This window comes from Brevibacillus sp. HB1.4B (genome assembly GCF_013284285.1).
GTDB classification, from domain to species: domain Bacteria; phylum Bacillota; class Bacilli; order Brevibacillales; family Brevibacillaceae; genus Brevibacillus; species Brevibacillus porteri.
Map to the genome: position 1 here is coordinate 1 of NZ_JABSUT010000011.1, position 57,671 is coordinate 57,671.

The window sequence follows — 57,671 nt, forward strand, 5'->3', positions numbered from 1 at the left end:
CACGAGCACTTCAAAAGTGCCGGACTCACAATATACCATGTATGTTTATTTTAAGTCAACAGGTAATTTTGGAGTGTTTCGTTTCGTTTTGTGCCGCCCTTTTTGAAAGGCGGAATACCAATATAGCATGATCTGTTTGCTTTATCAAATGAAATAATTGGAAATAAGATTTGAGTCCTCATCTTCTATCTCTTTCCTTACGCTTCAATACCTTTAAATCAGATTAAACTGCCCGCTATCTCAACAATTTACGTTCATTCAAAGCTACTCTTCTACATCTTTTGTCGAGTTTTCCATGCGATCTCTTGAATCTCTCCACCGGTTGTACCTAATTCTCCTCCTGTAACTGCCTTCGCAAACAAGCTGCCCCCCTTTTGGAGTGGATTTTAAAACTTTATATACATTCATACATATATACATAATGATGTATATTCAGTCCATGAACACGACACCGATGCAAGTCACATTACTCACGATCGCCGAGCCGAACCGTTTTAACATTATCGAACTGTTAAAACAGGGGCCGCACTCTGTCAGTGAAATCGTTCAAGTCCTCAACATCGGCCAACCTCAGGTATCTCGCCATCTGCGCATTTTGAGCGAGGCTGGGCTGGTACGCTCCCGCACCAAGGCGCAGCAGCGAATATATAGCCTCGAAGCCAAACCCTTTCAGGAACTCGACGAATGGTTCGATTCGTTCAGCATTCTTTGGGAAGAACGGCTCGACAATTTCGAGGACTATATGCTCGACTACAAACGAAAGGAGAAGCCATGACAGGTAAGCAGCTTGCCGCTCATTTTACCGTCTACAACTACGATCGTCGCGGGCGCGGACATAGCTCTGATACCGCCCCATATGCCGTCGAACGCGAAGTGGAGGATATCGAGTCATTGATCCATGAAGCGGCGGAAGCGCCTATTTGTTCGGCAGTTCATCCGGCGCCGTGCTGGCCCTTGAAGCAGCTAGCCAATTAGGCTCTCAAGTTCAAGAACTCTTTCTGCATGAACCACCGTTCATCATTAATGACAGCCGATCGCTGGAAAGTGAACGCCCCAACATTCATCATGACAGGGGAAAACAGCGGGCCGTTTTTCGATGACGCAGCCAAAGCGCTCGCCGAACTGTTGCCTCTGGCTAAACATCAAACGCTAGCCGGGCAAGATCATTCCGCAGTTGTGATGGCTCCAGATGTTTTGGCAAAAGCAATCGTAAATAGATGTGAATGAACACCATAGACCGTTTGCTCGGAACATGCAGTAAAAGCCCCTTTTTCGTCAGGGGGCTTTTTGCAGCTTCAGGGGGATTTGTTCTTGATGCTCTCCCCGATCATCTGTCCATTTTATATCCATCTTCAACTCAGAGAAGTAGTATTCCAGCTGTTCTTTCGGCGTATCTTTTGCAGGAAAATCAGTCGAGAGAAGGTTCGGGTACTCCTTAAAAAGCAGAAACGGTTGCTTATCATTGAGCTTTTTTAAATAATCGTGGTCGAAATTGCCGCTCGGATTACCGTTAACTAGATGAGCTTCGAAATGCAGCTTCGTGACGTCATTCTCCATTTTCTTCGTCAAGTAAAATGGATAAACAACATGTGTGTGTTCACTCTCAGTCGGCCTGATTTCCATGACCACGCTCCATTTGTCGCTCTCCCCCGTAAATGTATGAACCCAGTCGTCATTCGCAGAGCAACCGCCAACGCTAATGAGTAGCATCGCAAATAGAATCAAGACAATCTGTCTCATCCTACTCCCCCTCTGATCGATAGGTCTTCGATCTACAGTCCCTCATCACTCTTGCTCATCCGCCCAATCCAAAAATCCGGACAACAGGCTCTCTTCTTCCGCTTCATTCCCGCGTAGCTTTGCTTCTAACCGATCCATCCGCTTGTAATACGCCTCTGCGTCGGCCTTGGACCTGTTTCGCAACAGACTCCCGCGCTTTTTCCACTGCTCATACGCTTGCTTCGTATAATACAAAGCCTTCTCCCAATCCTTCAGCTGGTGCTCGTACAGCTTGGCAGCCTCAATATACACCTCTTCCGGGACATATCCGGTGGACTGGATGCACGACTCCCAAACGGTTAGGGCTTGCTGCCAATCCTTTTGCCTTTTGTACAGATGACCGATGGCGAGCTTGGCCCGGTTACTCCACGCATGCTCACTGTCTGCGACGAGACGATAGCCTGCCATAGCGGCTTCCTGATCTCCAAGCGCGTCGTACCATCTGGCAATTTCGTAGCTTTCCTCGATAGATACCGTTGCACTCCCTTGCCCTACCAATAGCCGCGTCATGTGAATGTACATCGTGATCAGAGACAGGACGTCCGTCTCGTTATGCCGCAGTACGCCTTCGATGACATCAGGGTCCTGAGCATGCAAAAAGTCGAAATACCGCACCGGTGCCAAATAGCCGGGCAAATCATCCTCGCGAAAAACATCCAGCTTTTCCTGCTCAATGATACCCAATCGGCACGATTCTAGCTCCGCCTTCCACAGTCTCCTCGCTCCGTGCAAAAGGTCAAAATGACCAAAGGTAGGCAAAGCAGGCACTTGATCGCGCACCAGTGTATGCCGTGTCCGAACTTGCGGCCAGTCAAAGGACTTTCCGTTAAAGGTCACCAGATGTGAGGACTTCTGTGCTTGCTCCAAAAACGACTGGTACAAGGTCACCTCTGCATGCGGGCCCGGGAGAAAATGCTGACGCACCACGACGTGCTCCCCCTCGAAACGACTGTACCCCAAAAGAAAAATCGCATTGCCTGCCCCGCCTGACAGCCCTGTCGTCTCCGTATCGAAGAACAGCAAGTCTTCTGGCCTCCTGCCCGCAGCGGATAGCGGATGCTCTCGACCAGCCGCTTCCCACATACGGATCGCCTCACGCAGCTCGGAAAAGGCGTAAGCGCCATGCTGCTGATCAATCGGATAGCGAACCTCTCGAATCATGACGTAATCATCATCCCAGATGTAGGGCGATGCCTGCATTTCCTTCCACTTGTCAGCAAAAGGTATCTGTAGCTCGGCGCTGCTATCCGTTGGTACAGCCGCCCTCGGCTCTTCCCCCGGCTCTTTCTGGCGAATGGCCGTTTCCGATTCGACTGCTGGCGCTACCGATTTGTCCGTTTCCAGCGAGAGATGTCCCTTCATCCGTTGCAGCTTGGATTTAAGAGACATAAGTGTTTCCCCCTTGCGCGATACGCAGCAAGGTCATGGCTAGCCCCTTGCTGCCGTCATCTGTCGCTCCCACACAAGACGGACAGCCTGACTCACACGGGCAAGAGACAATCATCCGCTCTGCCTGGGTCAAAATCGTCTCCATTTCCTTATATACTTGCTCACTCAAGCCGATGCCTCCCGGATAACGGTCATACAGAAAAATCGTCGGCTCCTGCGAATGAACGGCCTTACGTTGCGGTATCACGTGCAGGTCCATCGGGTCGCACATGACAAACAGCGGGGCTACGTGCTGCAACACATGCGCCAAACCAACCAATCCGCGTTCCACATCCTCTGTCCCAATCTCGCCGAGTAGCGCTTCGGAAAAACCGATCCACGCCGCATTTGTATGCAGTTCCTCTTCTGGTAAATGAATCGGTCCCGAACCGATATTTTCATGCGTTTCGAACTTGATTTTCTTAAAGATCGTCGCCATCGCATTCACAGCTACTTCGCCATAAGCCAACGTGCTCTGCGCATGACGACGGGACTGATCCTGCTCCAATACCTTCAGCGAGACGGCCAAGTTTGCATCTGTGTAATAATCGACCTGCACTTCCCGGACATACGCCTTCTTTTCCTCATAGTCCAGCTTTTCCACCTGGAATTGCGTCCCTTGATGCAGGTAGATAGCCTCGTCATGCAAGAGCGTCATGGAGCTGAAACGGTCCATTTCCCCGATGACACGCTCATTTCCCCGTTCACTGATGTCGATGATCACGACATTTTCCTGCGAGGCTGACCGCAGACTGATGTTGTGGGCCGGGAATGAATCGTTCATCCAGAACCACTTGCCCCGCGAGTAATGAAGCACCTGCTCCTCGGTCAAGAACTCCAGAATTTCCACGATTTCCGCGCGACCGAATGTATCACCCTCACGAAACGGCAGCTCGTATGCCGCACATTTGAGATGATCCACCAAAATGATCAGGTTATCGGGATTGATCCGCGCTGTCTCAGGACTGCGGTCGAAAAAGTACTCTGGATTGGCGATCACATACTGATCCAATGGCGTGGAGCTACCGACCATCACGACGACGGATTCCCCCTGCCGTCTTCCTGCCCGTCCTGCTTGCTGCCATGTGCTTGCGACCGAGCCCGGATAGCCAGTAATGACACACGCCTGAAGCTGCCCGATATCTACCCCAAGCTCCAGCGCATTGGTGCTGACTACGCCCATAATGTCACCATTGCGCAAGCCGCGTTCGATCTCTCTGCGCTGGCTCGGCAAATAGCCGCCACGATACCCTTGGATCGTTTTTGGCCCTAGCTTGCGACGAATCAGCTCCTGCAAATACGTCAGCAAAATCTCTACACGTACACGGCTTCTCGCAAACAAAATCGTCTGTATGCCATTGATCAAAAATTGCTCGGTAATGTCTCGCGCCTCCAATGTGGCACTGCGTCTAATATTGAGCTGCTTATTGACCACAGGTGGATTGTAGAAAAGGAAATGCTTGATGCCAGACGGAGCACCATTGTTGTTGACCAGCACTACCTCTTCTTCTGTCAGTGCTTCTGCCAATTGCTTCGGGTTGGCGATGGTAGCCGACGTACAAATAAATTGCGGGTGACTCCCATAAAAGGCACAAATGCGCTTCAACCGCCGAATGACATTGGCGACATGGCTGCCAAAAACGCCGCGATATGTATGCAGCTCGTCAATCACGATGTATTTGAGATGCTCGAAAAAGGACACCCACTTGGTGTGATGGGGCAAAATAGCGGAATGCAGCATGTCTGGGTTGGTGATAACGATATTTCCTGCCTTCCGTACCATCTGCCGGATATTTGCAGGTGTATCACCATCATATGTTTCGGATTTGATCGAAAGGCCCATTTCCGTAATCAGTTCGTGCAACTCCGACTTTTGATCCTGCGCCAAAGCCTTGGTTGGGAACAAGTAAAGAGCCCGAGCCTGTGTGTCTTCCGATAACGTCTGGAGGATCGGCAAATGATAGCACATGCTTTTGCCAGAAGCCGTGGGCGTAACCGCGACGATGTGTTTACCTTCGCGCACATGGCGAAAAGACGTTTCTTGATGCGTATATAAGGAGGGAATGCCTCTATTCGTCAGGGCATCTCGAATTCGTCCGTCCAGTTCATCTGGAAATGGAACAGACTTTGCTTCCCGAGCAGGAATGACCCTCCAATGCGCAATGTTATCGCGAAATCGTTCCTCTGTTTTTATGTGATCCAATATGGCTGCGATATCTTTTTTCACATTCATTTTCGTCACCTTCTTGCTTCCATTTTACGAATGGACGTTCGGCATGTAAACATGGAATAAAGATCCACTTTGAACAGATACTACTATCAACTCAAGTATGTAGAGGTATGTGCATGAAACAAGGTTCTTTGACTTTTTTTCAAGTTGTCTGTATGTTGATGCTCACCATTGGCCTAATGAACCATGTGATTGTCATCCCCATTTTATTAGATGCCGCAAAACGGGATTCATGGATATCGGTTATTTTGGCAGGTGTCATCTTTCTTGTGTGGACCTGCCTTCTGTATTCGGCAATTGCCAAAACTCGTCAGCAGCATCTTTTTCTTTTGCTGAAAAAAGCATACCATCCTGTTGTTTCCTATATATTGGCAGGCATTGCATGTGTCTATTTATTCATGATGTGTGCAATTACGATGAGAGATACCGTTACCTGGATACACGTCGCTTTTTCCCCCAAGATGCCCACTTTTTTCATTGCCCTTTTGCTAGCTGGCATTTGCTTGTGCAATGCATACTTGGGCATACGCTCTATCGCAAACACAGCGGTCCTTTTCCTGCCGCTTGTCATCTTTCTCGGTTTCTTCGTCATGTCTTCCAACTACGCGCATAAAAGCTATATGTTGTTGAAACCATTCCTGGAGTTCGGGATGCTTCCTGTGTGGAAAGGCATGGTCTTTGTCGGAGCTGGTTATATTGAACTGATCATCCTTCTGTTTATGCAACAGCATATTCGCTCCAAGTATTCGCTGCTGCCCCTCTTGATTCTTGCCATCGTGTTAATAGGACTGACCTTTGGACCTGTTACGGGGGCAATTGCCGAATTCGGCACTGGGGAGTCGGAGAAGCTGAGATATCCTGCTTACGAAGAATGGCGCTTGGTTAATATTGGCCGCTACATTGAGCATATGGATTTCTTAAGTATTTACCAGTGGTTTTCAGGTGCTTTTATTCGCATGTCTTTGACGATCTTTCTCATCCTAGATATCTTTCGAATGGAAAATAAAGCGAAAAAACTGGTTGTCCTCGTCCTGCTTTATTCCCTATTGATTGCCATTGCCGTTCTACCCTTCAGCGATAACGCGTTTCTGGACATGCTAACCGTCTATATCGTTCCAATTATGTTTTATACGATGTTGTTCTACTCGTTCATTATCATCGTGCTCGTACATTGGTCCAGCCGAAGGAGGGGTATGATCTATGAGGAGAGTCCGAGGGAATGATGTCTTCGTCCCTAACGAACATCCACCGTCCATCCCAAACGATCAGCCTTTAACCGAACAATATTTTCGGCAATTGTTTGCCTCTTGTGCAGATGTCATCATAGATTCGGTTCGTTTCCCCTCCACAGAAGATCAGCAGAATTCGTCTGACGTTACCATCATTTATTCGGAGGGTCTATGCGATATCAAACAGATCAACCAATATGTGATTCCGAAGCTATCCCACATGTATCAAACGACTTCCCCGCTGAGTGCTTCAGGCCTTGAGCAATACAGTGAGTTATTTTTGAAAGCGATTCTCGACGATCGCAATCCGGACCTCCTTGTCAAAAAAGTATTCGGAGGGGAACTCCTCCTCTTCTTTCCTTCGTTTAACAAGCTCTATTGGATGGAGCTCTCCAACCCGCCGCAGCGCACTCCGGAAGAACCAACTACAGAGGTCTCTGTGAAAGGACCGCGAGATGGCTTTACCGAAGAGCCGCACATCAGTATCGGCTTGATCCGGAAAAGATTAAAAACCAATAGGTTAGCGGTAGAAGAGTACAGACTAGGTGAAGAGACACAAACAAGAGTCAATTTGCTGTTCCTCAAAAATAAGATAAACCCGGAAACATTGAATGAAATCAGAACCAAGCTTGAACAACTGCAAGTAACAGCGATTATCAGCAATACGCAGCTCGAAGATATGCTAACAGGCGCCCGCATACCGTTGTTTCCTCTGTTTGAGTATACAGGCAGGCCTGATTTTGCAGTTAACGCGCTGTTGCATGGGAAGTTTCTTATTTTTGTGGAAGGCTCCCCGATCGCCACGATCGCTCCTGTGACCTTGACTTTTTTATTTAATACACCGGAAGATATCTACTCCTATTTTTGGTATAGCGCTTTTACCCGTTTAATGAGATTGTTCGGATTCCTAGTGGCCTTGTTTCTTCCTGGCTTCTGGATTGCCTTGATTACTTATCATCAGGATCAGCTTCCTTACACACTGGTGGCAACGCTTGTCCTATCCAGACAGGGCGTCCCCATTCCTGTCCCGTTGGAAGCAATCGTCATGCTGCTGTTGTTTGAATTATTTCGTGAAGCCGGTATACGTCTTCCCATGGCTTTTGGTCAAACTTTATCCGTGGTTGGCGGTCTGATCATTGGTCAAGCCGCCATCAGTGCAGGGTTAACAGCTCCCGGGATTCTCGTAATTGTAGCGATGTCCGTTCTCTCCACCTTTTCGCTGGTCAATCAAGACCTCGTCGGTACGGTTAGCTTGCTCAGACTCATCATCTTGGTCATTTCTGGTATGGCCGGGCTGTTTGGCTTTTTCATCTCAGTTGGGATGATCGTGCTGTACCTAACCAATCTGCGATCATTTGGGGTTTATTATTTGGAGCCGCTCTCTCCCCCTATTTTTCAGGATTTGTGGAAAGTAATCTTTCGGATCCCATGGGGAAAATGGTACAAGGTCCCTCACATGCTACAGAAAAACAGATCAAGCGAGGAGAATCAACAATAGCAATGCAAAAACTTCGCTGCTTTTTCACGACGATTTTGATCTGTGCCATGTTAAGCGGTTGTTGGGGTGCCAGGGAAATTGAGCATTTGATTTACGTCAATTCTATTGGAGTTGACTATGTGAAGGGGAAATTTGTGTTTTATACGCAAATCATTAGCTTCGGTAATATTGCCAAGCAAGAAGCAGGTGGACAACGCCTGCCTCAATCCATTTCCATCGGTAAGGGAGAAGGGAAAACGCTGGATGAAGCGATATTCAATCTGTACCCGACCTCACAACAGCGACTTTCCTGGAGCCACATCAAAGCTATTGTCTTTTCCGAAGCTGCCCTGAAGCAGGATGTCGTCAATCAATTATTGGATGTCGTCGACCGTTACTACGAATTCCGCTATACAATCTGGACATTTGCTACAAAAGAACCCATCGAAGATATTTTTAACGCCAAGCCTATTTTGAATATCTCTGTCCTGTATTCCCAATTGAACGACCCGGAGGATGTATACAGACAAAGCTCGGTCGTTGCTCCTATGTATCTATACAAGTTTATCTGGAAGTGGAAAGAAAGTGGGCAGACCATGCAGTTGCCCGAAATAGGGATCAACAAAGTTCAGTGGACCGAAGATAAAAAAAAGCACCCCAAACTGATCATGAGTGGCGTCTGCTTTTTGCATAACAAGAAATTGAAACAATGCATGCCACGTGCTGACATCATGGGTCTACGCTGGTTGGATAAAGATACGAAACGACCAGGGATTACGGTATATCATGATGGCCACCCCATCGCAACGCTTGTCATGGAAAAGATCAAACCGTCCATCACCCCCAAAGTGGAAAATGACAAAGTAACGTTTCAGCTCAAGGTGAAAACGAAGGCAAACATGCCCCAATTGGTAAAAGCCATTCCTGAAAAGAAACTACGCGAATATGCGGAGAAGAGCATTTCTGAGGAGATCATGCACACGTACCTTTTGGGACAAAAATCACAAATCGATGTTCTTCAATTGTCAGATGCTTTATATCGAGAGAATCCCAAGGCATGGCACAAGCTTACGAAAAATGGGGAGCTGCCTCTTCGCCCCGATACGATTTCCCGTCTGGACGTAGAGCTGGAGCTATTCGGAGGAAACCTCTCGAAGATACGGGAGCATTAAAACGAACCGGGACCAGTCTCTGATGACTGATCCCGGCTTTTTTTGTTTAGGAAAGTTGATTCAAATGATTGTACGGTGTTTCATTGCGCTGGATTCGATCTATGTTTTCCACAAAAAATTGGTACCTTTTCTCGTGAAACTTGGTTCCGTCAGGCATGCCTGCTGTATGTGGGGTCAACACGACATTTTTCAAAGCACGCAGCTCACTGTCCACGCTGAGAGGCTCCCGTGTGAACACATCGAGGCACGCTCCGCCAATCACATTGTTTTTCAATGCTTCGATCAAGTCCTCTTCACAAATGATCGGCCCTCTCGCTGTATTGACGAGCAGTGCATCACTTTTCATTTTGGCTAAAAACTGCTTGTCCACTAAATGTCTCGTGGATTCATTCAGAAAAATGTTCAGGGTGATGACGTCAGATTGGGCAATCAACGTGTCCAGATCAACCATTTCGGCATCATCGCTCTGCCTGTTCGGGTTGTTGTCGTACGCCAGCACCTTCATTCGGAAGGCTTTTGCCAGCTCCGCTACACGAGAGCCGATGGCACCAAAGCCGATGGTTCCGATGATTTTTCCTGCGAGCTCGCCACCGACGTAGACGAGCTTGGTCTCATCCTCCCGATTTTTCATCGCTTGATCGAGATAAGAGATGTTTTTGTAATACCCAAGAATGAGCGCCATAATATGCTCGGCTACTGCGTTTGCATTCACGCCAGCCGCGTTGCTCACCCAAATGTTTTTCTTCGTGCACGCCTCAATATCCACGTTGTCAAAGCCCGCACCCGTCTGGACAAACTTCAAGTTGTGCGCTTTGTTCAGCAACTCTTCATTTACTTGGATATGCTCGGGAATCAACACATTTGCTTCTCTGATAAATAACTCGATCTGCTCAGGCTCCACAATTTGGATGCGCCAATCCTGCGGAAACGCTTGTGTCACACGTTGCTTGGAATAGTCGGTAAAGTATCCCGTAATCAATACATTCACTTCTGCCACAGCCCCAGTCTTTTCGTTTATGCATTGGCCCATGCTTCGTAAAAAGCACGTTTTACATTGGCGATTACCAGCATAGGCGATTCATCCTCAAAGCGCCCCACCTCAAAGGTCATGACTGGCTTCCTAGTTGGTTTTGGGCTCTTGAAAAAATCAATGTCATATAGCGTCGTGATGAAAGCCGTCAGCTCATTCACACCAACCTCTGAATCCTTGACGTGAAACGGGAGGTGCTTATCCCCGAAATAGCTGGCTTGCCTGTTTTTCAAGTAACAGTTTCCGAGATGAATGTGCGTTAAATAATCTTTAGCCAACCACAAGGATTTGTGCGAGTCCTCGCCCATAATCGGCAAATGGCTTTGATCCAGCAAGAGACCAAAATTGTCGTACTCACTGCGGATCACGTTTGCTACATGCACCGCCTCATGAGTAGGTCCGAGTAAATAGTTGCGATCGACATATCGATCCCCGATCTCCAAAGAAATGCACAGCTCGTACGTATCGGCTTTTTCTTTTGCGTACTTGCACAGCTCCATCGCCGAAGCAATAAACGCCTGGATGTTTTTCGACTTGTTTTCCTCGCCTTGAAATTTACCCGTTACGATATGCATGATTTTTGCGTTCATTTCATAGCAGTGATCGATCAGCATCTTGTCTGATTGAATAGACTTGTTGCGAACGACCGGGTCCAAGGAGCTGAGATCAATCTGCAATTCTCTGGCTGCATCTCCACCATTGAAAATAACCTCGACTCCGCTGTACGTCATATACTTTGCCGCTTGTTCCCTCGTCTCTTTGTCCGCGATATAGGACACTTCTACCGCTGTAAAGAATGGATCTTCCAGGATCGTAAGAAGACTCGGAAGCATCTGTTCAGGCCTGCTTTGTGAAAAAGGAAACAGCTTCGGCAAAACGATTCCGATACTCGCCATCTTCTCCACAGGGTAGATCATACGATTTTACCGGACAAAATCAGCTCTGGCAGTTCTTTTACCGTGTCGAGCACATGTGTATGATAGTACTTGCCCCATACCTCGATGGGGGTCGAGCCTTGCATCACGCCGATGACCGCTTTGCAACCTGCGTTGTAGCCTTCAAGCATATCCGCTGGCGTATCGCCGAGCTTGATGACTTGTCTGACGTTTTGTACGTTCAAATATTCCATGGCTTTGAAAATCATGAACGGAGCTGGGCGTCCCTTGCCTTCTGGTACCATATCCAGGTCTACTGCATAATCGATCAAGCCGTCCTTCACCCAACCGAGCGACTCCATAATGACGCTGTTGATGTCTTTATGGAAGCCTGTCCCAGTCGCTACTTTAATGCCATTTGCTTGGCACCACTTCAGCGTTTCGGTTGCACCTTCGATTTCGCGGCAATTTTCCTGATAAAACGCAATCATGTATTCGGTATAGCGTTCGTACAGTTTGACAGCGTCCTCGAACGACGAATTGTCGATATCGATTTCAAAGTTTTTGAAGTCGATCCTATTTCCTTTTGTTCTCGCAATCAAATACTGATAGAGATGAATCTTGTTCGTTCCCATATGCGTGCTGATTTCATCGGGTGTCACGTTTAATCCGTATTCCACAGCCGCTTTATGCAGACAATCTCTCACGGCGTTATCATCCTCTACCAACGTTCCTGCCAGATCAAATACAGCCAATGCGATGTCGTTTTTCATTTTTCCATCTCTCCTGTTCGCTATGTTTTATTGATTCAATGCCTTGTCGAGTTCTTTCTGTGCTTTTTCTTTCGCTACTTTGAGCGCTTCTGCGGCAGGAACGTTTTCGATCAGCACTTTGTCCTTCGCCAACTCAATTTCCGCATAAATTTTGCCGCCTGTCGGGTCTACAAAAGGAGCTATTCCATTCGTTTTCGCCTGTTCCAAAGGTACCGAGAAGTACGGATTTTCTTTCAATTTATTCTGGTAAATCTCTGTATTCACGGCGCTGTCGCGAATAGGAATATAGCCTGTGTTTACGGCCCAGTACGCTGTTTTTTCTGCTTCCGAGAAGTACTTCACGAATTCCCACGCGCCCTCTTGCTGTTCTTTTGAGGATGCTTTGAACAGGTTGAACATGACGGAAATGGCGACTGGTCTAGGTGGTTGTCCATGGAAGCCTTTTTGCATGCCAGTTGCTACCTTGGTGAAATCCAGATCGCCCCCGTCACCGGAAGAGCCTGTGTAGCCTGCGGATTTTCCGTTCATCACGTTGTCGATGGTTTTGTACCACCATTCCCAGCCATTGCCGCCATAGACGGTATCCATGATTTTGTCCTCATGAATGTATTTGCGAATGCTGTCCCACGCATACACCCATTCTTCCGAGTCGATCGTGACAGTCTTGCCGTCTTCGCTCACGATATCGCCGCCAGCTGAACGAGCGTAGTCGATCATATGCTCCGTGTACCACATGATGGACCAGCCGTTAATTCCCTCTTTTTCTTTGATGAGCTTGGCTGCGTCCGCCAATTGCTCGAAGCTCGTGAGCGCATTGTAGTCAATCTTGTATTTGTCAAAAATATCTTTGCGGTAGTACATCATTTGCGTACTGACATAAGCAGGAACACCCAGCATCGCATCGTTGTACTTCCCTTGTTCTAGCAGCAGAACATCGTCCTTTTTATACTCCGGCTGATTGATCCTTTCATCTAATGGCAGCAATGCATCGCTTTTCGCCAGCTTCATAAATTCCGGATACGCATTGATCGCCAAGGCTGGGGGCTTGCCTGCTGCCAGCGAGGCCTGGAGTGCCTGCAACGTCTCGCTGTAGTCACCTTGGACAATCGGAACGACCTCGTATTTTTCATTGCTGCTGTTAAAGTCCTGCACGATTTTTTGCATCGTCTCCCCGAGCTTGCCGCCGAGACCGTAGTAGAACTCCAGCTTGATTTTCTCGTTAGGGCCAGCCGCTGCATTTGCGTTGCTGTCAGACGCGGCATTGTTCGAACAACCGACGGCTCCGGTAAAAATAAGCGCAGAACTCAGGATGGAAAGAATGACGCTCTTGGTGTTTCGCTTCTGATTTTTCACAATGACTCCTCCCAATAAATAGCGGTTTTGGTCTATTTGTTGACATACAGATTAGCCATGGAATGAATGATTCTTTTGCTTGCGATTGCGAGCATGATCAGCATAGGTGCTAGTGAAATCGCACACGCTGCCATCGCCAGTGGGAAGTCCATCCCGTAGCCCGCCTGACTCATGAACAGCCTCCGCAATCCAATCGTGACAAACATGTTTTCCTCCGACTTGATCAAGAGCGAGGGCCACATATAGTTGTTGTAGCTGTAAATAAATGTGATCAACACAAGCGAAGCAATCGCATTTTTGCAATACGGGATATACACCGTGAAAATGAGTCGTAGATGCCCCGCCCCATCCAGCTTGGCTGCATGCACCACATCCTTTGGCACCTGGGCGAACGATTGCCTCAGAAAAAAAATAGCGAAGATACTAATGAGCTCGCTGAGAACATAACCAATGTGCGTATCCAGCAAATTCGCTTTGGACAGCAAAATAAAGGATGGAATGTACGTTACCGCAGATGGAAGCATGTACGTTGCTAAAATAAGCACGAAGCAGTAACGAACCCATCTTTTCTGCGCCGTCGCGAAAACATAAGCCGCAAAAATCGCGGTGAAAATTTGAAAAACGATGATGATCAGGCTGACAGAAATGCTGTTCCACAAATAAAGCAGCATCTTCGTTTCCGTGAATACACGGATGTAATTCTCAAAATGAAAGGTGGAAGGCAGCAGGCTCCCGCTGTACACCTCGCTTTTAGGCTTGATCGAAATCAAGAACATCCAGAGAAACGGAAACACCATCAGTACGCTTAACAAAATTAACATTGCATAATTTATGCCTGTTTTTAATTTTGCCAAGGACACAGCTCCCACCTCATTTGGTAAACAGTAGTTTGGACAAGAAGAAATTCAATGCGCTAATCAAGAGACACATGACCAAGAAAATCAACGCCAACGCTGAAGCTGGTCCGGTTTCAAAAAATTCAAAAGCGAGTACGTAGAAGTAGTACAAGATGGTCGAAGTCGCTCCTGAAGGTCCACCCTGCGTCAAAATATAAATCTGATCATAGGCTTTGAGAGAATTCAGCGTAAAAAAGACGAACAGAAAAACAAGAATTGGTGAGATCGCAGGCAAGGTGATTCTGAATAATTTTCGTAATCCTCTCCCTCCATCCAAATCATTCGCTTTCTCTACTTCCGGGTCCAATTTCGCGAGAGCAGAGGAAAGTAGCAAGATCCCCAGCCCCATGTACTGCCAGATGGTGACGATAATGACGACAATCATCGCTGTCGTTTGTCCACCCAGCCACTTTACTGGCTCCATACCGAAACCTTTCAGGACATAATTGACAATCCCCGAATCGGTATCGAATATGCTGACCCATACCATGGACACGACCACAGTCGGCGTGATCCACGATGAAAAGGCACTCGCCACAAAGAAATGGCGAAGCTTCTGTATTTTGTTTAACCGGATTGCCACGAACAGCCCGAAAAGAATCGGCGGAACGACTGTAAAAAAGGTAAACACCAAGGTATTCAGCAGCACCTTCCCGAAGAAAGCATCGCTCATCAAGTTTTGGTAGTTTTCCAGCCCTACGTAGTTGTAGTCAGGTGAAATATAATTCCAGTCGGTAAAACTGATTTGGAACGTTTTGATCATGGGGTAGATCCAAAAAATAACTAACGGAATCAGTGTCGGCAAAAGTAACCCAAGCGACCATGCGTTATCCTTGATCGTTTTGCTGATTGGTCTGCCCATTTACTCGTACTCCTTGAAGATGTCTTTGATCGTTTGCCCGTCACATGGATGAGCAATTCGGAACAACTGCGCCAGTGTGGGTGCAATGTTTTCGATGTTTGTTTCTTCAATTACTTTGCTTTTCGTAAACGCATCCCCTAAGCACAAGAGAAAACCATTCATTTCATCGACATTGGCGGGATGATACCCGTGCAGGCTTTTCATCTCCTTGTATTTCGGTTGTTCTGGAAACGCGATATCTTCGCCGCATACCGTATGCTTCAAATCGAGGATGCCGAATGGACTGCATGTTGAGGGAGTGTCCCCTGTCAGCTCATAAAAGCGATGCACTTCTGGCATCTGTTCAAAAAACGCCATGATTTCTTTGTTTTGCTGATAATCTAACGAGCTATAAAACAACAACGCCCCGCTGCCGTCCCCGACGAATTTGATTTGTTTGTTTCGAAAATGCTGCTTCCACTGGCTTTTGGCCAAAATCTCATTCGGGTAAAAAAACGAGTGAATATCACTTTGACCATGATCCGAGAAAATGATCAGGTTGAATGGTTTTTGTGTCTTTTTCAACGTTTGCTCGATTTGATCGAGATACGTAAGCAGCTCCTTAAGACACCGCATTGCCTCAGGCGAGTCTTTCCCATATTGGTGCGACAGCGCATCATAACCGACAAACCTTGCCGCGATAAAATCATAGGTTTCCGTTTTGATCGCCCGCATCGTTTCACGCAGTGCGACATGATCGATTTCCTCTACGGAAACCTTTGACTTCAGCTTTTTTTTGCTGCCCGATTCCGTAATCAAATGGTGAATATACGGATTTCCGGACGTCATGGGCCAATGAATGCAGCAGCTCGTCCCTGCCTGTCTCGCCAACGAATGAAAAATCGTCTGCTTATGAAGTGCTTCATTGCAAAGAATCTCGTGGTCGCCATACAACGCCACTCTTTCCATCGTTTCCGGGCGAGCTACGATATTATCAAAGACACCATGCTTACCCGGGTGGCTCCCAGTCATCGCTGCCGCATGCGCGGTAAATGTGACCGAAGGAAAGGTCGTGATCAGTTTTTGGCAGAAGGAGTAACCATTTTCTATCCACTGCTGCGCGTAAGGTTCAAAGCTTTGATAGCTGATGCCGTCTAACGAGATGAGTACATTCATCGGCGGCACCTCAGATTCTTTTGCGTACGCTTGTCAAATACATGGACATGGTCAGCACTAATCCCTACGTTCACCTTTTGCCCTTTTGCATACGTCTGGGTAAAGCTTTTTTTCACGATGAAATTGCTCCCTTTATACGTCAGATGGACCAACACATCCGTTCCGATAATTTCCGTGAGCAGTACCTCCATGGCGAGTGCATCGTCACTGTTTTCGGTGAGAAAGCAATGCTCTGGTCTGACTCCCGCGACAATCTCAGGAGCTTCTTCCATCACGTTGAGCGGAAGATTGGTTTCCAGCAGCACCCCGTCTACCTCCACATAGACCCGGCCATCTCGCTGAATCAAACTCGCTTCCATATAATTGATGGGGGGTGAGCTGATGAAATTGGCAACGAACATATCCACTGGGCAATCGATGATTTCCATCGGCGTTCCGATTTGTCGGAACTTGCCTTCCGCCATAATCGCGATTCGATCCCCTAAGGTAACCGCCTCCACCTGATCATGTGTCACGTAAATGAACGTCGAATCCAAGCGCTCATGTAGTTTTTTGATCTCCATTCTCATTTCATTTCGCAGCTTGGCATCCAGATTGGACAACGGCTCGTCCATCAAAAAGACTTTTGGTTCCTTCACGATGGCCCGCCCGATGGCGACCCTCTGTTTTTGCCCACCAGACAATTGGCTGGGGAACCGTTTTAACAAATGATCAATTTGCAAAATATCCGCTGCTTCCTTGATGCGCTTCTCTCGCTCTGCTTTTTTGATCTTTTTTATTTTCAGTCCGTATGCCATGTTTTCGTATACGGTCATATGAGGATAAAGGGCATAGTTTTGAAACACCATCGCAACTCCCCGATCCTTTGGCTCCACTTCATTGACACAAACATCGCCAATGTACACATCGCCTTGGGTGATCTCTTCAATCCCGGCAATCATTCTGAGTAGCGTAGATTTTCCACATCCGGACGGTCCCAATAACACCAGGAACTCTTTGTCTTTGATTTCCAGACTGATATCGTCCAGGGTGTTTTTATCGTTGGTATATTGCTTGGACAATGACTTCAGCATAATACTCGACATATTGAAAACCCCTTCATCATTCAATCTTTATTGGACAATTGTTATTTTTTTCATATTCACACCAACAATCAAATTTTTGTTCAAGAATATTTGTACATTCATCGTAATCCAGCATTGTTAACTGCGTATCAAAGCCCATTGTGTTCTTTGTAAACCAACGCACATGACGAAAAAAAGCAATCAGATCAACCTTTCCTTGATCCGATTGCTTTTCTTTATGAGCGTATTTGTATGTGTTTCTTATCTTGTTTGAAGAATGGACCATCTTTTTCGTAAAAGAAGTGTAAAAGTCAGTTAATGAAACAAGGATGCAAGATGATGCTCTAGCACTTTCGTAATCCATTCCCCATTGACACGCTGCGGTTCAAGATAGGCATGCAGCGCCAGACCATCGATGACGGCATAGAGCTTTTCTGCTTCCATCTCTTTGTCCAGCTCTTTGCGTAATAGATTTAGTTGATCAGCAGAGTCCAACAGCTTGCGGACGGCGGCATAGATCCCGTCGTGCTGTGCATCAAAGCCTTCTTTCTTGTGTCGGAAGTACACGGTAAAAGCAAACCACACTTCCATTTCGACCATCTTTTCTTGATTCGTAGGGAGTAGCTCCAGAAAGATTTTGGTGATTCTCTCTTTTGGCGCCCATTTTTCATTGGCGGAGATTTCAGCAATTCGAGCTGTCGCCCTTTCTTTTACGAGCTGCATGGCATACATCAACAGTTCATCTTGTGTTGCAAAGTAATGTCGCAGAGCACCTAATGAAAGTCCTGCTTCTTTTGCTATGCCCCTTACCGTCGCTCCCTCCATTCCTTGCTCAACAATGACACGCCACGTTGCTTCTGCTATTTGTTCTCTTCTTTTCTCATGATCGATGATTTTTGGCATAGTTGTATTTTAACAAGATTTGCAAGGGACAAGCAACTTTGATAATACAATTGTATTATTTTAAGTTTGATGATAAACTTCATTTTATTAGCACAGTTGTATTATAAAAATTTCCGAAAAGGGGACCTATTCTAGTGAATTTTGTTGCATGGATGATTGTCGCATGCGAAATCGCATTTTGGGTGGTCATTGTACTTGGCCTTTTCACAAGGTACGTGCTCAAACAAAAAAAGGCCGGGCTCTTTCTTCTCGCCCTGACGCCTGTTGTTGATGTAGTTTTGCTCGTCGTTACGAGCGTGGATTTGTATCGTGGGGCTACCGCTACGATTCCTCATGCGCTGGCTGCCGTTTATATCGGGGTATCGCTTGCGTTTGGAAAAAGCATGATTCAATGGGCGGATGAAAAATTTCAGCAGTACGTCACCAAGCAAGGTACGGCGAAGCCCAAGTTATACGGCATGGAGTATGCCAAGCATTACGCCAACAGCTGGTTTAGACATCTCTTCTCCTATGTAATTGGGGCGGCTCTCTTAGCGGGAACCATCTACTTTATCGATGATGCGGAACGAACTGCTTCTTTATGGCATATTCTCCGGCTATGGACCGTTGTTCTGGGGATTGATCTGTTGATTACAGCCAGCTATTTTCTGTTTCCAAAAAAAGACAAGCGAGATACTGCTTCTAAAAATGATTGGTGAGAGGCTAGCTTTCGTCTTCGCTGTCATCCTCACCAAATGCGAGTTCAATACAAATAAATTGAATAACCAGCTGGCATATCTGATCATGTTCATCCAACCCAAAATAGACAGGATAGGCTCCGTCTCCAAATCCAGTCTGAATCATCGGAACGGATAAATCGGTACCTGGTATCGTCCAGTTTATATAATCTCCAGCGCTTCTTTGGTATTTTGGATGGTCTTTGTAACTTTGTGCAAAAACACCAGCGAAATAATCGTCATAAATATTGCCGTCTGGATTGTCTTTTTTCCATCGATCATAAAATTCTAGATAAGCATCTCTTGTTTTGACATCTACCACAGTAGCAAGGCCTGCGTCCACATTAAACCCAAAATATTCGCCTTCTGCTAGATTTTCGAAATCCTCGTCTCCAATGAGGGCTTCCGTAAATTTTTGGGGAGTTTTATCTGTGAACTCCACCTTAGCAGCTGCATATCTGTAGTGGTCTTCTTCAACGGTTACCACACAAACAGTTAATGGAAAGGTTCCTGTAGGGACTTTTCGAAAATACGGAACACTATTTCTCTCCAGATACACAAGCGGATCACGAACGATGATGTCTCCAGTGGGAATCGTGATTTCCCCCAAAGAAAGCAAGTTAATTGGTTTCCCACTGATCTCCGTTGATGTGAAATAGGTGTGTAAATCAACTTGGGGCTCTAACATCTGTTTTTTATGTTCATATTTTGCTAGCCATTGATCGTTTGGAATCTTTTTCATCTTTATACACATCCTAAAATTGTCAAGTTGTCAATCACTCCTAAAATTATACAAAATCACCCATAGAAAAGGTAGAACGGCTTCGTTGTTTGCATAACGGGCAATCCGATGCATAGGCATGGTTAGTGGATGAAGTACGACAAAACCTATGCCTGTCCAAGGATGAAGGAGGTTGCCCGAATGAATCCGCCAGCCAAGGGGGATCAAATTCCCCAGCCGATGAGAAGTAACGGGACTGGATGGGTCGATCTCGGTCCACGGAATGTCATGCGTGATCGGCAAAATCCGAATATGCTAGTTCCTCCCGTCACAGATGCGGGCTTGCTGCCCAATCTGAAATTTTCCTTCTCAGATGCCTCGATGACATTAAATCATGGCGGCTGGTCCCGTGAAGTCACCATACGCGAGTTGCCAATCGCCACTACACTTGCGGGTGTAAACATGAGCCTGACGCCAGGCGGTGTGCGCGAGCTGCACTGGCATCAGCAGGCGGAGTGGGCCTACATGCTGCTCGGCCGTGCACGAATTACATCTGTTGACCAACGTGGACGGAATTTTATCGCAGATATCGGCAAAGGCGATCTCTGGTATTTCCCTCCCGGCATCCCCCACTCGATTCAGGGGCTTGAGGAAGGCTGCGAGTTTTTGCTCGTTTTCGACGATGGGCATTTTTCCGATCTGAATACGCTATCGATCTCCGATTGGTTTGCGCATACGCCAACCGATGTGCTATCCGCAAATTTCGGTGTACCAGAATCAGCCTTTGCCGACATTCCTGACAAGCAAGTGTACATTTATCAGAGCGAGGTTCCGGGTTCCATCGAAGCAGATCAAGTGGAATCTCCATACGGAACCGTCCCCCTCCCTTTTTCCCACCGTTTACTCGCCCAACGCCCCCTCATTACACCTGGTGGTAGTGTGCGCATCGTCGATTCCCGCAACTTCCCAATCTCCAAGACAATCGCGGCAGCACTCGTAGAGGTACGTCCCGGGGCCATGAGAGAGTTGCATTGGCATCCCAATAACGACGAGTGGCAATATTACATTTCAGGCCAAGCGCGGATGACGGTTTTTATCGGAAACGGAAACGCTCGAACGTTTGACTACCAAGCAGGTGATGTCGGTTACGTTCCTTTTGCGACTGGGCATTATATCCAAAATACCGGGACGGAAACAGTGTGGTTTTTGGAAATGTTCAAGAGCGACCGCTTTGTCGATGTGTCGCTGAATCAATGGATGGCGCTCACCCCACATGAACTCGTCGCTTCCAACTTGTGTGTAGGTCCTGAACTATTAGATGCTTTGCGCAAGGATAAATGGCCCGTTGTCAAATATCCTGGATATGGCTATGTTCCGTGAATACGAGAAAAGACCAGCCCGAATGGACTGGTCTTCTTTTTACTTCTCTTTTTTGGGAGTCTTGTAGCTCTTCGGTTGCTTCAGACCACGCTGCTCCATGACCTCACGCAGACGGTCCGGGTAATCTGTAATGATCCCGTCTACGCCATCGTTGATCAGCTTGTTCATCGTAGGTGCGTCATTGACCGTCCACGGAATCACCTTCATCCCGACCTTGTGCGCGTCCTCTACCATTTTCTTCGTGACATAGGGCACATAATTCTCGTCGGTGACTTTGCCGTTCTGTGGAGAGCCATGCACAGGGGAGATCGCGTCTGCACCGAACGAGTGGGCCGCCGCCACGAGGTCTCCTCCAAAGTCGTCAATGTCGATTCCGCCCAGCCACGGTGAAGCTCCTGGTTGACCTGGTTGCAGGAATTGCGCACCGTTCGTCAGTGCCACAATCGGCAAGCGCGGCTCAACCTCTTTCATGCGCATGAGCGCCCCCCAGTCAAAGCTTTGGATCGATACCCGATCAAGCATCCCGGCATCCCGGACTTCGCGAGCAACGATCTGTACGAAATCTTCACGCGGAGCGGTTTGTTCTGGCGCTCCCGCCTCTACCTTTGTCTCGATATTCATCCACACATGATTGGCCTTGTAGTCTTTAACGAGGTCAAATACATCGCTCAACAGCGGCATCTCGGCACCTGGGCTTGGGCGTTGCCCTGGGTATTGCGGCAATGTCTGTGTGCCACAGTCCAGCGTGCGTATTTGGTCGAGGGTCAGGTCCTTTATGTATTTGCCAACGTACGGATACTCAGGATCGCCAGCGAAAAGTGGGCCTGTATCCCGGCACTTGGCACCCGAAATCTTGCGGTCATGCGTAATCACTGCCTGCTTGTCCTCCGTGATTTGCACGTCGAGCTCGAGCGTGGTCACTCCTAATTCAAGGGCGTGGGAGAACGACGCCAACGTGGACTCTACCGTGAGTCCGAGTCCTCCGCGATGAGCTTGAAGATCGAACTCTTTGGGAGAAGTTTTTGACCAGTGCGGATTTCCGGCGGCAGAGGCGACTGGTGCTACACACATCATAAGGGCGGCAGTTGCTACCATCACTTTTTTCTTCATCATTTGCTTCACTCCTTACAGTATGTACTACCGTTCCCACTATAAATGAATGATGTAAATTTCCGTTTCTATCTCTATTAAGTAATCATGAAAGATTTATTTACGCGAACCCGAATAATGGAACAGCGGCGAACTAAGACCTGAACATAAAGTCTTAGACTCGCCGCTGTTTCATTTAATTATTGTACCCCATTTACCTCATCATCCATGAATGGATACTTGACTGGAAGCCGCATTGGCATCCTTCAGGTTGCGGTTTTTAACTCTTAGCGATAAGACGAAACAGATAAGCAAAACCATACATGCTAGCGCATACGGATAGTTGATATCCACATCGAATAAAAATCCAGCTACGATAGGACCTGCAATATTGCCAAGACTGGTAAAGGCCGAGTTAAGACCAGCAACATAGCCTTGTTGATCCTTTGCAAGCATCGACATTTGGGTACTGATGGCCGGTCGCAAAATATCGATTGCCAGAAATACGATAAAGGTAACGGCAAAAATCATCCAAAATCCGTGAACAAAAAGCGTCAGAACAATAAACAGACCAGCAAAGAGCAGACAGACTGAAATGACCCTTTTCTCGCCAAAGCGATTCATGATCCAGCTAAAAGCAGTAAGCTGGACCACTGCACCTGCGATTGACCCGAATGTAATGATAAAGGCGATATCTTTCGGCTCAAATCCAAACTTGTGGTCGACAAACAAGGAAAAGACCGTTTCAAAATTAGCCAGTCCGAAAGACATGACAAACACAATGATCAAACTGAAAAAATAAGGCTCTCGATAGGAGTACATTAACTGGGAAAGAAGACTGCTTCGTTGTTTTTCACTAGAATGAGAGTCAGATAATGAATCTTCCGTGGGTTTCGACTCCTTGAGGATTAACAACGTGATACATGCAGCAATCAGTCCCGCAATTCCTGCGGTATAAAAAGGTGCACGAATACCAAATTCAGCAATGTATCCTCCAATGCCTGGACCGATAATAAAACCAGTCGTAATGGCTGCCGTAATATACCCCATCCCGGCCGCTCGTTCTTCATTCGTTGTAATATCTGCTGAGTAAGCCATTACGGCCGGCATAATCAGAGCGGCACTGATGCCGCCTAACAACCTAGAAACAAACAGCAGGACTGGAGAATTCGCTATTCCGAACAGCCCTTCTGAGATAGCAAATACGACCAGGCCGATTACAATGATCTTTTTTCTTCCGAATGAATCGGCCCATCGCCCGGCAATTGGGGAAAAAAGTAGCTGCGTCAGCGAAAAAGCTGCCACTAACAAGCCGATAGTTCCCCCGGTAATTCCCAAACTCTCCATGTACTTTGGCATAATCGGTATAACAAGCCCGATCCCCGTAAAGACAAGGAAAATATTGAACATCAGAATCAGGAGGGCTCCCTGATTTTTTAATAATAAAGCCATTTACTATTCCTCCAATCCATCACCAAAACACTGAATATCTATTCTAGATAATCGCGTAAAAAAAGCTAGCGGGACGGTTTGACAATGCCAAATAAAAACACATCCATCGCTAACCGAAAAGTCGCCAGCGCTTCCTCTCGTTCCATTCGTCGCGAGTGTTGATTTAAACCAAACATCAGGCTGTCCAGGATAATGGCGACTCCGGTTACATTCGTCATTTCAAATTCGCCGTTATCGATCCCCTTTTGGAGCAACTGTTGATTAAAGTCAATATAGCCTTGGATCATTTCGTTGATACGATCCTCCACATCCGAAGGCTTCTCCGATATGTCAAAAAATTCATCAGCAGCCTTGGTCAACGGATGGTTCATAAAATCGGTCGCAAAATGTTCGGCTATTCCATACAATTTATCGATCGAGGTCGTGTAGAGCTGTTCCTTGGCCAGCCATTTCTCTTCCCATTCGCTGTTCCAAACTTCAATCAGATGTAAAAACAGCCCTTCCTTGCTCTTGAAATGATAATAAATGTTACCACCGCTGTATCCAGTAGCTTTCACAATATCTTCTATTGATGTGGCCTTGTAGCCTTTTTGCATAAATAAAATTCTGGATGCATCCGCTATCTTCTTCTTTGTCTGCTCCGTTTGCTGTTTCTTTTTATTCAATGCTCCTTCACCAACTTCCCATCCAGCAATACTGAACTTTCATTCAGTATTATAAGCGCTACAAACATACTTGGCAAACCTTCTTATGCGATAAGACAGAGCTATGAAGGGCATTTTGGTTTGGGTCAACATAGTGGAGGAGAAGAAAAAGACATCCGTCTAAGACAGCAACAGACCGTACAAAGCCCCGGTAACCACAACCAGCCATGGCGGCAGCTTCCAGTGCTCCAGCATGATAAACAAAATAGCCGCTACCGCAAAATCCAGCGGAGCAAGAATGGTACTCGTCCAAATCGGATCGTACAGGGCTGCCAGTAAAATCCCGACGACTGCAGCATTCACACCTACCAGCATTCCCTGGATTTTCGAATTTCTCCTCAAGGCATTCCAAAACGGCAATGCGCCGATGACGAGTAAAAAGGCTGGTAGAAAAATCGCAATCGTAGCCACTACTGCACCGACTCCGCCTGCAATCATGGCTCCCAAATAAGCGGCAAACGTAAACAATGGCCCCGGTACGGCTTGAGTAGCCCCGTAGCCGGTAAGAAAAGCTTCTTCCGTCATCCAACCTGTCGAGATCACCTCTCTCGCAAGCAAAGGCAATACAACGTGACCTCCACCAAAAACAAGTGAGCCCGCACGGAAAAAGCTCTCAAACAACGCGAGCAAGGAAAAGCCTGTACTCTCTCGTAGGATAGGCAGCACCAACAAAAGTCCGAAGAAAACGATCCAGCACGTAATGGCTAGTGCACGACTGATTGGCACACGAAATTCAGGAAGATCCGAAACTTTTTGCTGCCGGAAGATAAGCACCCCTGCTATTCCTGCTAGAACCATGACTGTGACCTGACTCCATGCAGAATGCCACAGCAGTGTGATGGTAGCAGCGATGATCGCAATCGTCACCCGTGTTCGATCCGGGGCAAGCTTTTGTCCCATCCCCCATACGGCATGAGCAACAATCGCGACAGCTACTAATTTAAGACCGTGAATCCAAGAAGCACTGCCACTGTCCACACCTTGTAAAGTGAACGTAAAGATCAGGAGCGCCAATACCGAAGGCAAAGTGAAGCCGATCCATGCAGCAACCCCTCCCCACAATCCGGCTCGCATGATTCCGATTCCGATCCCTACCTGGCTGCTTGCGGGACCAGGGAGAAACTGACAAAGCGCAACCAAATCCGCGTAGCTTTGCTCATCCATCCATTTTCTTCGGCGAATGTATTCGTTGTGAAAATAACCGAGATGCGCGATGGGACCGCCGAATGAAGTCAATCCCAGCTTGGTCGAAACGAGCAAAACTTCAAACACAGCTTCCCATCTACTTTTTTTGTGCCCGGTTTCTTCTAGGAGATTATTTTTCACTTAGCTGTACACCTCTCCGATTTCCGCTTCATCATACAAGCTATTTTATCGCTTTTCCCACCCTTTCATTGTAAAAAGATCATAAAGAAGGCCCCGCATCATCGATACGGAGCCTAAACCCTGCTATTCCATTCGAAATACCGGTCCTCTCGCCACGAACGGCAGGTTACTCCCCTTCGGCAGCATGATGGCATGACTACGAGTTACTTTGATCCGATCACATTCCCCATCGGTAATGATCAAAATCGGTCCGTCCTTTGGAAAATCGGTTGCTTTTTCCAGCATGTCAATGCCCGGCTGTAGGATCGTTCCCCCGCGTCCTTTGACTTTGACACGACCTGCAATGTCCTCGGGAGAAAGGTAGCCCGCATCATGCGCCTGCGCATCGCAAAAGACCACGCGTGCATACGGAACATCTCGTGCTTCACTGTAGCTCGCGATTGCCCCCAATGCTTTGCCGAGCAGCTTGGTATCCATCGAGCCGGATGTATCAATCACGACACCAAACGTGCGTGCCAGCTGATCCGTTTCCCGAAAGCTCCAGGCAGGACGGGCAATGTCAGGTGTAGAGGACTGTCTGCGGCTTGCCCTTGCATACGTGCGACTCTTTTCCAACGGAGGAAAATGCTCGTCAAACCAACGGGCAAGCTGAACATCCCACGGAATAGGCGGTTGCCCCAAGGCGCGAATCTCTTCTACCAAACCCGCAGGCAAAAGCCCTCGTCCTTTCTCCTGATGGTAGATCAAGCCTTGCGACATCGCATTGCGATAAAAATCATCCAGCGTCGTTCCCGGACCCTTTTCCCAAAAACGCGGATCGTCACCATCCAGAATATCACCCATGCCGATTCCACGTAAGGTGTAGAGCTTGCGATATGTGCGCATGTCCGTCACGATTCGATCGTAAATCGCCTCTGCCGAGAGTCCCTTCAAGTCTGGGTCGTACAGTCCGCCAATTTGCGGAAAACGTCCCACACCGAGTTCCATCAGCCATTGATTAATCACGTAATCGCAGCTGACATTCCAGTAATACGGGTCGCGTCCTTGGCATCGCTCATGGTGGCGAAGCCCTGCGTGCAAAAGCTCGTGTGCCATCACGAATTTGCATTCCTCTTCATCCAAGCCCGCCGCAGGATTGATGAAGATCTCGTTGGATGTGACATCAATGGCTGCCACCGAGATTTGCAGCCGTTGGCAGATCTGCGAATCCTCGATAATCGTGAAATGACTCGCTAAGGAAGCCAGCAATGGATAATGATTGATGAACCAACGTTTGGCCTTTTGTGCCTCAGACAGCTGGTTCTCTTCATTCCCAAGAGCATCGGAATAACCGCCCGCTACGCTGACAGCACTTTGCACCGCTTGCGCCAGCCCAATCCCCAAGAGCCGCTCCCACTTCACATCTCGATTGTAGGTATACCGGACGTATTTATCTGAGAAAAGCATATCTGCCTGTTTTTCCCCGCCCGTTCCAAACAGCTTCAAATGCTCCGGCACCCCATGCTCCACGAACCAGTCATACAGCTCTTCTTCGCTCTTTCCCGATTTATCCAGCTCAAAGGCCATTTCAGCAGGAGGCTTCCCCAGCTTCATGTCTCTCAAAAAACGCGTAATAAAACAATCGCATGCGATGTTCCACAAAATCGGCTGCCCTTTTTCCACAAAATGTCCGAAGCCCAAATGCAGCAGTGCATGTGCGAGAACATAAATCCATTCCCCGACTTCCCCTCTGCGCTTCGGATGCGCGTACAAGCTGCCTTCCCGGGTCACGACTACCCAACCGTTATCTGGACAAATACTTCGCTCGGAACGAATAAAGTGCGCTCGCGAGGACAGTGGACCAAACATCGGGTGATGACTTAAAAAATGTACGGCCTGCTCGTAGTTTTGCGTCGACGGGTCGTTTTTAACTCCTCGGGCCATAGGCTATTTGCCCTTCCTATCCATGGCCAATCGCGGTAAATCACGAATGACCTCCACAACGAACCAGTCTGGCAATCCGTCGCCATCCTCGTGCCGCGCCACTATCATCTGTGCCATTTCCAGTGAAATGGAAGCGAGCTCCTTCAAGAGAGCTTTCGCTCGGTGCGCAAACCGTTTATGCTGCTCCCCAACAGAGGCTTTATCCGCTGGCAGTTCTTTTTTGATCTGCGAACGGAAAGAATCCGCCAGAAAATACAGGACGTCCCGATCCTCTGGAGCCGTCGGGAAAGAAGCCTCTCCCTCCAAAATACGGTTGAGCTGATATTTGCCTTGAATGTTCTTGTGAAAAGCCCGAAATTGAGCAGCATGCTGGGGCGTCAAGCAACCGTAGGCCAGTACCCCCACCATCTCTGTCGTCAAGTTCTCACCGAATTCATTCAGGGCATCAGATAGCATGTGCCAGGAACGCGGAGTAGAAAACGGTTCCTCGCTCTTCGGTGGCTGCGACCACAAATAGTCCGGGCGCACCTCTAAAAATTGCAGCACGTAGGAATGGATGCCGTTGCTGTAAGCCCACTTCATCCATTGTTCATACGAGACTAGCAATTGGACATGGAACATCCGGTTGATCAGAGCAGACGACATCGGTTTGACAATCGCGCTATCCTGCGCTCTGTTTCCTGCTCCAATCACAATGGACCCTTCTGGCAGATGATAATCCCCGATTCTCCGCTCATGAATCAGACTGTAAAACGCCTTTTGCACTTCTTGCGAGCATGCATTCAATTCGTCAAGAAACAAGCAGTACGGTTCTTCTCGCGCAATTTGCGCAGGTGGGCAAAATCTGCTTTTCCCATCTACAATCTGTGGGACACCAATAATATCCTCAGGTGCCAGCTGACTACCCAATAACGATACGCAAGGCAGGCCCACCTGCTCGGCAAACGCCTCGACGAGAGACGACTTGCCGATTCCCGGTGCGCCCCAAATAAATACGGGACGAGCTACCGCAACGTTTAGCAGCACATCCATCAGTTGATTTTGCGTGACTTGAATTCCTAGATTCATTTTATAACCTCTCTTGTTTGATTGATTTTTGCAGCAATCTACCTCTTTTCGTAATTGATTTCCATTGACTAGAGCGACCGTCACACCACAAATATTTCCTAATATTACAAGAAGATTGAATAAGGAGCAAGAAAGAAAGGCATCACATGGTAAACCGTACCTGAATAAAAACAATGAAACCTACCAATCCCCTTATGCAGCTTATCGGAATAGGATGAAAGGACGTGAAGAAAGAAGGAGGACGTTTCATTTGTCACAAGCAAATATCCCCAACATTACCCCGCTCATTACCATCACACAAAGCCAAGTCGCAAACTTGCTACTGGCATCTATCGCAATGGAAGAGCTAGGGTTAAGCCATATCATTAATGCAGAGGCGGAAAAGTTTCAATATGTCCTTGGTACGCTTCCAGGATTAACAGGTCCCCCTGCAACCATTAGTGATTTGCTGAACGTTAATGCTAGTGTAGTAAATACGCTCAGAGAGATAACAAAGAAAGAGATTCTGCTGTACAACAAGCTGAATTCCGTATTAACAGCATCGTTTATCGCTAGTCTCACAGGACCAACGGGAGCCACTGGAGTCACTGGTCTACCAGGAGCCACCGGAGCAGATGGAGGTGGAACAGGAACAACAGGGGCTACGGGGGCTACTGGCGCGACTGGGGTAGGAATAACGGGGGCAACAGGAGTCGGCTTGACCGGGGCCACGGGGGTAACAGGCGCGACAGGAACTGTTTCCAGTGTTTTCGGCAACTTCTGGCTATCCTCCGCTATCGATATCTCGCCAAACACGATCGTCCCGCTGAATGTGTCGAATGCAGACAATTCACTCGGCTTTTTACTCGCTGGCGGGCAAGTGACCGTACCTACAAGCGGCATCTATCTCATCAGCTATCGTGTTACTACTGCACAAGCGAGTGAAGTGTCTTTCATTATCAGAAGGAATGGCGCTAATATTACAGCTTCTGCCGGAACTTCAAGCAGTGCGGATAGTGCAGGGGATGGAAATGCATTCGGCATGGTTACCTCTTTCACCCGATTAGTAGCAGGTGACATCGTAGACATATTCCGTACGGGAGGTATCGCAGACCAGTTTTTGCAAAGCTTCGCAGACGGAACGACGACGGTGACTGGCTTCCTCACTTTAGTGAAGATTGCCGACTAATCCAAACATAAATCATTTCGCCACTCGGAGCCGCAGCTACGACTCGATCCTGGCTGTCGTTGCGAGTGAAGCTCTTGCTGCGGACAAGCCTACTTCTCCTCCTTATGTAACATTCCTTTTTTTACCACGTCACATAGGCAAAGGGGGAATATCTAAAGATGAGAAAAATCGTGAAAGTAAGTGGCATCACCATATTGGTCGCATCATTGATTGGGTGTAGTTCGAATAGTCAATTGGCGACAAGCGGTACGGGTGAGAGCCAGCAACCAGCACCTGCCCAGAAAAGCGAGAATAAAGAAACTCTGAGCTCAAGTCCACGCAGTAGTTCAAGCGCCTTGGCTGATTACGTCCTGGAAAAGACATCCGCCCCACCTGCAAACGATATGTACTTCAAAGACTATGGCGCCAATACTTTTGTCTCTACTGCAAAAGATCGCCTATCTACCTTTGCCGCAGATGTGGATACCGGCTCCTACACGATCATGCGCAGTTTTGTTCAAGACGGCACTCTTCCTCCAGCAGAGGCTGTTCGGGTGGAAGAATTCATCAACTATTTTCCAGCAGCTTATCCAGCTCCCACCAATCAAACATTTGCCGTTCAAGTGGATGGCGGCCCCTCTCCTTTTCAGAAAGGCAATCAATTGGTTCGCGTAGGCATCAAAGGAAAGGAAATTGCAGCCGAAGACAGAAAGCCTGCAAACCTCGTCTTTGTCATTGACGTATCTGGCTCGATGAATAGGGAAAACCGATTGGAGCTGGTAAAAAGAAGTCTGAATGTCCTCGTGGATGAGTTACAACCCACAGATTCTGTAGGAATCATCGTCTATGGATCTGAAGGACGGGTTCTTTTGCCTCCTACCTCTACTGAAAACAAAAACGCGATATTATCTGCAATCGCTGAACTCCAACCCGAAGGCTCTACCAACGCGGAAGAAGGGCTCATGCTCGGCTATGAAATGGCGGCTAAATCCTTCAAGCCCGGCGCTATAAACAGGGTAATTCTTTGCTCCGACGGTGTGGCCAACGTAGGAGAAACAGGAGCCGAGGGCATTTTGCGTTCGATCGAGGACTATGTGCGAAAAGACATTTACTTGAGCACATTTGGCTTTGGCATGGGAAACTATAATGACGTCCTGATGGAGCAGCTTGCGAATAAAGGAGAAGGCAACTACGCCTACATTGATACGTTTTCCGAGGCGCGCCGCATTTTTACGGAATCATTGACGGGCACCCTCCAAACGATCGCTCGTGACGTAAAAATCCAGGTAGAATTCGACCCTAAGAAGGTAGACTCGTATCGCTTGATCGGCTATGAGAACCGCGATGTCCGCGACAAGGATTTTCGTAACGACAAGACAGACGCAGGTGAAATCGGTGCTGGGCACAGCGTGACCGCCCTTTACGAAGTCAAGCTTGCTTCCCCAGCAAAAACAGATCTAGGGACGGTACGGATTCGCTATCACAATATCGTTTCCCAAAAAGTAGAGGAAATTGCCGAGCCCGTACAAGTGCAAAGCGCGCTGTCACCTGAGCTGACTTTCCTGGCTTCCGTTGCCGAGTACGCGGAAATATTGCGGGATAGCCCCTTTTCCGAAAGAAGCTCGCTTCCCGACGTACTCAAGCTAGCCGAATCGACAGCCACCGGTGAGGAACAGCTGGAATTTGTCAGCTTGGTCCGCGATAGCATGTCTATTATCCGGAACTAACTCTTCTTCCTTATGTCCTGGTCGTGGTGCTGTTCCTGTACCTCATCCAAATATAAACCATCATTCCAATCGCCGAACCGATTAGCAAAAATGTGATGCCGTAATGACGTATATAGACGACGACTTTGAGCCACTCTTTCTCAAGCGCCTGTCCCAACAGTAAAAAAGTGACACTCCAAAGAAAGGCGCCAGCGTAAGCAAAAATAGCGAATCGTCGAAACCCCATTGCGGAGACTCCTGCCAAATAGGCGGTAACATGACGGACGCCAGGCAAAAAATAGCCGATGAGCAACAGGTATGGACCGTACTTGGCAAACAGCTTTTGGGTTGACTCTATTTTTTTCGGCGTAATATGCATGTACGGTCCAACCTTCATAAGCAACGGCAGCCCCCACTTCCACGCGATCGCATAGCTGATCGAAATCCCTACTGCCGCTCCCAAAAAAGCGCTCAGCACCGTTAACGGCATGTGCAAAACACCGCGGGAAACCGCATAGCCAGCGTACGTCATCAGTACCTCATCGGGTATGGGGAGCCCCACAACACCAAGTGTGAGCGAAAAAAAGATGCCGACATATCCATATTTCATCAAAAAAAGATCCAGATGCTGCTCCACGGCTACCTCCAATAATGTTGTCCTACTTCATTGTATTCTCTCCCTATTCTTTGACATTCTGGCTTTTTTACAAAAAATCAGATCAGGGCATATGGTATCCTAAAAAAAGATCTTATTTCCTTTTTCAGGTGACGTCATGAACTATATAGAACAAATAACATGTGCCCTCTCTTTTATCGAAAAGCAGATAACAGAAAAAGTCACACTCGATGAAGTGGCATCAGCCGCCGGATATTCCAAGTACCATTTTCAACGCTTGTTTTTTCACGTGACAGGAGAAACTGTCGGCCAGTACATTTCGAAGAGACGCTTAACCGAGGCTGCCAAAGCGCTGTCGCTGGAACAAAAGAGCGTGACGGAGATCGCCTTTACATACGGCTTTGATTCTCACGAAGCCTTTACTCGTGCCTTTACCAAACGCTTTGGTCTGCCTCCTTCTGCTCTTCGTCGATCTGGAAAAATGCCGAGATACATGATGTTGGAGCGCATGGAGTTACCGTATTTGGAAAATATTCAGCGGCAGTCCATTGAGCCCATCTATGTCCCTGCCCACGAAGCACTGCATCTCGTAGGCTACTCTCCAGCTACTTGTTCGTTACATGATATCGTCCATTGCTGGAACCAATTTGGGCAGACCATCGGCGTGCAGCCAAATCAAAAGCGTTATGGTGTCTTACGCTACCCCGATGCTTTTGGACTGGAGCTGAGCTTTTCTTATTTTGCTGCCATGCAAACTCCGGAGCATGATGGCACAGACGGACTGGAATCACTCACACTGCCTGCATCTAGTTATCTAGTGTTCCCTCACAAAGGACCGGTGCAAAATATCAAGCTGACGTATCAATACATTTACGGGAGCTGGATGACACACGCATCCGACCAGTTTTATGCCCGCTACGATTTTGAATACTACGATCACCGCTTTCTCGGATATGACCATCCTGATTCACTTTGCTTCATTTATATACCCGTTCTGACCAGGGAATAGTCGGTAGCGGTTCGCATTTTCGATCAAGTTTTCCTCGTTTTCCTGTCGTACGCTGTACGTGTGAAAAGGAGTGAATCGAATGAAAGAACTGATCGATTTGACAGCAACGGAGATGGGCACTTGGATTCGCGAGCGTAAAATAAGCGCCGAGGAAGCTACCCGACATATCTTTAAACGAATCGACTTCCTCAATGGCAAAGTGAACGCTATCGTCGCTTCTGACGAAAAGTCTGCGATCGAAGCCGCCAAACAAGCAGACAAAGAAATAGGGGAAGGTATCTATCGCGGACCTCTTCACGGGGTACCCATCACAATCAAAGATTCTTTTGCCACAGCAGGACTCGCCACTACTTCTGGCTTCACACCTCTCAAAGGCTATATTCCACAACACGACGCGGCAGTCGTCCGCAGACTGAAGCAGGCAGGAGCCATCATCCTGGGCAAAACGAATGTCCCTCCTCTTCTGATGGACATGCAAACAGACAATGATATTTACGGTCGGACGAATAATCCATGGAATCTGGAGAGAACAACAGGCGGTAGCAGCGGAGGATCGGCAGCCGCAGTTGCTGCCGGGCTTTCCTATTTGGATATTGGCAGTGACATTGGCGGTTCGTTGCGTGTTCCGGCTCATTTCTGTGGCGTCTTTAGCTTGAAGCCGACAGAAGGAGCCGTTCCGGCAGCAGGACACATGCCAGGCTTTGAAGGAATGTCTGATTATACCTCGTCTCGTCATCTGGCCTGTTATGGCCCTGTAGCCCGTTCGATCGAAGACCTGGAAGTGGCGTTTTCCATCATTAGTGGTGGAAACGGCAACGCTGGCTTGCCTCATGGACCACAAGTCTTGCCCCCTCCCCTCAAGGAGCAGCCCCTGCACATTCGCTGGATGGAAGAGCTGCCCGGCTACCCAACGAGTCGAGCCATTCGCGATCAGTTGCGTCGCTTCGTCAAAATGTTAGAGCAACAAGGCATGCGCGTAGAACAAGTGACGGCACCACCTTTGGATGTACGCAAGACTTGGGAAACATGGGGGAAAATGATCGACGCGGAGTTAAACTCTACGACACCTTCGATTCTTCGCGGTTTGGCTCATCTCATGACGATGCCGATTTATCGCCAAATTCCCTCCGCTACTATGCTCATCCCACTGACGTTCAAAAACTACATGCGTGTCTTAACCATTCGGGAGCAGCTCATTCGCAGCTTTGAGCAATTCATAGCTGACTGTGACTTGTTCTTGTGTCCGGTTAGCTGCACGACAGCTTTTCCCCATATGGCAAAATCGAGAGTGTGGGGTTACAAGCCTCTTTACACCAAACCACTGTACGTAGACGAGAACCCGCAAAACTACTGGGCCGCTACGACTTTTTATACGAGTCTGTTTAATGTCACCGGAAGCCCTGTCGTGACGATGCCGATCGGTTTTGATGAGCAAGGTCTTCCTATTGGTATACAGTGTGTGGGCAAGCGATGGCGTGATAGGGAATTGCTACAGGGAGCGTCGAAATTGTATGCGACCTGCCCAGAGTGGCGGGCGCCTGAAATTTCTGTGGAGCCGCATTGAGAATAAATATTCCAGCCCAACTTGCATAAAGCCCCTTTCCTATGAAGAAAACTACCAGTGCGAACCCCATTTCTGGTAATGAGGAGGGGCTTTATGCTTCCATTATTGAAAAAGCGCCTGATACTGATCGTTTCCCTGCTTTGCCTGACGCTTTACCTGTCTGGCCTGTCATTTGCAAAAGAGACCACAACCGCTCCATCTGTCCAACAGTCACCTCTCTTTCAAACGAAGTCATTTCTTCAATCGCAGGAGAGACTCGCCTACTCGCTCGGCATACAAGCATACATCTACGGCTATCCATTAGTGATGTCCGCCAAAACGATGGAAGCCATGGTCAAAAATCGGTCGCCGATTAACCAGTTTTACTATGCGGACACACTCGCTTCCCCAGCTTATCGGGATATCGTGACGCCAAACTCCGATACATTGTATATGAGCGCATGGCTGGATTTGTCAGAGACGCCCGTCCGATTGACTGTCCCCGCCAATCCGCAAAACCGCTACTATACCGTGCAAATGCTGGATGCCTACACGAATACGTTTCGCAATGTCTCCAATCGTTCTACCAAACAGCAGGCCGGACAATATATCATTGCAAGCCCACAATGGAAAGGGCCTACCCCTGCCCATATACCTGTGATCTACGCCCCTACGAATACCGTCTGGCTCATTGGCCGTGTCGAGGTAAAGGGTGAAGCTGATTTACCGCAGGCTGTCTCGTTTGAAAAACAAATCGCGATTGCCCCTGTCCACCCAAAATTGCAAACGGCACATATTCCCGAAGCGCTTCCCCCTGATGTGTTGTCATCCCTTTCCTTTTTTCACGTCATGACGAAATGGATCCAGAGCAATCCTCCGCCCGAATGTGATCGCGTCTTGCTCGATCAATTCACACAAGCCGGGATCGATGTCCAAAAAGGCTTTGATCCTTCCACGCTCGGTCCAGCCAAACTTGCGGGTCTACAGCGTGCCCTACAGGATGCTCCGTCCATCGTGCAAAATGGCTTTCCCGGCTACGCCACCTTCCGTAATGGATGGGGCTCCTTTTCCCCCATCGGCACATATGGAAACCAGTTTCTCGCCCGTTCCTTTATCGCCTATTCCGGTATTGGAGCCAATGTGCCGAGCGAGGAAGCCTATTATCGTGCATTGACAGATGGAACAGGAAAACCTCTTACAGGAGTCAAAAGCTATAGGCTGCATTTTACAAAGGAATAGCTTCCCAAGACGTCTGCATTCTGGTCGATCAATGTCTATGACAACCAACTGTTTTTAGCCAAAACAGCGGCCGATCGCGCATCCGTTCGCAGCAATACAGGAACGCTTGCGTACAATCCGGATGGCTCCCTCGATCTGTATTTGCAACAGCAACCGCCCAAAGGCAAGGAAGGCAACTGGCTCCCGCTCCCTGAAGGCGAGTTCAATCTCGTTTTGCGGGTATTTGCACCGGAGCCTGCAACGCTGGACAAACAGCACGCTTGGCCCGCTGTCATGGAAAGCAATCCACTCCCATAACACAACGAAAAAGGCACCGCCCCATCGTGAGCGGTGCCTTCTGTATTAAGTCTGTTACTTCTTCAAATCTTCAATGGAGTTGATCTCCATGTAAGCTGGAACGGCCAATCCGAGCTTGGTTCCTTGCAGGTTCGGACCGAGGTCCTCCACGTCTTTCCCCAGCTTTTCCATGTAGTCTGCGTGCGTGGTTGGCAGCCACGCTGCTACCATCCCATCCACATCGCCGTTCGATACACCGACCCACATTGGGCCAGCTTCTACTTGGCTCAGCTCTACTTTATATTTCAGCTTTTGCTCTAATACAGTCTTCACCACATTCGTGCTGGCGATCTCAGAATCCCACGCGACGTAGGCGAGCGTCAATTTTTTGCCTTCAGCAGGCTGAATGCCTTCTACCCACTTGTTGACGGTAGCTTCATTGTTTTTCACCCATTCGGCTGCTGCCTCTTCCGGCTTTTTGCCGCTCTCGATATCGAGCATCACTTTTTCCATGTCCGCAGGTGTCCACGAAAACTTGTCAAGGAATGCATATGCGCTTGGGTGCTCCTCCTTCAGTCCTTTGCGCACGATGGTATGAATCTGTTCATCCTTACCGAAAGTGCCTTTCGGGTCTTCGAGGTATTTCATCTCAAACTTGGAGAACATCCAGTGAGGTGTCCAGCCAGTCACGATAATCGGCTTTTTGTCTTTGTAGGCTTGTGTCAGAGCTGCCGTCATCGCTGCACTGGAGCCCTCCACCAGTTCCCAATCTTTCAGATCGTAGTCTTTCATGGCTTTTTCCGTTGCTTTCATCAGACCAGCGCCAGGATCGATTCCGATAATTTTATGATCCACTTGTGCTCCAACGCTATTTGGTGCAGACGTACCCGTGTTACCCTCGGCAGGCTGATTTCCCTGCGGTGTTCCCGCGTTTGAACATCCTGCCATCACCATACTGAGTCCGAGTGCGACTGCCAGCCCTTTCAAGGCGCCTTTTTTCATTTTCATGAAAACCCCTCCTACGCGTTTTTTCTCTTTCCAACACTTTGCGTGAGACGATCCAGTAGAATCGCTAAAATAACGATGGCCAGCCCCGCCTCAAAACCTTCACCGATCTTGATCTGTGTTACAGCACGATACACGTCCGCCCCCAAACCTTTCGCCCCAATCATGGAGGCAATCACGACCATGGACAGTGCAAGCATAATGCTCTGGTTAATCCCTGCCATCATTGTCGTCTTGGCAATCGGCAGCTGTACCTTCGTCAGTTTTTGCCAGTAGGTAGAACCGAACGCTTCAGAAGCCTCGATCAGATCGGCAGGAACTTGACGAATTCCCAGGTTGGTCAGACGGATCGTCGGTGGCATCGCAAAAATGACAGAAGCGATAACCCCCGGTACTTTACCGAGTCCGAAGAAAAAGATAGCGGGAATCAAGTACACAAACGCCGGCATCGTCTGCATGAAATCAAGCAGCGGTGTAACGACCTTTTGCACCGAATCATTCTTTGCGCACCAGACACCGACCGGAATCCCGATAATCACCGAGATCAACCCTGCCGTCAATACCAGTGCAAGTGTTTCCATTGAATGCTCCCAATAACCCAGATTCTGAATCAGAAGAAGTCCAATGAAGGTAAAAAGAGCAATTGCCACTTTGCCAGCACGATACGCCAGCAGCGTAAACAAAATGATTAAGGCCCAAAACGGGATTCCTGTTAGAATCCACGAAAACAAGTCAACGGTTCCACCGATTCCAGCTGATATGAAGTCGAACAAGAAACCCAAATTCTCTTCCAGTCCATCCACAATCGTTTCTACCCAACTGTCGAGCGGCAGCTTCGGAAAAAGTTGGTTTTGACTCATGATGGATTCACCTGCCCCTCTTCATTCGTTGGCTCTGGAACTTGTTGATTAACTTTTCCTGCCAACCCACCCAAGACGGCTCCTTTAACGATCACGCCGAGGAGACGGTTTTGTCCTCCTATAACCGCCACAGGAATATCCGAAAACGCAACAAGGTCAAACATCTCATTGAGAAGCGTCTGCGGTCCGACAGTCGGTACCTCGGTTCGCAGCACGGATTCCAGCGACTGTCCTGCTTCTTTAGCTCCGTTTACTGCGTCTGCCGTCAGCACACCCAGCAATGTTTTTCGTTTATCCACCACGTACAGACTGGATACGCCGCGGTCTCGCATCAGTTGCAATGCGACGCGAGGTCCTTTGTCCAGTGTGATCGTTTCCGCACGCTTCATGACATTTTCAGCGGATAACACCTTGGAACGATCCACATCCTCTACAAATCGCTCTACGTATTCATTTGCCGGATTGGTCATGATTTCTTCCGGCGAGCCGATCTGCACGATCGCACCGTCTTTCATCAGCGCGATTCGATCCCCGATCTTCAATGCTTCGTCCAGATCATGCGTAATGAAAATAATGGTCTTCTGCATGGTGCTTTGCAGTTCCAACAGTTCATCCTGCATGTCCTTGCGAATCAACGGGTCCAAGGCACTGAAGGCCTCATCCATCAACAGCACATCGGGTTCATTCGCGAGTGCCCGAGCCAGCCCCACACGTTGCTGCATCCCGCCACTCAACTGATCCGGGTAGCTTGCTTCCCAACCACCGAGTCCGACGAGTTCGAGTGACTTTTTCGCTTTGGCCTCTCTCTCAGCTTTTGGCATCCCTTGAATCTCCAGACCGTACTCCGCATTTTCAAGCACCGTCCTGTGAGGGAACAAGGCAAACTTTTGAAATACCATACCCAGCTTCTTTCTTCTTACTTCCTGTAACTGCTCCGTGTTCATACTGACGATATCCGTACCGTCAATCAGGATTCTGCCTTCTGTTGGCTCAATCAACCGGTTCAACAATCGAACCAAGGTCGACTTCCCGCTTCCCGAAAGCCCCATGATGACGAATATCTCGCCTGCATGCACCTCAAAACTCGCTTGATTCACCCCAAGGGTAAGACCCGTTTCCTTCAAGATTTCTTGCTTGGTCTTCCCCTGCTTCACCTGGGACAATGCGCGTTGGGGTTGGCGTCCAAAGATTTTGGTCAAATTCTCTACTTTGATCTTGGGCATATGGTCACCTCCAACTTTTACGCCCGGCATCCGGACTGTTCTTTACCCTTACAATTGTAACCAGCCAATTTTTTTACCTCAAACTGGATGAGGCAGGATAATCGGGCATTTTCAGCGTTCAGAAAAAACTTTACGTACTTTACTTCCTGTATTCTCAGTTTATCACGTATATACTGTACAATATCTCCATTTACTTTTTGCTTTTGGAGACGTACAATTCTAGTCAGGTTACTATGACTAGAGGAGCTGCTTTTTTCAAAATGGATACCAATCAAGAAAAAATCCTCGAAAAAGCTCAGGAACGCGTGATTGAAACGCTAGCTCGCAACATGGATCTGTATGGAATTACCATGTCAACGGGACTGCTGTATGGCACGTTGCTCTTTCAGGACAAGTCAATGACACTCGATGAGATGGGCGAAGCACTGGGCATGAGCAAAACCAGCATGAGTACTGGCGTCCGCACATTGATGGACTTAAATATGGTAGAAAAGATATGGAAAAAAGGGACACGGAAGGATCATTACGAGGTCAATCTGGATTGGTACCAGAACTTCATCGACCTCTTTTCCGTGAAGTGGCGACACGCCTGTGAACATAATGTACACGCCTTGAAAAAGTCGCTCCTTGAGCTTCGCGCTCTCCAGCAATCAGAAGAGCTTACGGAAGAAGTTAAGGAACAAGTTGACCTTAGTATCAAGCGCATTGAAAATGGGTTGGAGTATTATCTGTGGCTGTCCCGTTTGATCGACTCCTTCGAATCACATGATATCTTTCAGTTTGTACCGAAAAAGGAAAATGAATCATAAGAAGTTCGCAATCGAAAAAGACTTGTTCCTTACCTGCCGATATGTAAGGAATGAGTCTTTTTTTGTGGTACAATTATCCAGAGCAGTTTTCATGCTCTTCTATGATGAAAGGAGTGGTCAGTTATGAAAAAGGACATGAATCGACGTTCTTATAAAGCTGTGCGTGTACCAAACAACCAAAAAGGGGAACACCAACACTAACCCCCTTTCACCTAGGAGGAATTGGATTGATTCGAAAAACAGCTCTACTGATTATTGATGCGCAAGTGGGAATTATAGAGGGACAATTTGGTCCTGTTTATCAGCCGGCTACACTTGTCCAAACATTGAAAAAAGTAAGGGAAGACGCCTACAGCAAGGATATTCCTGTTCTGTACGTTAAGGATGATGATGTCGGAGAAGTCGGTTCAGACGACAATGCCATCCACCCTGAGATCGCACCTCTGCCATCAGAAACGGTGATTCGAAAACTAGCGACAGACTCGTTTCACGGAACTGACCTGCACGAAAAACTACAAGCACTCGGGATTAACCATCTTGTCATCACGGGGTGCAAAACTGAATATTGTATCGACAGTGCCTGCCGCAAAGCGACGACACTCGGCTATGATGTGACGCTCGTCAAAGACGGACACTCTACGTCGGACAATAAAGTGCTGTCTGCGGAACAGATCATCGCCCATCACAATACATGCCTGCATGGATTGGGAAATATTGAGCCATTTATTTTGGTACGGGAATCAACGGAGGATGTCTTCGTCCCTACCCATGATTCTTACCGATAAAACGTTTTGCTGAACTTCTCGAAACCGTCTTTTCAGGCGGTTTCTTGTTTTGTCCTTGTCTTACCCACGATTCGTCCATGCTATTATGGAAGAAACGAATTTGCCGTTCGTGAAGGAGAAAATCATGTCGACTACTATCGCTATACCAAGATTGGGCGTAGGAGCTGTCATCTTAAATGACAAGAATGAGATTTTACTGGTTTTACGAAACAGAGATCCAGAGAAGAATACGTGGAGCATTCCCGGGGGAAAAGTTGATCCCTATGAACAACTGGAGACGAGTGTCATCCGTGAAATCAAAGAAGAGGTCAATCTCGATGTTGAGATAAAGGCCCTCTTATGCACCGCAGAAACCATCCGCCCGGAAAATGGCGAGCATTGGGTTTCGGTCATTTACGAAGTCACGATCCTGAGTGGAGAAGCACGTAATTTAGAGGAAGACGGGGCGATTGGGGACATGCGTTGGTTTTCGCTCGATGCACTTCCGTCGAATCTGGCTTGCTTCGCCGTACCAGCTATCGAACATTTGCAGAACAGGAACCGTTCATGAAAAGCAAAACGGACAGTTGCCCATGTGGCCTGTCCGTTTTTTCGTAAAGAAGATTACTTTCCTTTTTGGATAATTTCTTGCACTCTCCCTACTTGTCCATCCGTCAAACGAACCTTGATTCCATGCGGATGTGTGCTGGAGTTCGTCAGGATATCCTTGACGATCCCACGGGTGCGCTTGCCAGTGCGTTGGTCCTGTTTCAATACAATCTCGACTTCAAGACCTGCTGCGATATCTTTTCGGTTTTTTCCGTTCATTTTTCCCTTCTCCTTTTTTCGTTCTATGTCCCACCTGTGATATAATCGACAAACAAATCCATCTCACCGGAGGAATCCATGCTTACTTTTGAAGAAAAACTAGCGATTATTGAATCTTTTCCACAACTGACTCGGAATGACGTCTCCCTGAAACGGGTTAATTTTCATTATGAGGAAAGCCTTCATGACAAAAAGACCGTGGTCTATCATCTGCATCCGAACGGCAACGGGTTTGTGTTTGCCGCGTTTTTGAAGGGCTACCAAAAAGACGACAAGGGCTATGTCAACATCCGTGATTTCTCGGCGGACGAGCTGCGCAAGGTAGTCGAGGCTTCGATCCAATCCCTCTCTATCAAGCGTGAACCAGCGCCAAAAGCTACTGGTGAAGCTGAACAATTGGAGCAAACATGGGTCGACAAGCAAAACCGCACGCTCTTGCTGCAACAGGAAGACGCGCTGTGGAACGTATACCACGGGATGAACCTGGAAGCTTCCTTTGAGTCGTACGTGGAAGCAGAGCAATATCTGATTGAAGAAGGATTTTCCCTACAACAATAAGCCCTTCCTTCTCCCTGCTACATGTACCATACCAAATTGTAGATGTTTTGATCAAACTGGCGCAAGCGACCGACTGCTTGCGCCATCCCAACACAGGGGGACGGTACGACATGATCAAGTACAGAGATACGCTTCTTACGAATATCCATAAACAGATTGAGACGTGGTACGACCAGGAGGTTCCCGTCTCTCATGATGATCTGTATCGCTTTCTCCATTCGTTAAAGGGGACCGCCGGGACGATTGGATTGATCGACTTGTCTGATCTGTCTCAGCTTCTCTTGGAACAAATGGACGACATGCCTGCCAAGAATTGGCCAACGAGTGAATGGCGAGCGTTTTTGCAAGAGCTGATCACCTTATGCTGCGAGAAGCGACCCGAACAGGAAGTTTTTATCGAGAACCCCGCTCTTCACCGGGAATCCCCTTGTGAGCAACAACCTTTGCTCCTCATCCTGGATGATGACGTCACCCTGCTTATGTATCTAAAAGAATATTTAGAAAAACGCAATTGGTCTGTCATCGCAACGGTCTATCCTCATAAGGCTCTCGACTATTTTCACGACATGAACCCTGACTGCTTCATTCTGGATTTGAACATCCCGGAAACGGACGGCTTCCAAGTGATGCAGACAATTAGCGAAAAAATAAAGAAGCAATACGTGCCTACGACCATTATCAGCATCGATTGCGAACGGGAGACCCGTCTGAACGCCTATCGTTTGGGCGCAGATGACGTCATGTGCAAACCGCTTGATATGGAAGAGCTGGTCGTACGCCTCGAACGCCAGCTTCGCCGGAAGCGCTGGATGAACAGCATCTTGTTTTTGGACGAGCTCACGGGTGTCAACAATCGCAATTCTTTTGTTGATACGTACCAACGGCTTCTTTCTGATGCCCATCGGACCAACACCCCCTTCTCACTGGCATTTTTAGATATCGATTTTTTCAAAGGGGTCAATGATACATACGGTCATCTGATTGGCGACGAGGTCCTGACTCGTTTTGCTGCTTTCATCGGGCAGAGCGCCGAAAAACATGATGTATTATTCCGGTACGGCGGAGAGGAATTTATCCTGCTGATGCCGCGTACGACTGTACAGACAGGAAAGATGCGCCTAGAGCAGATACTCTCTGCTTTTTGTTCGCTCACGTTCGAAGCTCCTGAAGGAACGTTTTCATTGAGCTTTTCCGGTGGAATCGTACAAGTAGAAGATCCTCATAAACCGCATACGTATTGGGTAGAAGCTGCGGACACTGCTTTGTACGCTGCCAAAAATGCAGGGCGGCGCCGGATTGAAACCGCTCAAATCACAGAAACGCATGACTCCCCTAAGGTAAAACTGAAGGTCGCCATTATTGATGACGATCCGATGATTCGCGTGATGCTTGCCGATTCCATCAAAACCAGTTTTGACGGTTGGATACACGTCGATATCCAGACTTACGAAGAAGGAGCAGCTTTTTTTGACTCCACCTGGCATCAGGGACACGAACCCTATCTCGTTATTTTAGACGGGATGATGCCACAGATGGATGGCCTCGAGGTTCTCCAGAAAATCCGGAATTTGCCGAATGCCAAGAAATATACGGTGATTATGCTAACAGGTCGTACAGAAGAGCAAGACATTGTCCGTGCCCTTCAGCTCGGTGCTGACGACTATATGACCAAGCCATTCCGTACACGCGAACTGGAGGCTCGCATCAAGCGACTGGTTAAGCGAATGTTGTAAGGAGGTAGTGAGATGGCAACGATTATGCTGGCCGAAGACGAAGCCGTGTTGCGCATGTTGATTGGCGACACGCTCGAGGATGAGGGACATGAGCTCGATATCGCTTGCGATGGAGAGGAAGCCCTGCAAAAAATCGGTCAAAATGAGTACGACTTGATCATTTTAGATTATATGATGCCTAAGCTGACAGGCTATGAAGTATTGCAGCAGCTCAAACAGATGGACGACAAAAAGGCAGTTAAGGTCCTGATCCTCTCGGCAAAAAGTCAACATGCCGAACAGGAGAAAATGCGTGCAGCTGGTGCCGATGACTTTATGCCGAAGCCCTTTAGCCCGATGGATCTTGTCCGGAAAGTGGAGGAAATGCTCGCATGACGGGGTTCTGGGCGTTTATCAGAAAAAGCATCACACGTCGCTTCATGGCGATGATGCTTCTTTTTCTGTCACTGCTGATTGCCGGCGCTGGCATCGTTCAAGATTTGAATAGCAACGCATTAACCCATTATCAGACGGAGATATACAATACCAAGGAAAAACAAAATTTGGTCGCAGACATCGCTGAGCACACGAACCAGATCTTTTTTCGCGCAAGGGGTTATTACGCTTTCTTGAGCCCATCTGAGTACAATGAGCTATTTCTTGAGAAAAAGAAGCTGGAACAAGCGCTGGATAAATTTAAGAAGCTTCCGCTCAATGATGAGGAGCAAGCGCTTGTCGCTTCGATCGAATCTTTCTTCACGAACTTTTTCGCCAATGTGTTTCCTACTTTTTCGAGTTATGCAAAGAACGGAGACTTTGAATCCCTGCGAAAAGCTTCGGCCAGTGGCGTGAATCAGGAAGTGAACAACCTACTTAAATACGCCGGGCGGTATCAGGAAGAGCACGATCAGCTTTTATATACGAAAAACCAACTACTGTTCGAAGAGTTGTCACAGCTAAGCACCTGGTTTCTCGTGTACTCGCTGATGGTGCTGGTGATCATGGTAATAGTCACCATTCAAACTACGCGGGATATCGGCAGGCCGTTGGTTCGTCTATCCCAAAATGCTGAACAGTTCGCTAATGGCGGTACACCTCTTTTGCAGGATTTGAACAGAATTGACGAAATCGGTAGACTCTCCCGCTCCCTCGACTATTTGATCAGGCAAATTCAAGCCAAAGAAGAAGTGCTCATGGCGCAAAACGAAGAGCTGCAAGCCCAGCAGGATGAACTGATGATGCAGCAAGAAGAGTTGCAAGAAGCATTGGGCAAGATGGAGGAAAACGAACGGTACTTGGAAAAGAAAAACCGTTTCATCCTCTCTTTGTCGAATACGCTGGATAAAAGCGAGCTACTGTCCAGTATCATTCGCAATATAACTGAAGTCATGGATGCCGATAAAGGTGTTATCGTCATGTTGAACACTGACAGGGACGCAGCTAGCTTTGGCGTTTCGCAGAATGGTCTGGAGCAATTGCGCAATGGATTGGATGATGGTCCGTTCGTACGAATCAGGGAAACGGGCCTGCCATATGTCCTGATGCGTGAAAGCACTGACGCTGAGCGCGGCTACACGGAAGAAATGTCACAAACATTTGAGCTTTACCTCCCAGTGCTAGATGCCCAACAGACAATCGTTGCATGTATCATCTGCTCCCGTATCGGTCGAAAATTCACGAATCAGGAGCTACAAGTCATCATCGGCATCGCCAAGCAGATTTCCTTGGCACTCGACAAGCTCGCGATGTATGAGGAGACAGAGCGGCAGCGTAAAATGACGCAGGATATGCTCGATTCTGTTCAAGAAGGCATTCAGCTTATTGATCTGAGTGGAGAAACACTTCAGGTGAACTGGAATTTTTGTGAGCTCTTGTGTTACGACCATCAGCTCGCTTCGCAAGGATTTGACTTGGAACAGTTCCTTTCCCATCTACAGAGTCGAACCGATGAGCCTGATCGGCTGATTCAGTATGTCAGATCTGTCGTTTTAGACGAAGGTGCTATTCCTTCTGGCAGTATTGTGTTTCAGATGACCGGACCGCAAGTACGCTATATTCAGCTCTATGCAGAGCCACTGTACCGGAACCAAGAGAAATGGAGTACCTTGCTCGTTTACCGTGACTTCACCAAGGAATACGAGATCGACCAAATGAAATCGGAATTCGTCAGTACGGTCAGCCATGAGCTGCGTACTCCTCTCGCCAGTGTGCTCGGCTTTGCGGAGCTACTGTTAACGAAAGAACTCAAGCCCGAACGTCAACAGCGATACATAGCGACCATTTATCAAGAAGCGACTCGCCTGACTGCGCTCATCAACGATTTCTTGGATTTGCAACGCATGGAATCCGGCAAACAGACGTATGAGCCAGAGAATGTTGCGATTGATCAAGTGATTCGAGATATTTTCGGACTTTATCGAGTCCAGTCCCCTCTCCATCGATTTGAACTCGATTTGCAAACGGAGCAAACCGTTGTTTATGGAGACCAAGCCAAGCTGCGTCAAGTATTTATGAATCTGATCAGTAATGCCGTCAAATACTCCCCGCATGGTGGCCATGTCCGGGTGAGCTGTCGACAAGATGGGAATCGCTTGCTCGTGGTGGTCCAGGATGAAGGACTAGGCATTCCTTCCGAAGCCATCCCTCACCTGTTTACCAAATTTTACCGTGTAGATAATTCCGATCGCCGCGAGATCGGCGGTACAGGACTGGGTCTCGCTATTGTTCGGGAGATCGTCCATATGCACCATGGTGAAGTTGCCGTTACGTCCGAATCGGGCAAAGGTAGTACATTTACAGTTACCCTTCCGCTGGCTGAGCACAATTTGTCCCCCAGCTATCTAGCGGGGACGGAGGAGGTAGTCTCTCCAACTAGTCAATGCAATGGAAACGTTGTGATCATCGAAGACGATTTGAACTTAACCGAGCTGTTGCGTGATGAGTTGACGAGCTCTGGATTCCGTGTCAATTCCTTCTCTACGGCGACTGAAGCAGTAACTGCAATCGAGGAGCTGCGACCGGATGCTGTCGTACTTGACCTTATCTTGAAGGACGGCGAGAGTGGTTGGAAGGTCATTGAGGAAATACGGAAAAACCCGGATTTACGGACCATTCCGATCGTGATCTCCAGTGCTTTTGAGGAAAAGAAAAAGGCATTTGATCTGGGAGCAACCGGTTATCTCATCAAGCCTTATCATCCAGATACCTTGTCTAAAGCGATTTTGCTGGCCATCACGAATCAAGAAGCAACGGGACAAATCTTCATTCCCGATGAACAATAAAGATGGCAATGGACAAAAGAGGCTGCGGCTATGCATGCGCGGCCTGTTTATTTTTACCTTCTAGCAAAGAAAATCTTGGTATATTCATGCGCTTTCCATCACACATTAATAGAGGTTACTTTGTGCACTTTTGCCCTGCAAAGGAGGAGTTCATGTGTATTTCTCAAAAAAAGCAGTCGTTCCAGTCGAAGAAGAGGAAACAGATGTATGGACGTGCAGTAATGAGGGCTGTACGTGCTGGATGAGAGATAACTTTTCCTTTGATAAGAGCCCGAGCTGCCCCTTTTGCCATTCTAGTATGGTAAAAGATACGCGCATGCTGCCGGTCCTAACCAATCACAGCAGCAGGCGGAACTCTTGAGTCGTTCTTTTCTTTTTTCTTGCGGGTATTCTTCCTCTTCTCTACAATAAATTCATGACGTACGAATGTTAGAGGAGTATGCCCATGAACCGAAAAGAGATGGAAGATCAAGTGATTCAAGCCTATCAGCGCGACGAGGGCATGATGATTCTCGTTTTTGCCCAATGGTGTGTGAATCACGGTCTAGATGCACGCGAATTATACCGCCGCGCTTACCCCGCTCAAGGGGAAAATATGTTACTCGCTCAAATGCTGGACAATACCGTACCCAAAGAAGAAGCAGAGGACATTCCTGATGCGACTCTCCTTGGTGTATTGTCGCTGTTTGGCAATGACGATTTGGCGATTGTGGTCAGTGAGACCATCGATGAAATGAAAAAGAATCCGAAATAATGTATGAAAGCCATACTCGTGCGAAAGCTACGCGCGCGGGTGTGGCTTTCTTTCTTTTTTCCCTTTCCAAAAACTCCCCTCCCCTGTCCAAATACGAATCAAAGAAAACTTTATTATCATAAAAACCATTCACAGTTTATTGTTTGAGCGACAACGTCAGCCGACAAACGATGAAATGGAGAATATCGAAATGTATACAGATTCAAAAATCTTGAAATCTCTGTTTTACATCCAGCTCTTCTCAAGTTTTCTCGTTGTAGTCGGTCATTTCACGGCTTCTGCCCTTTCTTTTACAGATCCGTTTTGGATCGTGGCCCTCAATCAGATCAGTCGCTACGGCACTGTCCTGTTGACGATCGCCACCGGTTATTTGACTGCTTATTCTTTAGAAGCCAAGAGCCCTACTGCTCGCGAGTTTTTTTCAGGGAAACTTCTGTATATTTTTGTTCCCTATTTAGTCTCTGGTGTCCTGTACCATTACTTGTTGAAAAAAGGGATGCCTCATACTGCCCAGGACTTTACGAACATTGTTTTAGGCAAAACGGGTGACCATCTGTACTTTGTGTTTATGATTTGCCAGTATTATATTTTTGCTTATCTGTTTCGCCGTGTGATCACCAAGCGCAACATTTTGTATGTCATTTGGATTTTGCTCGGTATTCAGTACGTGTACATCAACTTTATCCATCAGGGCTGGTTCGGGCTTACCACGCGCCATATGCTCCCGAGCTGGATTTTTACCCTGTACATGGGGCACGTGTTGTATTGGTACCGTGAATCGATCCTTTCCTTTTTGCGAAACAACCGCTCCATCTTGACGCTGATGACGGGTGTTTCCACTGCGGCTGCGATGTTTTTTGTTGTCTCAAACAAGCTGTATGTGGCTGTCCATTTGACTTTTGTCTTCGCCACGCTTCTGTCATTTCTCGTGCTCATGGTCTTCTTTCTGGAACGCGTCGATCGTTTGCACATCAAGTTTCGAAAAGGGCTGACGTATTTTATTTTCTTGTTCCACTCTGCTTTTTTGATCATGTTCAAAGATTATCTGTTTGAAAAATACGGCGAGGTCGCTTGGCTGTTTGAAAACACGTGGTACTCGCTGCTGTACTTGCTCGTCATTATCGGGTGCAGTTGTTTGTTGGCGCTCATGCTGGTCTGGCTGGTAAACAAACTGGAGCGTATCTCCAAAACCATACGACAAACACACAGGCAGCTTCACGCTAGCAAATAAACAGCTTTTTCACAAAAAAATGACCTATTCATGCTGCACGTCTGTTAACGATCGTGCCTTCATGGATAGGTCGCTTTTTTTTGTGGCATTAGATGTGCTGACTCATCGACATCAAGCCACTTGTACATGTGTCACAGGGCTTGAACTGCATAGAAAAATTCGTCTGCTGATCAGTAGACTCGCACGCAATCGTTCCTCCGTGCCGCTCAATGATTTCTTTGCAGACGTATAAGCCAATTCCAGTACCGAGCTCCTTCGTTGTGAAAAACGGTTCAAAAATAACCGAGAGCAGGTCAGGTGGAATTGGTGATCCATTGTTGGAAACGGTAATCAAGGACCTGTCAGGCGTTTGGGACACCTCAATGACAATCTCCTTATCGCCTGTTTTTTTATGTAACGCATCCAGCGCATTGGAAATGATGTTGATAAACACCTGCTTCATCTCATCCTTGTAGCCTTTTAGTTGAAAGGTAGGATCGATACTGCATTTGATATCCACATTCACGTCAACGATATTCGGATAGAGGAAGGAAAGAATCTCATCGAACAACTCCCAAACGCTAAAAACCTCCATTTGCTTATAGACCGCTCCTTTTTTCGAGACCAGCAAAAACTGCGAAACCCGGTAGTTCAATTGTCGCAGCTCATTTTCAATAATCTCTACGTAAGGGAGATTCGGATAATCTTCTTTCAACAAACGAGAGAATCCCATAATGGAAGTAAGCGGATTTCGGAATTCATGGACGAAGCTGGACGCCATTTGCCCCAGGATCGTGAGCCTGTCTTTGTGAGAACGCTCGATAAATAGCTTCTTCTCTTCTAAATCGTTGTCTTTGAGGTCGGTGTATTTGAAAACAGCGTGAACCAAAAAGACATCAAAGCATTCGTTTATTTTCAATAAGGCAGGCATTAAAGCGGCAGGCGTAAACGGACCTTTTTGGAGAAGATCGATAACCATTTCTCGGCCCATGCACACGTTGGAAACGAAATCGCCAATGTTGGTCTCTGCCCGGTTTCGTTCATATGCGACCTTGTAAGCCAATTCTTTAATATCCTCAAGAGTGATTTCCGAACGAAAATATTCAATAACCATACGATACAGTGCTCGCCCATTCAGATGGATCAATCCCTTGTATTGATCACTGTCCGAAACGGCAATTCGTCGCTTGAATTCTTTTACGATCGTTGCCTCGTGCTCGTCCAAATATACTGCCAAGTCATCCATCGGCATCTATCCCCACTCCGAATAATAGGCAAATCCCCTTCCAACCTATTATACTATTATTGTTGTTAATTAACTAAATATTTTTACTATTTTAACGAAAAAGAAATAACAAAGGGAAAGGAGCTACTTGTCATCGTAGCTCCTTTTGCATACTACGTATTACTTATTTTTATAATCGTCAAGGTCGCTCCAGCCCCTGTCAGAAGGGTAGCTGATCCCAATAATCCAAACAGTTGCAGCGTGATTGTGGCTCCAGCGGTGAGAGGGGCGATGACGGTATTATTGAACGATGAAAGTGATACAGCTGGTGCGATGATAGTTGGCGTGTATGGCGTCCCATTTATCAAGATCCTCGAGCTAACCAGTAAGGCAGCTGTTGTATTAATGGAATACGAAATTAAATAGTTGCCTGCAGACGGAACTGTAAATACCGTATTGGCCATATTCACCGTAATGCCACCTGCTAACACCTGGTTGTTCGGTAGAGGGATATTCGTTCCTCCTAGGACTACTGCTATGAGAGCTCCTGAGGTGTTGGCCCCGAAGGCGTTGATGTTGGTGAAGACTGTACCTGTCGCTCCTGTGGGGCCGGTCTCTCCGGTGGCTCCGGTCGTTCCAGTCGTTCCAGTCGTTCCAGTCGTTCCAGTCGTTCCCGTGGCTCCGGTCGCTCCGGTGGCTCCGGTCGCTCCAGTCGTTCCGGTCGTTCCAGTCGTTCCAGTCGCTCCTGTTGTCCCAGTCGTTCCCGTCGTTCCGGTTGATCCAGTTGCTCCAGTCGCTCCAGTGGTTCCTGTTGTTCCTGTTGTTCCTGTTGTTCCTGTTGTTCCTGTTGTTCCTGTTGTTCCCGTGACTCCCGTTGACCCGGTCTCTCCGGTTGCTCCAGTTAACCCGGTTGCTCCGGTCGCTCCCGAGGTTCCAGTGGCTCCGGTTGATCCGGTCTCTCCCATTGCTCCGGTGGTTCCCGTGGCTCCCGTGGCTCCCGTGGCTCCCGTGGCTCCAGTGGCTCCGGTGGTTCCAGTGGCTCCGGTCGTTCCGGTTGATCCGGTGGCTCCAGTTGTTCCCGTGGCTCCTGTTGGTCCGGTCTCTCCGGTTGATCCAGTCTCTCCAGTGGCTCCGGTCTCTCCCGTGGCTCCAGTCTCTCCCGTTGATCCGGTGGTTCCAGTGGATCCAGTTACCCCAGTTGCTCCGGTGGCTCCTGTCGCTCCGGTCGCTCCGGTTGTTCCAGTCACTCCAGTCGTTCCAGTCGTCCCAGTCGCTCCAGTGGCTCCAGTCGTCCCAGTCGCTCCAGTGGCTCCAGTCGCTCCAGTTGCTCCTGTGGCTGCCGTCTCTCCAGTTGTTCCCGTGGCTCCGGTTGGTCCGGTCTCTCCGGTTAATCCAGTCTCTCCAGTGACTCCGGTCTCTCCCGTAGTTCCTGTTGCTCCAGTCACTCCGGTGGCTCCAGTCGCTCCCGTGGTTCCGGTCTCTCCAGTGGATCCAGTCGCTCCGGTTACTCCGGTCTCTCCCGTTGATCCTGTCGTTCCTGTGGCTGCCGTCTCTCCAGTTGTTCCCGTGGCTCCGGTTGGTCCGATCTCTCCGGTTAATCCAGTCTCTCCAGTGACTCCGGTCTCTCCCGTGGTTCCGGTCTTTCCAGTTGATCCAGTCGCTCCGGTTACTCCGGTCTCTCCCGTGGCTCCGGTGGTTCCAGTTGCTCCGGTGGCTCCAGTTGCTCCGGTGGCTCCGGTGGCTCCAGTCTCTCCCGTTGCTCCTGTCGTTCCTGTGGCTCCTGTGGCTCCTGTTGCTCCTGTCGTTCCTGTGGCTCCTGTTGGTCCGGTCGCTCCGGTTAATCCAGTCTCTCCAGTTGTTCCCGTGGCTCCGGTGGTTCCGGTGGCTCCAGTCGATCCGATCTCTCCGGTTATTCCCGTCGCTCCAGTCGCTCCAGTCGTTCCGGTTGTTCCGGTTGTTCCAGTGGTTCCGGTCTCTCCCGTGGTTCCGGTCTCTCCTGTTGATCCGGTTGATCCCGTGGTTCCCGTGGTTCCCGTTGCTCCAGTTGTTCCTGTGGCTCCTGTTGGACCAGTCTCTCCCGTTGATCCGGTGGCACCAGTCGCTCCAGTGGCTCCTGTCGTTCCTGTGGCTGCCGTCTCTCCAGTTGTTCCCGTGGCTCCGGTTGGTCCGGTCTCTCCACTTGATCCAGTTACCCCGGTTGCTCCGGTTGCTCCGGTCTCTCCGGTGGTTCCAGTCTCTCCAGTGGATCCAGTCGTTCCAGTCGTTCCAGTCGTTCCAGTCGTTCCAGTCGTTCCAGTCGTTCCAGTCGTTCCGGTCGTTCCAAGCTCTCCTGTGGTTCCGGTCTCTCCCGTTGATCCGGTGGTTCCAGTCGTTCCGGTGGCTCCGGTTGTTCCAGTCGTTCCGGTCGTTCCGGTCTCTCCAGTGGATCCAGTAGCTCCGATCTCTCCCGTTGATCCGGTGGCTCCGGTTGTTCCAGTTGCTCCCGTGGATCCTGTAGCTCCGGTGGTTCCGGTCGCTCCCGTTACTCCGGTCTCTCCCCTTGCTCCGGTTGGTCCGATCTCTCCGGTTGATCCGGTGGTTCCTGTTGTTCCTGTTGTTCCTGTTGTTCCTGTTGTTCCTGTTGTTCCTGTTGTTCCTGTTGATCCTGTTGATCCTGTTGATCCAGTCTCTCCCGTGGTTCCAGTGGCTCCTGTTGATCCTGTTGATCCAGTCTCTCCCGTGGTTCCAGTGGCTCCTGTTGATCCTGTTGATCCGGTCTCTCCTGTTGCTCCAGTGGTTCCAGTCGCTCCGGTTGATCCGGTTACTCCGGTGGATCCAGTGGTTCCCGTCTCTCCTGTTGCTCCAGTCGTTCCACTTGATCCGGTCTCTCCTGTTGATCCGGTGGCTCCGGTCGCTCCCGCTGTTCCCGTTTCTCCAGTTGTTCCAGTCGCTCCAGTCGCTCCAGTTACTCCGGTCTCTCCGGTGGATCCAGTGGTTCCCGTTGGTCCGGTGGCACCAGTTGATCCGGTAGCTCCGGTCTCTCCTGTTGCCCCCGTCACTCCAGTTGTCCCAGTCGCTCCCGTTGTTCCAGTTGCACCAGTTGCACCAGTCTCTCCAGTGGCTCCAGTCTCTCCAGTGGCTCCGGTTGATCCAGTCTCTCCCGTTGCTCCGGTGGTTCCAGTTGCTCCAGTTACTCCGGTCTCTCCCGTTGCCCCAGTCACTCCGGTTGATCCCGTAGTTCCAGTTGCTCCTGTTGATCCCGGTGATCCCGGTGATCCAGTCACTCCGGTTGATCCGGTTGCTCCGGTCGTTCCAGTCGCTCCAGTCGCTCCAGTCGTTCCAGTCGTTCCGGTTGTTCCAGTGGTTCCAGTGGTTCCAGTGGTTCCAGTGGTTCCAGTGGTTCCAGTGGTTCCAGTGGTTCCAGTGGTTCCAGTGGTTCCAGTGGTTCCGGTTACTCCGGTCGCTCCCGTGGTTCCGGTCTCTCCTGTTGATCCGGTTGATCCCGTGGTTCCCGTTGCTCCAGTTGTTCCTGTGGCTCCTGTTGGACCGGTCTCTCCAGTGGATCCGGTCTCTCCAGTGGATCCGGTCTCTCCAGTGGCTCCAGTGGCTCCGGTGGCTCCAGTCGATCCGGTGGATCCGGTCTCTCCGGTGGCTCCAGTCTCTCCGGTGGTTCCAGTCGATCCAGTCTCTCCAGTCGCTCCAGTCTCTCCAGTCGCTCCAGTCATTCCAGTCGTTCCAATCATTCCAGTCGTTCCGGTCGTTCCGGTCGTTCCGGTCATTCCGGTGGTTCCAGTGGTTCCAGTGGTTCCAGTTAATCCGGTCTCTCCCGTGGATCCAGTTGCTCCGGTTGATCCAGTCGATCCGGTGGTTCCGGTGGTTCCGGTCTCTCCCGTTGCTCCGGTGGCTCCAGTCGCTCCCGTTGCTCCTGTCGTTCCTGTGGCTCCTGTTGGTCCGGTCTCTCCGGTTAATCCAGTCTCTCCAGTGGATCCAGTCGCGCCTGTGACTCCGGTCTCTCCGGTTGATCCAGTCGCTCCCGTTGCTCCGGTGGTGCCAGTGGATCCCGTGGATCCTGTAGCTCCGATGGTTCCGGTCTCTCCCGTTACTCCGGTGGTTCCAGTCGATCCAGTGGATCCAGTGGATCCAGTCGCTCCGGTTACTCCGGTCTCTCCCGTTGATCCTGTCGTTCCTGTGGCTGCCGTCTCTCCAGTTGTTCCCGTTGCTCCGGTTGGTCCGATCTCTCCGGTTGATCCAGTCACTCCGGTGGTTCCGGTGGTTCCGGTCTCTCCAGTTGCTCCAGTTGATCCGGTGGCTCCAGTCGCTCCAGTGGCTCCGGTGGTTCCAGTTGATCCCGTTGATCCGGTAGCTCCAGTGGTTCCGGTTTCTCCAGTCGCTCCCGTTGCTCCGGTGGTTCCGGTTTCTCCAGTCGCTCCCGTTGCTCCGGTTGATCCGGTCGCTCCGGTCGCTCCCGTCTCTCCTGTTGCTCCAGTCGTTCCACTTGATCCGGTCTCTCCTGTTGATCCGGTGGCTCCGGTCGCTCCCGTTGTTCCCGTTTCTCCAGTGGCTCCGGTCTCTCCGGTCACTCCCGCTGTTCCCGTTGCTCCAGTCGCTCCAGTTACTCCGGTCTCTCCGGTTGATCCAGTGGTTCCCGTTGGTCCGGTGGCACCAGTTGATCCGGTAGCTCCTGTTGCTCCAGTCGTTCCACTTGATCCGGTCTCTCCTGTTGATCCGATGGCTCCGGTCTCTCCCGTTGTTCCCGTTTCTCCAGTGGCTCCGGTCTCTCCGGTCACTCCCGCTGTTCCCGTTGCTCCAGTCGCTCCAGTTACTCCGGTCTCTCCAGTTGTTCCGGTCTCTCCGGTCTCTCCCCTTGATCCGGTTGATCCGGTCGCTCCCGCTGTTCCCGTTTCTCCTGTTGTTCCAGTCGCTCCGGTGGATCCAGTCGTTCCAGTTGCTCCGGTCTCTCCCGTTGCCCCAGTCGATCCAGTCGATCCCGTCGGTCCAGTTGATCCGGTTTCTCCAGTCGCTCCGGTGGTTCCAGTGGCTCCAGTACCTCCCGTTGATCCGGTGGTTCCAGTTGATCCCGTTACTCCAGTCGCTCCCGTGGTTCCAGTGGCTCCGGTTGATCCAGTTGAACCGGACGCTCCCGTTGCCCCCGTCTCTCCTGTTGCTCCGGTGGCTCCTGTCTCTCCGGCTGCCCCGGTCTCTCCAGTTACTCCCGTGGTTCCGGTGGTTCCAGTCTCTCCCGTCGGACCTCTCGCCCCGGTAGCTCCGCTTGGTCCCCTCGGTCCACTAACTCCTGTTGCTCCAGTTGCTCCAGTTGCTCCCGTCGGTCCAGTTGGCCCTGTTGGCCCCGTAACCCTCTTTACCGGACATTCAGAAGCATCCAGCACCGCTTCCAGCTTCTGTTGCAAAAGCAGGTCTTGCTTTGTCGTTGCTTCGAGCATGTCCCGCACACTCTTGTTTAACGCGAGCAAATCCGAAATGGTGGCTCCTGGTCCAGATAGCCCGGGAATTGTCCCGAGTGCATACTGAATTTTTTCAGCTTCCGCATTTAAAATATGACTAAGCCCCAACTCTTCCATAGCTAAAGAAGACAACATTAAATTGAGCGCATCGTCACGCCCTATCTGAATAGTCGGGGTGATATTCGGTATATTTGGAAATGACATGATTCTCCTCCTCTTTGAAAAGGATGTTTCCCCTCCCTCATGAGTTGTTACACAAGAAGCCGTGGCATACTGTTTTCCCAATCACCTGAAAAAGTATTGGACAAAAAGAACGTCACTTACAGACAACTACGAGAAAATAGAAGGAGAAAGGAAACCGTTGCTCATTCATTAGAGGAATCAATACGAGGAGTAATCGTTATTGAAGTGCTTTACGAAACCATAAACGGGGTCTTTGTTTTCATTCATCCTCTTCCTCCAAAAAAGAAGCCATCCCCCTTAATCTAAAAAGGGATTCCAACAAACTGACATGCAGCTCTTACCAGTAACGGATGGAGAATCTCCTTCTTTAATCAACGGGGATCGATTCCATTTTTGTAGAGAAGACCCGTGCAAATAACAATTTTCCAAATACAATACCTACAACCAAGAAGGAGTATAGCCATCTACTGTTCTACCCAATCCAGTTGCTCCAGTTTTGCAAAATAAGCTTCGTTGTACGCTACACTTGGATGCGTCGGGTAATACAGCTTTGCCATGTCGTGATGAATTTTTGCCTTTCGTTGATCCCCGATCCGATCGTAGCAGTAGCATAGTTGTATATGCGGCAGCCACGTCCATGCTGATTCATCTACCTTCCCCATGGAACCTTGTGGCCGCTCCAATAATGTCGCTTGCCGGTACCAATAAATGGCCTTCGGGAAATCCTGCTTCTCCACAAAAAAAGCCCCCATCCTGCAGCAAATCTCCGCACGCGGAAGGTCAATCGCGAGTGTCTTGGTCAAAGATTGAATCTGTTTTTCAGGTTGCTTCAAGTGAGCGTAACACTCTGACTGCTTCTGACACGCCCATATTTGATCCTCGATCCAACCCAAACCTCCGTCCAAAAACAACTGATACTGCTCAGCCGCCTCTTCGTACCTCGCATGATCGAACAATTCATTTGCAAAATAAAATTGGTCACGCGGATCAAAAACTTCGCCTTCTTCCTTGCGCCTTACATAGATTTGCAAATTCCGGTCTGTATACGGCTTATTTTTTTCGTGAGTAATGGCGATTTCACTGTGCAGAATTTCCCCCGCGACAGCCAAATACTCATGGACCGCCCCATGCCAAACAAAGTTACACTTCCGTCTGACGAGGCGATTTCTTCGCAAATAGTGAACGGGCTTCCCTCGCTCATCTACCATTAAGTGGTACGGCATCGAGACACTGTCGTAATCAAAATTGTCCAAGGCCTTCAGTGCTGCAAATCGTTCCCGATCCACTTCCAAAAGCACATCATCCGCATCCAGCCAAAAAATGTACGTCATCTTGGCTTGCGCAAAAGCAAAGTTACGAGCTGCTGAAAAATCGTCCACCCAGGTAAAATCAAACAGATGTGCACCATAGGTCAATGCAATTTCTTTGGTTCGATCGGTCGACCCTGTATCCACAATGATGATTTCATCCACCAAATCGTAGACCGTCGACAAGCATCGACCGAGTGATTCTTCCTCATCCCGAACGATCATGCACAAGCTAACCGTGAACATGCAGATCGCCCCCTCCCCAGAAAATCATTTTCTCAACATCCTATTTCCTTCCTTCCCCCTTTATGTATCCGTACTTTCATAACCATCACCTCGCACGAATATGGTGTAACAATATGTTCTGACA

General features: G+C 48.7%; 51 protein-coding genes. 24 read left to right on the top strand and 27 right to left on the bottom strand.

Translation table 11 applies throughout. From position 1 onward, the window contains the following. The first annotated feature begins 439 nt into the window (after positions 1–439). From HP398_RS23565 to HP398_RS31015, 3 genes are read left to right on the top strand one after another with little or no spacing between them, the layout of a single operon-like run. A complete protein-coding gene (locus tag HP398_RS23565) occupies positions 440–775 on the top strand; it encodes an ArsR/SmtB family transcription factor (protein ID WP_173623800.1) in 336 nt (111 codons plus the stop codon). Further along, entirely contained in the window at positions 772–975 is a 204-nt protein-coding gene (locus tag HP398_RS31010; RefSeq protein WP_026043343.1) for an alpha/beta fold hydrolase, read from the top strand. Before HP398_RS23565 ends, HP398_RS31010 begins: the two co-directional genes overlap by 4 nt. A gap of 27 nt (positions 976–1,002) precedes the next feature. After that, positions 1,003–1,227: an alpha/beta fold hydrolase gene (locus HP398_RS31015; RefSeq protein ID WP_254476333.1), complete on the top strand. Its 225-nt coding sequence runs from the start codon at positions 1,003–1,005 to the stop codon at positions 1,225–1,227. A 48-nt stretch (positions 1,228–1,275) separates the two neighbouring features. On the opposite strand, the gene HP398_RS23575 is transcribed toward HP398_RS31015, so the two are convergent. From HP398_RS23575 to HP398_RS23585, 3 genes are read right to left on the bottom strand one after another with little or no spacing between them, the layout of a single operon-like run. Continuing rightward, positions 1,276–1,740 (bottom strand): hypothetical protein, encoded by a 465-nt coding sequence (locus tag HP398_RS23575; RefSeq protein ID WP_173623801.1) that lies wholly within the window; start codon positions 1,738–1,740, stop codon positions 1,276–1,278. A gap of 45 nt (positions 1,741–1,785) precedes the next feature. Further along, complete coding sequence (locus HP398_RS23580; RefSeq protein WP_173623802.1) at positions 1,786–3,168, bottom strand: ribonuclease H-like domain-containing protein; 1,383 nt, start codon at positions 3,166–3,168, stop codon at positions 1,786–1,788. Continuing rightward, entirely contained in the window at positions 3,158–5,440 is a 2,283-nt protein-coding gene (locus tag HP398_RS23585; protein WP_173623925.1) for a DEAD/DEAH box helicase, read from the bottom strand. The genes HP398_RS23580 and HP398_RS23585 overlap by 11 nt, the downstream gene beginning before the upstream one ends. Positions 5,441–5,553: 113 nt before the next feature. Between HP398_RS23585 and HP398_RS23590 the strand changes: the two genes are divergently transcribed. Genes HP398_RS23590 through HP398_RS23600 form a run of 3 tightly spaced genes read left to right on the top strand, consistent with a single transcriptional unit; the run spans position 5,554 to position 9,315 of the window. Beyond that, positions 5,554–6,660 (top strand): endospore germination permease, encoded by a 1,107-nt coding sequence (locus HP398_RS23590; RefSeq protein WP_017251846.1) that lies wholly within the window; start codon positions 5,554–5,556, stop codon positions 6,658–6,660. Continuing rightward, on the top strand, positions 6,638–8,164 hold the full coding sequence (locus tag HP398_RS23595; RefSeq protein WP_017251847.1) for a spore germination protein: 1,527 nt from the start codon (positions 6,638–6,640) through the stop codon (positions 8,162–8,164). The genes HP398_RS23590 and HP398_RS23595 overlap by 23 nt, the downstream gene beginning before the upstream one ends. A gap of 2 nt (positions 8,165–8,166) precedes the next feature. After that, positions 8,167–9,315, top strand: coding sequence for a Ger(x)C family spore germination protein (locus HP398_RS23600; protein WP_173623803.1), 1,149 nt, complete (start codon positions 8,167–8,169; stop codon positions 9,313–9,315). Positions 9,316–9,361: 46 nt separating this feature from the next. On the opposite strand, the gene HP398_RS23605 is transcribed toward HP398_RS23600, so the two are convergent. The 9 genes from HP398_RS23605 to HP398_RS23645 form a co-directional block, all read right to left on the bottom strand. Further along, a complete protein-coding gene (locus HP398_RS23605; RefSeq protein ID WP_371736781.1) occupies positions 9,362–10,312 on the bottom strand; it encodes an NAD(P)-dependent oxidoreductase in 951 nt (316 codons plus the stop codon). A 17-nt stretch (positions 10,313–10,329) separates the two neighbouring features. Beyond that, positions 10,330–11,262: a sugar phosphate isomerase/epimerase family protein gene (locus HP398_RS23610; protein WP_173623805.1), complete on the bottom strand. Its 933-nt coding sequence runs from the start codon at positions 11,260–11,262 to the stop codon at positions 10,330–10,332. Further along, the gene (locus HP398_RS23615) at positions 11,259–11,993 is read right to left on the bottom strand and encodes an HAD hydrolase-like protein (protein WP_017251851.1); all 735 of its coding nucleotides are present in this window, start codon (positions 11,991–11,993) and stop codon (positions 11,259–11,261) included. Before HP398_RS23615 ends, HP398_RS23610 begins: the two co-directional genes overlap by 4 nt. A gap of 27 nt (positions 11,994–12,020) precedes the next feature. Further along, a complete protein-coding gene (locus HP398_RS23620) occupies positions 12,021–13,346 on the bottom strand; it encodes an ABC transporter substrate-binding protein (protein WP_173623806.1) in 1,326 nt (441 codons plus the stop codon). 32 nt (positions 13,347–13,378) lie between these two features. Then, the gene (locus tag HP398_RS23625; RefSeq protein ID WP_173623807.1) at positions 13,379–14,206 is read right to left on the bottom strand and encodes a carbohydrate ABC transporter permease; all 828 of its coding nucleotides are present in this window, start codon (positions 14,204–14,206) and stop codon (positions 13,379–13,381) included. A gap of 10 nt (positions 14,207–14,216) precedes the next feature. Continuing rightward, complete coding sequence (locus tag HP398_RS23630) at positions 14,217–15,104, bottom strand: carbohydrate ABC transporter permease (protein ID WP_173623808.1); 888 nt, start codon at positions 15,102–15,104, stop codon at positions 14,217–14,219. Beyond that, complete coding sequence (locus HP398_RS23635) at positions 15,105–16,259, bottom strand: alkaline phosphatase family protein (RefSeq protein ID WP_173623809.1); 1,155 nt, start codon at positions 16,257–16,259, stop codon at positions 15,105–15,107. After that, positions 16,256–17,344 carry an ABC transporter ATP-binding protein gene (locus tag HP398_RS23640; RefSeq protein WP_173623810.1) on the bottom strand — a complete coding sequence of 363 codons (1,089 nt, stop codon included), beginning with the start codon at positions 17,342–17,344 and terminating at the stop codon, positions 16,256–16,258. The genes HP398_RS23635 and HP398_RS23640 overlap by 4 nt, the downstream gene beginning before the upstream one ends. 294 nt (positions 17,345–17,638) lie before the next feature. Continuing rightward, a complete protein-coding gene (locus tag HP398_RS23645; RefSeq protein ID WP_017251857.1) occupies positions 17,639–18,226 on the bottom strand; it encodes a TetR/AcrR family transcriptional regulator in 588 nt (195 codons plus the stop codon). Between the two features lie 134 nt (positions 18,227–18,360). Between HP398_RS23645 and HP398_RS23650 the strand changes: the two genes are divergently transcribed. Further along, positions 18,361–18,924: a YEATS domain-containing protein gene (locus tag HP398_RS23650; protein WP_017251858.1), complete on the top strand. Its 564-nt coding sequence runs from the start codon at positions 18,361–18,363 to the stop codon at positions 18,922–18,924. A 4-nt stretch (positions 18,925–18,928) separates the two neighbouring features. Here HP398_RS23650 and HP398_RS23655 read toward each other — a convergent pair whose 3' ends face one another. Next, on the bottom strand, positions 18,929–19,684 hold the full coding sequence (locus HP398_RS23655; RefSeq protein ID WP_173623811.1) for a DUF4241 domain-containing protein: 756 nt from the start codon (positions 19,682–19,684) through the stop codon (positions 18,929–18,931). 180 nt (positions 19,685–19,864) lie between these two features. Between HP398_RS23655 and HP398_RS23660 the strand changes: the two genes are divergently transcribed. Then, on the top strand, positions 19,865–21,043 hold the full coding sequence (locus tag HP398_RS23660; RefSeq protein ID WP_173623812.1) for an oxalate decarboxylase family bicupin: 1,179 nt from the start codon (positions 19,865–19,867) through the stop codon (positions 21,041–21,043). Between the two features lie 39 nt (positions 21,044–21,082). Here the strand turns inward: HP398_RS23660 and HP398_RS23665 are convergent, their stop codons facing one another. The 6 genes from HP398_RS23665 to HP398_RS23690 form a co-directional block, all read right to left on the bottom strand. Continuing rightward, positions 21,083–22,156: a glycerophosphodiester phosphodiesterase gene (locus HP398_RS23665; protein WP_017251861.1), complete on the bottom strand. Its 1,074-nt coding sequence runs from the start codon at positions 22,154–22,156 to the stop codon at positions 21,083–21,085. A gap of 198 nt (positions 22,157–22,354) precedes the next feature. Further along, entirely contained in the window at positions 22,355–23,584 is a 1,230-nt protein-coding gene (locus HP398_RS23670) for an MFS transporter (RefSeq protein WP_017251862.1), read from the bottom strand. 65 nt (positions 23,585–23,649) lie between these two features. Further along, positions 23,650–24,249, bottom strand: a complete 600-nt coding sequence (locus tag HP398_RS23675; protein WP_069852916.1) for a TetR/AcrR family transcriptional regulator — start codon at positions 24,247–24,249, stop codon at positions 23,650–23,652. A gap of 159 nt (positions 24,250–24,408) precedes the next feature. After that, positions 24,409–25,614 (bottom strand): chromate transporter, encoded by a 1,206-nt coding sequence (locus HP398_RS23680; protein WP_173623813.1) that lies wholly within the window; start codon positions 25,612–25,614, stop codon positions 24,409–24,411. Positions 25,615–25,737: 123 nt separating this feature from the next. Beyond that, positions 25,738–27,537 (bottom strand): vWA domain-containing protein, encoded by a 1,800-nt coding sequence (locus HP398_RS23685; RefSeq protein ID WP_017251864.1) that lies wholly within the window; start codon positions 27,535–27,537, stop codon positions 25,738–25,740. Between the two features lie 3 nt (positions 27,538–27,540). Continuing rightward, entirely contained in the window at positions 27,541–28,605 is a 1,065-nt protein-coding gene (locus tag HP398_RS23690; RefSeq protein WP_017251865.1) for an AAA family ATPase, read from the bottom strand. A gap of 250 nt (positions 28,606–28,855) precedes the next feature. On the opposite strand from HP398_RS23690, the gene HP398_RS23695 reads away from it, so the two are divergent. Beyond that, positions 28,856–29,773 carry an alpha-helical endospore appendage domain-containing protein gene (locus HP398_RS23695; RefSeq protein WP_017251866.1) on the top strand — a complete coding sequence of 306 codons (918 nt, stop codon included), beginning with the start codon at positions 28,856–28,858 and terminating at the stop codon, positions 29,771–29,773. 158 nt (positions 29,774–29,931) lie between these two features. Further along, entirely contained in the window at positions 29,932–31,479 is a 1,548-nt protein-coding gene (locus tag HP398_RS23700) for a vWA domain-containing protein (RefSeq protein WP_173623814.1), read from the top strand. A 10-nt stretch (positions 31,480–31,489) separates the two neighbouring features. On the opposite strand, the gene HP398_RS23705 is transcribed toward HP398_RS23700, so the two are convergent. Then, entirely contained in the window at positions 31,490–32,107 is a 618-nt protein-coding gene (locus HP398_RS23705; protein WP_173623815.1) for a DedA family protein, read from the bottom strand. A 124-nt stretch (positions 32,108–32,231) separates the two neighbouring features. On the opposite strand from HP398_RS23705, the gene HP398_RS23710 reads away from it, so the two are divergent. The 4 genes from HP398_RS23710 to HP398_RS31020 all read left to right on the top strand — a co-directional run bounded on the left by HP398_RS23710 (position 32,232) and on the right by HP398_RS31020 (position 36,162). Then, entirely contained in the window at positions 32,232–33,083 is an 852-nt protein-coding gene (locus HP398_RS23710; RefSeq protein ID WP_017251869.1) for a helix-turn-helix domain-containing protein, read from the top strand. Between the two features lie 79 nt (positions 33,084–33,162). Then, entirely contained in the window at positions 33,163–34,647 is a 1,485-nt protein-coding gene (locus tag HP398_RS23715) for an amidase (protein ID WP_173623816.1), read from the top strand. A 93-nt stretch (positions 34,648–34,740) separates the two neighbouring features. Further along, complete coding sequence (locus HP398_RS23720; protein WP_254476335.1) at positions 34,741–35,865, top strand: DUF1254 domain-containing protein; 1,125 nt, start codon at positions 34,741–34,743, stop codon at positions 35,863–35,865. Positions 35,866–35,913: 48 nt separating this feature from the next. Continuing rightward, positions 35,914–36,162, top strand: a complete 249-nt coding sequence (locus HP398_RS31020) for a DUF1214 domain-containing protein (RefSeq protein ID WP_254476346.1) — start codon at positions 35,914–35,916, stop codon at positions 36,160–36,162. Between the two features lie 54 nt (positions 36,163–36,216). Here the strand turns inward: HP398_RS31020 and HP398_RS23725 are convergent, their stop codons facing one another. The 3 genes from HP398_RS23725 to HP398_RS23735 are packed head-to-tail and all read right to left on the bottom strand — an operon-like array spanning position 36,217 to position 39,229. Beyond that, complete coding sequence (locus HP398_RS23725; RefSeq protein WP_173623926.1) at positions 36,217–37,143, bottom strand: glycine betaine ABC transporter substrate-binding protein; 927 nt, start codon at positions 37,141–37,143, stop codon at positions 36,217–36,219. A 17-nt stretch (positions 37,144–37,160) separates the two neighbouring features. Then, positions 37,161–38,006: an ABC transporter permease gene (locus HP398_RS23730; RefSeq protein WP_017251873.1), complete on the bottom strand. Its 846-nt coding sequence runs from the start codon at positions 38,004–38,006 to the stop codon at positions 37,161–37,163. Next, complete coding sequence (locus tag HP398_RS23735; protein ID WP_173623817.1) at positions 38,003–39,229, bottom strand: quaternary amine ABC transporter ATP-binding protein; 1,227 nt, start codon at positions 39,227–39,229, stop codon at positions 38,003–38,005. The genes HP398_RS23730 and HP398_RS23735 overlap by 4 nt, the downstream gene beginning before the upstream one ends. Before the next feature lie 260 nt (positions 39,230–39,489). Between HP398_RS23735 and HP398_RS23740 the strand changes: the two genes are divergently transcribed. The 3 genes from HP398_RS23740 (at position 39,490) to HP398_RS23750 (ending at position 41,373) form a co-directional block, all read left to right on the top strand. Then, complete coding sequence (locus HP398_RS23740; protein WP_017251876.1) at positions 39,490–40,038, top strand: GbsR/MarR family transcriptional regulator; 549 nt, start codon at positions 39,490–39,492, stop codon at positions 40,036–40,038. A 227-nt stretch (positions 40,039–40,265) separates the two neighbouring features. Beyond that, the gene (locus HP398_RS23745; protein ID WP_173623818.1) at positions 40,266–40,823 is read left to right on the top strand and encodes a cysteine hydrolase family protein; all 558 of its coding nucleotides are present in this window, start codon (positions 40,266–40,268) and stop codon (positions 40,821–40,823) included. A gap of 124 nt (positions 40,824–40,947) precedes the next feature. Then, entirely contained in the window at positions 40,948–41,373 is a 426-nt protein-coding gene (locus HP398_RS23750) for an NUDIX hydrolase (RefSeq protein ID WP_026043347.1), read from the top strand. A 53-nt stretch (positions 41,374–41,426) separates the two neighbouring features. On the opposite strand, the gene HP398_RS23755 is transcribed toward HP398_RS23750, so the two are convergent. Further along, positions 41,427–41,630 (bottom strand): YwbE family protein, encoded by a 204-nt coding sequence (locus tag HP398_RS23755; protein WP_017251879.1) that lies wholly within the window; start codon positions 41,628–41,630, stop codon positions 41,427–41,429. 78 nt (positions 41,631–41,708) lie between these two features. On the opposite strand from HP398_RS23755, the gene HP398_RS23760 reads away from it, so the two are divergent. The 7 genes from HP398_RS23760 (at position 41,709) to HP398_RS23790 (ending at position 49,166) form a co-directional block, all read left to right on the top strand. Beyond that, the gene (locus HP398_RS23760) at positions 41,709–42,188 is read left to right on the top strand and encodes a hypothetical protein (RefSeq protein WP_017251880.1); all 480 of its coding nucleotides are present in this window, start codon (positions 41,709–41,711) and stop codon (positions 42,186–42,188) included. Between the two features lie 110 nt (positions 42,189–42,298). Then, positions 42,299–43,921, top strand: coding sequence for a GGDEF domain-containing response regulator (locus HP398_RS23765; protein WP_173623819.1), 1,623 nt, complete (start codon positions 42,299–42,301; stop codon positions 43,919–43,921). A 12-nt stretch (positions 43,922–43,933) separates the two neighbouring features. Further along, complete coding sequence (locus HP398_RS23770; RefSeq protein ID WP_017251882.1) at positions 43,934–44,296, top strand: response regulator transcription factor; 363 nt, start codon at positions 43,934–43,936, stop codon at positions 44,294–44,296. Continuing rightward, the gene (locus HP398_RS23775) at positions 44,293–47,181 is read left to right on the top strand and encodes an ATP-binding protein (RefSeq protein ID WP_173623820.1); all 2,889 of its coding nucleotides are present in this window, start codon (positions 44,293–44,295) and stop codon (positions 47,179–47,181) included. Before HP398_RS23770 ends, HP398_RS23775 begins: the two co-directional genes overlap by 4 nt. Before the next feature lie 154 nt (positions 47,182–47,335). Beyond that, positions 47,336–47,542: a cold-shock protein gene (locus HP398_RS23780; RefSeq protein WP_173623821.1), complete on the top strand. Its 207-nt coding sequence runs from the start codon at positions 47,336–47,338 to the stop codon at positions 47,540–47,542. Positions 47,543–47,626: 84 nt separating this feature from the next. Beyond that, the gene (locus tag HP398_RS23785) at positions 47,627–47,935 is read left to right on the top strand and encodes a hypothetical protein (protein ID WP_017251885.1); all 309 of its coding nucleotides are present in this window, start codon (positions 47,627–47,629) and stop codon (positions 47,933–47,935) included. Positions 47,936–48,125: 190 nt separating this feature from the next. Continuing rightward, complete coding sequence (locus tag HP398_RS23790; RefSeq protein ID WP_069852956.1) at positions 48,126–49,166, top strand: acyltransferase family protein; 1,041 nt, start codon at positions 48,126–48,128, stop codon at positions 49,164–49,166. 88 nt (positions 49,167–49,254) lie between these two features. Here HP398_RS23790 and HP398_RS23795 read toward each other — a convergent pair whose 3' ends face one another. From HP398_RS23795 to HP398_RS23805, 3 genes are all read right to left on the bottom strand, one after another. Continuing rightward, positions 49,255–50,397: a sensor histidine kinase gene (locus HP398_RS23795; RefSeq protein ID WP_017251887.1), complete on the bottom strand. Its 1,143-nt coding sequence runs from the start codon at positions 50,395–50,397 to the stop codon at positions 49,255–49,257. A gap of 146 nt (positions 50,398–50,543) precedes the next feature. Beyond that, entirely contained in the window at positions 50,544–56,015 is a 5,472-nt protein-coding gene (locus HP398_RS23800; RefSeq protein ID WP_173623822.1) for an alpha-helical endospore appendage domain-containing protein, read from the bottom strand. Positions 56,016–56,458: 443 nt separating this feature from the next. Then, the gene (locus tag HP398_RS23805; RefSeq protein ID WP_017251839.1) at positions 56,459–57,547 is read right to left on the bottom strand and encodes a glycosyltransferase family 2 protein; all 1,089 of its coding nucleotides are present in this window, start codon (positions 57,545–57,547) and stop codon (positions 56,459–56,461) included. Positions 57,548–57,671 lie beyond the last annotated feature (124 nt).

Bases quoted from the DNA above. Each gene is read 5' to 3' on its own strand.
- HP398_RS23590 (WP_017251846.1), top strand. From the start codon at position 5,554: ATGAAACAAGGTTCTTTGACTTTTTTTCAAGTTGTCTGTATGTTGATG.
- HP398_RS23565 (WP_173623800.1), top strand. From the start codon at position 440: ATGAACACGACACCGATGCAAGTCACATTACTCACGATCGCCGAGCCG.
- HP398_RS23645 (WP_017251857.1), bottom strand. From the start codon at position 18,226: ATGCCAAAAATCATCGATCATGAGAAAAGAAGAGAACAAATAGCAGAA.
- HP398_RS23740 (WP_017251876.1), top strand. From the start codon at position 39,490: ATGGATACCAATCAAGAAAAAATCCTCGAAAAAGCTCAGGAACGCGTG.
- HP398_RS23585 (WP_173623925.1), bottom strand. From the start codon at position 5,440: ATGAATGTGAAAAAAGATATCGCAGCCATATTGGATCACATAAAAACA.
- HP398_RS23735 (WP_173623817.1), bottom strand. From the start codon at position 39,229: ATGCCCAAGATCAAAGTAGAGAATTTGACCAAAATCTTTGGACGCCAA.
- HP398_RS23770 (WP_017251882.1), top strand. From the start codon at position 43,934: ATGGCAACGATTATGCTGGCCGAAGACGAAGCCGTGTTGCGCATGTTG.
- HP398_RS23610 (WP_173623805.1), bottom strand. From the start codon at position 11,262: ATGATCTACCCTGTGGAGAAGATGGCGAGTATCGGAATCGTTTTGCCG.
- HP398_RS23685 (WP_017251864.1), bottom strand. From the start codon at position 27,537: ATGGCCCGAGGAGTTAAAAACGACCCGTCGACGCAAAACTACGAGCAG.
- HP398_RS23755 (WP_017251879.1), bottom strand. From the start codon at position 41,630: ATGAACGGAAAAAACCGAAAAGATATCGCAGCAGGTCTTGAAGTCGAG.
- HP398_RS23700 (WP_173623814.1), top strand. From the start codon at position 29,932: ATGAGAAAAATCGTGAAAGTAAGTGGCATCACCATATTGGTCGCATCA.
- HP398_RS23615 (WP_017251851.1), bottom strand. From the start codon at position 11,993: ATGAAAAACGACATCGCATTGGCTGTATTTGATCTGGCAGGAACGTTG.
- HP398_RS23775 (WP_173623820.1), top strand. From the start codon at position 44,293: ATGACGGGGTTCTGGGCGTTTATCAGAAAAAGCATCACACGTCGCTTC.
- HP398_RS23795 (WP_017251887.1), bottom strand. From the start codon at position 50,397: ATGCCGATGGATGACTTGGCAGTATATTTGGACGAGCACGAGGCAACG.
- HP398_RS23725 (WP_173623926.1), bottom strand. From the start codon at position 37,143: ATGAAAAAAGGCGCCTTGAAAGGGCTGGCAGTCGCACTCGGACTCAGT.
- HP398_RS23805 (WP_017251839.1), bottom strand. From the start codon at position 57,547: ATGTTCACGGTTAGCTTGTGCATGATCGTTCGGGATGAGGAAGAATCA.
- HP398_RS23660 (WP_173623812.1), top strand. From the start codon at position 19,865: ATGAATCCGCCAGCCAAGGGGGATCAAATTCCCCAGCCGATGAGAAGT.
- HP398_RS23630 (WP_173623808.1), bottom strand. From the start codon at position 15,104: ATGGGCAGACCAATCAGCAAAACGATCAAGGATAACGCATGGTCGCTT.
- HP398_RS23575 (WP_173623801.1), bottom strand. From the start codon at position 1,740: ATGAGACAGATTGTCTTGATTCTATTTGCGATGCTACTCATTAGCGTT.
- HP398_RS23595 (WP_017251847.1), top strand. From the start codon at position 6,638: ATGAGGAGAGTCCGAGGGAATGATGTCTTCGTCCCTAACGAACATCCA.
- HP398_RS23665 (WP_017251861.1), bottom strand. From the start codon at position 22,156: ATGATGAAGAAAAAAGTGATGGTAGCAACTGCCGCCCTTATGATGTGT.
- HP398_RS23640 (WP_173623810.1), bottom strand. From the start codon at position 17,344: ATGTCGAGTATTATGCTGAAGTCATTGTCCAAGCAATATACCAACGAT.
- HP398_RS31015 (WP_254476333.1), top strand. From the start codon at position 1,003: ATGAACCACCGTTCATCATTAATGACAGCCGATCGCTGGAAAGTGAAC.
- HP398_RS23785 (WP_017251885.1), top strand. From the start codon at position 47,627: ATGAACCGAAAAGAGATGGAAGATCAAGTGATTCAAGCCTATCAGCGC.
- HP398_RS23730 (WP_017251873.1), bottom strand. From the start codon at position 38,006: ATGAGTCAAAACCAACTTTTTCCGAAGCTGCCGCTCGACAGTTGGGTA.
- HP398_RS23600 (WP_173623803.1), top strand. From the start codon at position 8,167: ATGCAAAAACTTCGCTGCTTTTTCACGACGATTTTGATCTGTGCCATG.
- HP398_RS23765 (WP_173623819.1), top strand. From the start codon at position 42,299: ATGATCAAGTACAGAGATACGCTTCTTACGAATATCCATAAACAGATT.
- HP398_RS23800 (WP_173623822.1), bottom strand. From the start codon at position 56,015: ATGTCATTTCCAAATATACCGAATATCACCCCGACTATTCAGATAGGG.
- HP398_RS23750 (WP_026043347.1), top strand. From the start codon at position 40,948: ATGTCGACTACTATCGCTATACCAAGATTGGGCGTAGGAGCTGTCATC.
- HP398_RS23635 (WP_173623809.1), bottom strand. From the start codon at position 16,259: ATGAATGTACTCATCTCGTTAGACGGCATCAGCTATCAAAGCTTTGAA.
- HP398_RS23655 (WP_173623811.1), bottom strand. From the start codon at position 19,684: ATGAAAAAGATTCCAAACGATCAATGGCTAGCAAAATATGAACATAAA.
- HP398_RS23790 (WP_069852956.1), top strand. From the start codon at position 48,126: ATGTATACAGATTCAAAAATCTTGAAATCTCTGTTTTACATCCAGCTC.
- HP398_RS23690 (WP_017251865.1), bottom strand. From the start codon at position 28,605: ATGAATCTAGGAATTCAAGTCACGCAAAATCAACTGATGGATGTGCTG.
- HP398_RS23715 (WP_173623816.1), top strand. From the start codon at position 33,163: ATGAAAGAACTGATCGATTTGACAGCAACGGAGATGGGCACTTGGATT.
- HP398_RS23710 (WP_017251869.1), top strand. From the start codon at position 32,232: ATGAACTATATAGAACAAATAACATGTGCCCTCTCTTTTATCGAAAAG.
- HP398_RS23760 (WP_017251880.1), top strand. From the start codon at position 41,709: ATGCTTACTTTTGAAGAAAAACTAGCGATTATTGAATCTTTTCCACAA.
- HP398_RS23720 (WP_254476335.1), top strand. From the start codon at position 34,741: ATGCTTCCATTATTGAAAAAGCGCCTGATACTGATCGTTTCCCTGCTT.
- HP398_RS31010 (WP_026043343.1), top strand. From the start codon at position 772: ATGACAGGTAAGCAGCTTGCCGCTCATTTTACCGTCTACAACTACGAT.
- HP398_RS23580 (WP_173623802.1), bottom strand. From the start codon at position 3,168: ATGTCTCTTAAATCCAAGCTGCAACGGATGAAGGGACATCTCTCGCTG.
- HP398_RS23670 (WP_017251862.1), bottom strand. From the start codon at position 23,584: ATGGCTTTATTATTAAAAAATCAGGGAGCCCTCCTGATTCTGATGTTC.